Origin of the sequence: Labilibaculum manganireducens, from assembly GCF_002843385.1 — a bacterium.
GTDB classification, from domain to species: Bacteria; Bacteroidota; Bacteroidia; order Bacteroidales; family Marinifilaceae; genus Labilibaculum; species Labilibaculum manganireducens.
In genome coordinates this window covers 1-54,242 of sequence record NZ_MVDE01000034.1, presented here as the reverse complement: position 1 = coordinate 54,242, position 54,242 = coordinate 1, and the positions used below count along the sequence as shown (strand labels likewise).

Annotated in this window: 39 protein-coding genes; 21 read left to right on the top strand and 18 right to left on the bottom strand. The window is 36.2% G+C overall.

From position 1 onward, the window contains the following. Together BZG01_RS17335 and BZG01_RS17330 are read left to right on the top strand one after the other, a co-directional pair. The coding region (locus BZG01_RS17335) for a T9SS type B sorting domain-containing protein (protein ID WP_143470932.1) at positions 1-2,117 on the top strand (2,117 nt) is incomplete at its 5' end. Beyond that, entirely contained in the window at positions 2,117-3,142 is a 1,026-nt protein-coding gene (locus BZG01_RS17330) for a PorP/SprF family type IX secretion system membrane protein (RefSeq protein WP_101311103.1), read from the top strand. The genes BZG01_RS17335 and BZG01_RS17330, both read left to right, overlap by 1 nt. A 7-nt stretch (positions 3,143-3,149) precedes the next feature. Here the strand turns inward: BZG01_RS17330 and BZG01_RS17325 are convergent, their stop codons facing one another. After that, positions 3,150-5,582, bottom strand: coding sequence for a cache domain-containing protein (locus BZG01_RS17325; RefSeq protein WP_101311102.1), 2,433 nt, complete (start codon positions 5,580-5,582; stop codon positions 3,150-3,152). Positions 5,583-5,596: 14 nt separating this feature from the next. Then, on the bottom strand, positions 5,597-6,157 hold the full coding sequence (locus BZG01_RS17320) for a hypothetical protein (protein WP_101311101.1): 561 nt from the start codon (positions 6,155-6,157) through the stop codon (positions 5,597-5,599). A gap of 470 nt (positions 6,158-6,627) precedes the next feature. Between BZG01_RS17320 and BZG01_RS17315 the strand changes: the two genes are divergently transcribed. Beyond that, entirely contained in the window at positions 6,628-9,567 is a 2,940-nt protein-coding gene (locus BZG01_RS17315) for a sensor histidine kinase (RefSeq protein ID WP_180327374.1), read from the top strand. 5 nt (positions 9,568-9,572) lie between these two features. On the opposite strand, the gene BZG01_RS17310 is transcribed toward BZG01_RS17315, so the two are convergent. Continuing rightward, a complete protein-coding gene (locus BZG01_RS17310; protein ID WP_101311099.1) occupies positions 9,573-10,385 on the bottom strand; it encodes an aminotransferase class IV in 813 nt (270 codons plus the stop codon). 172 nt (positions 10,386-10,557) lie between these two features. On the opposite strand from BZG01_RS17310, the gene BZG01_RS17305 reads away from it, so the two are divergent. Then, complete coding sequence (locus BZG01_RS17305; protein WP_101311098.1) at positions 10,558-10,848, top strand: hypothetical protein; 291 nt, start codon at positions 10,558-10,560, stop codon at positions 10,846-10,848. Positions 10,849-11,007: 159 nt separating this feature from the next. On the opposite strand, the gene BZG01_RS17300 is transcribed toward BZG01_RS17305, so the two are convergent. The 3 genes from BZG01_RS17300 to BZG01_RS17290 form a co-directional block, all read right to left on the bottom strand. Further along, a complete protein-coding gene (locus tag BZG01_RS17300; protein WP_101311097.1) occupies positions 11,008-11,349 on the bottom strand; it encodes an avidin/streptavidin family protein in 342 nt (113 codons plus the stop codon). A 76-nt stretch (positions 11,350-11,425) separates the two neighbouring features. Further along, positions 11,426-12,418, bottom strand: coding sequence for an isoaspartyl peptidase/L-asparaginase family protein (locus BZG01_RS17295; protein ID WP_101311096.1), 993 nt, complete (start codon positions 12,416-12,418; stop codon positions 11,426-11,428). 69 nt (positions 12,419-12,487) lie between these two features. After that, a complete protein-coding gene (locus tag BZG01_RS17290) occupies positions 12,488-15,466 on the bottom strand; it encodes a tetratricopeptide repeat protein (protein WP_101311095.1) in 2,979 nt (992 codons plus the stop codon). Positions 15,467-15,855: 389 nt separating this feature from the next. Between BZG01_RS17290 and argS the strand changes: the two genes are divergently transcribed. The 6 genes from argS to BZG01_RS17265 all read left to right on the top strand — a co-directional run bounded on the left by argS (position 15,856) and on the right by BZG01_RS17265 (position 21,762). Continuing rightward, the gene (gene argS / locus BZG01_RS17285) at positions 15,856-17,649 is read left to right on the top strand and encodes an arginine--tRNA ligase (RefSeq protein ID WP_101311094.1); all 1,794 of its coding nucleotides are present in this window, start codon (positions 15,856-15,858) and stop codon (positions 17,647-17,649) included. A 193-nt stretch (positions 17,650-17,842) separates the two neighbouring features. Continuing rightward, positions 17,843-19,174 carry a signal recognition particle protein gene (gene ffh, locus BZG01_RS17280; protein WP_101311093.1) on the top strand — a complete coding sequence of 444 codons (1,332 nt, stop codon included), beginning with the start codon at positions 17,843-17,845 and terminating at the stop codon, positions 19,172-19,174. A gap of 67 nt (positions 19,175-19,241) precedes the next feature. After that, complete coding sequence (locus BZG01_RS17275) at positions 19,242-20,123, top strand: bifunctional 5,10-methylenetetrahydrofolate dehydrogenase/5,10-methenyltetrahydrofolate cyclohydrolase (RefSeq protein WP_101311092.1); 882 nt, start codon at positions 19,242-19,244, stop codon at positions 20,121-20,123. A gap of 138 nt (positions 20,124-20,261) precedes the next feature. Then, the gene (locus tag BZG01_RS21445) at positions 20,262-20,525 is read left to right on the top strand and encodes a hypothetical protein (protein ID WP_143470931.1); all 264 of its coding nucleotides are present in this window, start codon (positions 20,262-20,264) and stop codon (positions 20,523-20,525) included. Further along, the gene (locus BZG01_RS17270; RefSeq protein ID WP_101311091.1) at positions 20,515-20,877 is read left to right on the top strand and encodes a hypothetical protein; all 363 of its coding nucleotides are present in this window, start codon (positions 20,515-20,517) and stop codon (positions 20,875-20,877) included. The genes BZG01_RS21445 and BZG01_RS17270 overlap by 11 nt, the downstream gene beginning before the upstream one ends. A gap of 264 nt (positions 20,878-21,141) precedes the next feature. Beyond that, complete coding sequence (locus BZG01_RS17265) at positions 21,142-21,762, top strand: CPBP family glutamic-type intramembrane protease (RefSeq protein WP_101311090.1); 621 nt, start codon at positions 21,142-21,144, stop codon at positions 21,760-21,762. Positions 21,763-21,780: 18 nt separating this feature from the next. Here BZG01_RS17265 and BZG01_RS17260 read toward each other — a convergent pair whose 3' ends face one another. The 4 genes from BZG01_RS17260 to BZG01_RS17245 all read right to left on the bottom strand — a co-directional run bounded on the left by BZG01_RS17260 (position 21,781) and on the right by BZG01_RS17245 (position 29,378). Continuing rightward, on the bottom strand, positions 21,781-26,367 hold the full coding sequence (locus BZG01_RS17260) for a translocation/assembly module TamB domain-containing protein (protein WP_180327373.1): 4,587 nt from the start codon (positions 26,365-26,367) through the stop codon (positions 21,781-21,783). 23 nt (positions 26,368-26,390) lie between these two features. Next, the gene (gene bamA, locus BZG01_RS17255) at positions 26,391-28,211 is read right to left on the bottom strand and encodes an outer membrane protein assembly factor BamA (protein ID WP_101311088.1); all 1,821 of its coding nucleotides are present in this window, start codon (positions 28,209-28,211) and stop codon (positions 26,391-26,393) included. A 117-nt stretch (positions 28,212-28,328) separates the two neighbouring features. Next, positions 28,329-28,694 carry a cupin domain-containing protein gene (locus tag BZG01_RS17250; RefSeq protein ID WP_101311087.1) on the bottom strand — a complete coding sequence of 122 codons (366 nt, stop codon included), beginning with the start codon at positions 28,692-28,694 and terminating at the stop codon, positions 28,329-28,331. A gap of 60 nt (positions 28,695-28,754) precedes the next feature. Continuing rightward, a complete protein-coding gene (locus BZG01_RS17245) occupies positions 28,755-29,378 on the bottom strand; it encodes a hypothetical protein (protein ID WP_101311086.1) in 624 nt (207 codons plus the stop codon). Positions 29,379-29,578: 200 nt separating this feature from the next. Between BZG01_RS17245 and BZG01_RS17240 the strand changes: the two genes are divergently transcribed. Continuing rightward, positions 29,579-30,172: a 2OG-Fe(II) oxygenase gene (locus BZG01_RS17240; protein ID WP_101311108.1), complete on the top strand. Its 594-nt coding sequence runs from the start codon at positions 29,579-29,581 to the stop codon at positions 30,170-30,172. Between the two features lie 73 nt (positions 30,173-30,245). On the opposite strand, the gene BZG01_RS17235 is transcribed toward BZG01_RS17240, so the two are convergent. Next, on the bottom strand, positions 30,246-30,695 hold the full coding sequence (locus BZG01_RS17235; protein ID WP_101311085.1) for a KTSC domain-containing protein: 450 nt from the start codon (positions 30,693-30,695) through the stop codon (positions 30,246-30,248). A 262-nt stretch (positions 30,696-30,957) separates the two neighbouring features. Then, on the bottom strand, positions 30,958-31,857 hold the full coding sequence (locus BZG01_RS17230) for a LysR substrate-binding domain-containing protein (protein WP_101311084.1): 900 nt from the start codon (positions 31,855-31,857) through the stop codon (positions 30,958-30,960). Positions 31,858-31,941: 84 nt separating this feature from the next. Between BZG01_RS17230 and hutH the strand changes: the two genes are divergently transcribed. From hutH to hutG, 3 genes are all read left to right on the top strand, one after another. Further along, positions 31,942-33,432, top strand: a complete 1,491-nt coding sequence (gene hutH / locus BZG01_RS17225) for a histidine ammonia-lyase (RefSeq protein ID WP_101311083.1) — start codon at positions 31,942-31,944, stop codon at positions 33,430-33,432. A gap of 13 nt (positions 33,433-33,445) precedes the next feature. After that, entirely contained in the window at positions 33,446-35,443 is a 1,998-nt protein-coding gene (locus tag BZG01_RS17220) for a urocanate hydratase (protein ID WP_101311082.1), read from the top strand. A gap of 74 nt (positions 35,444-35,517) precedes the next feature. Continuing rightward, positions 35,518-36,537: a formimidoylglutamase gene (gene hutG / locus BZG01_RS17215; protein ID WP_218973154.1), complete on the top strand. Its 1,020-nt coding sequence runs from the start codon at positions 35,518-35,520 to the stop codon at positions 36,535-36,537. 137 nt (positions 36,538-36,674) lie between these two features. On the opposite strand, the gene BZG01_RS17210 is transcribed toward hutG, so the two are convergent. From BZG01_RS17210 to BZG01_RS17195, 4 genes are all read right to left on the bottom strand, one after another. Further along, complete coding sequence (locus tag BZG01_RS17210) at positions 36,675-36,941, bottom strand: transporter suffix domain-containing protein (RefSeq protein ID WP_180327372.1); 267 nt, start codon at positions 36,939-36,941, stop codon at positions 36,675-36,677. Positions 36,942-37,042: 101 nt separating this feature from the next. Further along, positions 37,043-37,912: a hypothetical protein gene (locus BZG01_RS17205; RefSeq protein ID WP_218973153.1), complete on the bottom strand. Its 870-nt coding sequence runs from the start codon at positions 37,910-37,912 to the stop codon at positions 37,043-37,045. Positions 37,913-38,083: 171 nt separating this feature from the next. Beyond that, positions 38,084-38,389 (bottom strand): nucleotidyltransferase family protein, encoded by a 306-nt coding sequence (locus BZG01_RS17200; protein WP_101311080.1) that lies wholly within the window; start codon positions 38,387-38,389, stop codon positions 38,084-38,086. Beyond that, positions 38,382-38,810, bottom strand: a complete 429-nt coding sequence (locus BZG01_RS17195) for a nucleotidyltransferase substrate binding protein (RefSeq protein WP_101311079.1) — start codon at positions 38,808-38,810, stop codon at positions 38,382-38,384. The genes BZG01_RS17200 and BZG01_RS17195 overlap by 8 nt, the downstream gene beginning before the upstream one ends. Positions 38,811-39,734: 924 nt before the next feature. Between BZG01_RS17195 and BZG01_RS17190 the strand changes: the two genes are divergently transcribed. After that, positions 39,735-41,858 (top strand): thioredoxin domain-containing protein, encoded by a 2,124-nt coding sequence (locus BZG01_RS17190; RefSeq protein WP_101311078.1) that lies wholly within the window; start codon positions 39,735-39,737, stop codon positions 41,856-41,858. Between the two features lie 217 nt (positions 41,859-42,075). After that, on the top strand, positions 42,076-42,876 hold the full coding sequence (locus tag BZG01_RS17185; RefSeq protein WP_101311105.1) for a M48 family metallopeptidase: 801 nt from the start codon (positions 42,076-42,078) through the stop codon (positions 42,874-42,876). A 719-nt stretch (positions 42,877-43,595) separates the two neighbouring features. Here BZG01_RS17185 and BZG01_RS17180 read toward each other — a convergent pair. Then, the gene (locus BZG01_RS17180) at positions 43,596-44,276 is read right to left on the bottom strand and encodes a rhomboid family intramembrane serine protease (protein ID WP_180327371.1); all 681 of its coding nucleotides are present in this window, start codon (positions 44,274-44,276) and stop codon (positions 43,596-43,598) included. Between the two features lie 58 nt (positions 44,277-44,334). Then, positions 44,335-45,048 carry a cell division ATP-binding protein FtsE gene (locus BZG01_RS17175; RefSeq protein ID WP_101311104.1) on the bottom strand — a complete coding sequence of 238 codons (714 nt, stop codon included), beginning with the start codon at positions 45,046-45,048 and terminating at the stop codon, positions 44,335-44,337. Between the two features lie 266 nt (positions 45,049-45,314). Between BZG01_RS17175 and BZG01_RS17170 the strand changes: the two genes are divergently transcribed. The 5 genes from BZG01_RS17170 to BZG01_RS17150 all read left to right on the top strand — a co-directional run. Further along, on the top strand, positions 45,315-48,500 hold the full coding sequence (locus BZG01_RS17170) for a tetratricopeptide repeat protein (protein ID WP_101311076.1): 3,186 nt from the start codon (positions 45,315-45,317) through the stop codon (positions 48,498-48,500). 23 nt (positions 48,501-48,523) lie between these two features. Continuing rightward, the gene (locus BZG01_RS17165) at positions 48,524-50,233 is read left to right on the top strand and encodes a TonB-dependent receptor (protein ID WP_101311075.1); all 1,710 of its coding nucleotides are present in this window, start codon (positions 48,524-48,526) and stop codon (positions 50,231-50,233) included. Between the two features lie 135 nt (positions 50,234-50,368). Further along, positions 50,369-50,869, top strand: a complete 501-nt coding sequence (locus BZG01_RS17160; RefSeq protein WP_101311074.1) for a hypothetical protein — start codon at positions 50,369-50,371, stop codon at positions 50,867-50,869. Positions 50,870-51,216: 347 nt separating this feature from the next. Then, positions 51,217-53,178, top strand: a complete 1,962-nt coding sequence (gyrB, locus tag BZG01_RS17155; protein WP_101311073.1) for a DNA topoisomerase (ATP-hydrolyzing) subunit B — start codon at positions 51,217-51,219, stop codon at positions 53,176-53,178. A gap of 517 nt (positions 53,179-53,695) precedes the next feature. Further along, positions 53,696-54,242, top strand: a 547-nt coding sequence (locus tag BZG01_RS17150; RefSeq protein ID WP_245870408.1) for a reverse transcriptase domain-containing protein, incomplete at its 3' end; no start/stop codon positions are given.

Below are 54,242 nucleotides of genomic sequence, written 5' to 3'. Positions count from 1 at the left end.
CAACTTATTTATGGAGTACCGGCGAAACAACACAGACAATCACAGTTTCGGCGAGTGGAAATTACAGCGTAACAGTAATTGATGCCAACGGCTGTTCCGCAACAGATGATGCCAATGCAACAATACATCCGAATCCAGTTGTTGATTTAGGAGCAGACCAGCAGACTTGCTCAGGAAATACGATCACTTTTGACGCCGGCAACGCAGGATCAACCTATTTATGGAGTACCGGTGAAACAACACAGACAATCACAGTTTCAGCGAGTGGCAATTATTCAGTAACAATAACTGATGTGAACGGCTGTTCTGCAACAGACGATGCTAATGCAACAATACATTCGAACCCAACAGTTAATTTGGGAGCAGATCAAACACATTGCGATGGAGATTTTGTAGTTCTTGATGCGGGAACTCAAATTGGCAGTTATTTGTGGAATACCGGTGAAACGACTCAAACAATTACAGTATCTGATCCAAATAATTACTTTGTTGATTTTACAGATGCGAACGGATGTGTTGCAACAGATAGTGTTACAGTAAATTTTTACCCGGCTTTTGATTTTACTTTATCTTACTCAACAAATTTGGTTTGTTATGGAGATTCAACATATATAGAAGGTCCTGTTCAAACAGGATATTCGTATCAATGGAATAAGGATGGTTCTCAGCTAGTGGGCGAAACAAATTATTCAATTAAGGCAGGGGATACCGGATGGTACACTTTAAATATTATAAATGAGAATGGATGTTTTGGCTCCGATAGTGTTCATGTTGAAATAATTCATCTGCCAATTAATTCTCTTCCAAATCAGATTGATATGTGTTATGGAGAATCTGTGATGTTGGATATAGGTGATGGCGAAAGCTTTTCATGGAATGATGGAATTACAACTCAGACAAGATTGGCCTATACCAGTGGTGTTTATTCTGTTGAGGTTCGAGATTTGAATGGATGTATTGGTTACGATTCTGTAAATGTAGTTTTTCATGATCTTCCTATAGTTGATCTGGGGCCTGATTTGTTTATTTGTGCAGGTGAAGAGTTGATTATTGAAGCACCTGATGGATATCATTTAGAATGGACTCCCGGCGGACAAACAAAAGAAATTTATGTATACGAAGAGGGGGAATTTACATTGAAAGCTACTGATGATTTTGGTTGCGTGGGGAATGATGAAATTCGAATATTTGTTCACGATAATCCGAATGTTTATTTGGGTCGCGATACTACAATTGCTGAAGGAACTACTCTTTTACTTGATGCAGGCAGTGGATATGTTCAGTATGAGTGGAACAATCAGGAAAGCTCACAATTTTTAAAAGTGGACCGAGACGGAGAGTACGCTGTGAATGTTGTAGATATGAACGGTTGCAGAGGTAATGGGAAAGTGAAAGTAGCTGTAAATCCTGTTCCAAATATAAATTTGGGGGGAAATGCCGGTATTTGTCAGGGAACCTCTCTTATGCTGGATCCAGGGCACTGGGAAAGGTATCAATGGAGTACCGGTGAAACAACAAGAACAATTAATGTGAACCAATCGGGCAATTATATCGTAAGTGTTTGGGATGTATACGGTATAATGGGCACAGATACCTTGCATGTAGAGGTTTATCCTAGTCCTGAGTTAAGTTTGGCTGCAGATACCTTAAGCTTTTACAAAGGTCAGACTGTTACGATAGATGCTGGTGCGGGTTATTCTTCTTACTATTGGAGCACAGGATCAGATTGGAGAAGTATTGAGGTTGAAGAACCCGGCGACTATTCTGTTCAGGTAATGAATGATTTTGGTTGTGTTGCACAATCAGCAGCGGCAGTGAAATTGTTACAACCTAAAATGGTTGTTCCAAATGTTTTTACACCAAACGGGAAAGGCCCAAATGAGATATTTTATCCTGTTTTTAAAGGTGTAGTTACCGATTTTGAATTGTATATTTATTCACGATGGGGTGAGCAGGTTTTCGAGTTGCGAAAAGATGTCGTCAGTAATAATGAGTTGAAATACGATGGCTGGAACGGAACCTATAAAGGAGAAGAATCCGAAATTGGCGTATATGTTTGGATGATTTTTTATGGTGGAAAAGAACGGGCTCACGGTACCGTAACCTTATTTAGATAATGAGAAACAAACTGAAAATAGTAAGTGTTATTATACTACTATTGAATTCTTTAAATCTGTTTTCACAAGATGTAGAGTTCTCTCAGTTCTATGCGAATAAAATTTATTTGAATCCGGCATTTGCCGGTTCCGATTTCGATCCCAGAATTTCATTTGGATACAGAAATCAGTGGCCTGAGTTAAACTCAGCTTACATAAGCTACAGCGTAGCTTACGACCAATATGTAAATGCGCTTGGCGGTGGTTTTGGACTTCAGATTATGCAGGATGAACAAGGCGATGGAACAATTAGTACCACAACGGCAAGTGGGATGTATTCCTACACACTTCGGGTGTCCCGTGATTTGTTGATAAAAACAGGCTTTCAGGTTTCATTTATTCAACGAAAGTTGGATGACACCAATTTTACTTATCCGGACCAGACTGATGAATTTTATATCAATGGCTTGATAAATCCTTTTACAGGAGAAGGGGCTATTGATCACTTAAGCAGGAATTATTTCGATTTTTCAACCGGAATGATCGCTTCCTTTAAAAATTGGTTTATTGGGTTTGCTGCTCATCATGTAACAGAACCAGACGAAACTTTTAAAAATGAAAGTGACTATTCTAAGTTGCCAAGAAAATACACTTTACATTGTGGTGTTAACGTGCCGGTTTTCCGAAATGGTTTGCATCGAGCTGATTTTAGTTTAGCTCCTAATTTTTTACTTCAACAACAAGGAGCTAACCGACAGCTAAATTACGGCTTATATCTCTCAAAAGGTTCTGTTATTTACGGAATGTGGTACAGAGATAATTTGGAGTTGGAATACGATGCAATAATCCTGCAATTAGGAATTATTCGTGATTGGTGGCAGGTTTCATATAGTTATGATAAAACGGTTTCTAAATTAATACACACAAACACAGGAGCTCACGAAATTTCTTTTTTAATGAGGTTTAAAAACAGATCGTCAGGTTCTATGGAAAAAAATCTTAGGCGCCGAAGACAAATTGGTCGAATTAAGTGTCCGAAATTCTAGACTTTCATTAAATCATCCTGTGGATAATTTCAATTAATTCCTGCTTGATAATTGGTTTGGTAATAAAGCCATCAAATCCCGACTTAAGAACCTGTTCTTCTTCATTGGCTAAGGTATAGGCTGTCTGAGCAATTATTTTTGTGTTTGGGCTATCTTTTTTAATTAGTTTAAATGTGTCGTAGCCATTTAAATTTGGCATTTGCAGGTCTAATAGAATCAAATCAAAATGGTTATTCATGCAATAATCAACGGCTATCTTTCCATTTTGAGCAATGATGAGTTCAGCTCCTGTCGTTTTAAGCATTTTTTCCAAGAGGGTGAGATTCACCTTATAATCATCCACGATCAGAATCTTTTTCCCGGCTAATTTTTTATTGAAATCAGAATCCTCATTTGATGTTGAATTTACTGCAGAAGACTTTTTTTTCTGATAAGGGATACTGATGAAAAAGCTGCTTCCAACATTTAAGGTAGATTCCAGCCACATTTTACCATTCAAAAGTTTTGCCAGTTTTTTTGATATGGAAAGTCCCAGACCAGTTCCGCCATATTTTCTAGCATGGGAATCATCTGCTTGTCTAAATTGATTAAAAATAACATCTTGCTTGTCTTTAGATATTCCAATTCCAGTATCTTTTATCGAAAAGATTATTTCACCCCCATTTAATTGATACGAAACTATAACACTGCCTTTTTCGGTGAACTTTAACGAATTTTCAACGAGATTTGTAATAATTTGTCTTAAGCGAAAAGGGTCAGTGTAAATAACAGATTGTTCGTTATTTAAGCCTTTTAGGAATTGAAGATCAATATGATCTTTCCCTTTGCCCGTTTTAATTTTTTCGAAAGTTTGATGCAATTCATCAAAAAGCTGATTCAAATTAAAAATAGTTCTTGAAATTTTAAGCTCACCCGATTCAATTTTGGAAAAATCGATTATATCATTAATTAAATTTAGTAAGGCGTTTCCACTGTTTTTTATGTGACTGAAAAATTGTCTTCTGGTGTCGTAAGGTATATCATCTTCTTGTAATAACTCAGAGAATCCAATAATTGCATTCATAGGAGTCCGTATCTCATGAGACATGTTGGCAAGAAAGGAAGATTTTAAACGATCAGATTCCTCTGCACGTTCCTTAGCAATTTCTAATTCTTTTTCCTTCTGACTACGAATGTCAATCATTCTGTTAATTGTTTTCGACATATCCCGAAATTCCGGAAAATATAATTCATCAGGATTAATTTTAATGGATTGAGTGGATGCTTTACGGAAAAAATTATTGAATGAAACGAAGTTTCGATTCATCTTCTTTGAAATAAATTTCGAAGTAAAATAGAAGATTAGAATGGTAATTCCAATCAAAATAATAATCTGATAGATATAATTTAAAACCGTTTTCCGCAATTCAATATGAGCTGTTTGAATGTTTGCGTCAATGTCTCTTGTATATATACCTGCTCCAATTATCCAATCCCAATCTTCAATTGTTACAATGTACGAGACCTTTCTGCCTCGATTCGAATAAGGATCTTCATATTCGATAAAACCTTCCTTTTTTAACTCTGCGTGTGATAAAAGATTTTCAACATTATTTCTACGAAGAGCATTTTTATAGTCTCGGTAGTTTTTCCCAATACTTTCAGTATTATTATGAAGCAGACAGGTTCCGTCTTTTTTATATACAAAGAAGGAATTATTATCTGCAAGGCTGATTTGACTAATTCTATTTAACGCTTCTTTTTGATTTTCATCCTGCAGGTCATCTAAAAAGGAGAAGCTCCCAAAGTACCAATTGTAAGGTATGAACTTCTTGATATATGATACCTTTGTGTAAGCATTGTATTTGTTTTTTATTTTATTCGGATTTTCATATTTAGTGTAAGCTTCATCTTGAAACATCATTAAGTTGATTTCATTCTTAATGAGATAGTTTTTGTTAAGATCTTGAAAATCAATTAAATTCTGTCCTTCCTTTTCTTTTGATAAAGGATATAGAATACCTTTTCCAGCCAAGGTGTTAATAAAAACGTATCCTTTATTATTCGAGAAACGCATGGGGGAAATAGCTTGCTTAATTCTGCGTTTTATTTCCTGATCAGGGATTTTTCCTTTGTTTTGTCTGTAAATGTTCGATGCAATAGCATGTGCTTGATTAACAAAGTTTTTAAGTCTGTTTTTAATTCTGTTTTCGGCCTGAGTATTCTGATAATTGATAAAATTAGTACACTCTTCGGTTTTGCTTATCAGCGATTTTTTTTGTTGAGCGATGGATTTAATTCTAAGTGCTTCTGATTCAATTGCGAATTTTGAGACTTCTTTATAGATCCAAATGCCTCCTATTCCAACAAGAAAGCTTACCGTTAAGACAAGAAATAGTAAAAAGTAGGCTCTACTAATACTAAGATTATTTTGCTTCTGCTTTAAAGGCCTTAAATTCATATTCTAAAATTAACTCAAATTTTGAATTGTTCTATTATTTGGTCAAAAACCGGATTAAATATTTCAAATCCGGATTGAATATCATTCTTCACATTTTCATCAATTAAGTTTTTATTAAACTCATTTGTGTAAGAATATTTATTGATGATACTTATGTCGTAACGCTTGGTTTTTTTGTTGATTATGAAATGTGGAATAGTATGATAAGCCGCTTTTATCGAAAATTGATCTTTGGCAAGGATTTCCTTTTCAAGAAGAAAATTGTACAAATCAATAAAATGGATGGATGAGTTGGAAAGATAGACCCGTAGTTCAAAATTTAAGGAAAGCGGAATCTCATAAAAAAAATTGAAATCTTTATATGTTTGATTTTTATAGTGGATTGTTACACGGTTCATGTTCATATTTACAGGACTGTATTCTATGTTCCATTCCAAATTAGTAATGGTATTTAGGTCTTTTTTTATTGCATGAAGAATTTTTAACCGTGGGAGTGTATTAAGAACAAAATTTTGATTCTCAGAATACTCTTCGCTAAGCTTCGCTAAATTTGTTGCAGTAAAAGTATATTTCATAAAATAATTTTTCTCAATTGGTAATTAAGAGAACAAAAGAAGTGAAATTATATGAATGGTTTACAAATTCAATTTAAAATTGAGCCTTTTTATGTTTTAAAATCATAAATTAAATACGAAACAAATTGAAAATTGTTAATCTTTTGACTTTAATTCTTGTGAAATCATGCTTGTTATTTGTAATTCAGAATCATCGTAAATAAGCAAACTTATGCTTTGGCTTGATTTTGATGTGGATAAAGTATACTGAGCAGTAATTATTCGAGTATGTTAATGCAATTTTTCAGTAAATAAGTAGTTGTTAATAACACTTGACGCATTTGGCACATTTGACACATTTTTAATTTATTCTTATTTACTATTATTGCAGAATGATTTTTATCCGAAGAGTATTATTTTTGATCATATTATTTTTTGTTGGGATGCCAATGTGTGTAAAAGCATATTTGCAATCAACAAGGAACTTTTCAATGGCTGATGGACTTCCCAGTAATATTGTTTTTGATATTTTCGAAGATTCAAGAGGGTTGGTTTGGCTTGCTACGGATGCAGGACTGTTTGAATTTATTGGTGAAGAGATTAAGTTTCGGAAAGAACTTTCAAGACTGCAGGGAGAAAGAATTAACTCAATTTGTGAAGACGAAAAAGGGAATTTATGGTTTTCGGCACAAGGTGTTGGTCTTTGTAAATTTGATGGTAAGAAACTTTCAATTTTTCAGTTGGATTCCGTAGCAGAAGAGAGCGGTATTGCGTGTCTTGTGAAAAACGCTGCAAGTGATCATCTAATTCTTGGATCATCAGAAGGGGTATTTGTATACAAAGAGCAAAACTCCAAATTGAAACATGTCGGTAATTTATGGAAAAAGCCAGTTTTTAAGATTCGACAATTTCAAAATAAATTGGTTGCGAACAGTGCCTCTCAAAAAGAGAATGTTGAATTTGAAATGGAATCGGGAAAGGTTCGGGAATACCATACCGAACCAAATTTACCTGTAGTTGAAATTGGTTATCAAAACAATAGTATTGAGCTAAAGAATCTTCTGGAATCGGGTAAACCGTTTACTCTTAACACGAAAACAAAAAAGAAATTAGTTTGTGATGTTATTGAAGCTGAAGGGAATGAAACCCAAGACTTTTATTTGTTGAGATATTTTGAAAAAGAGATACAGAAACAAAAATTGATAAGACTTTGTGGTGATTTATTATCAGATTTATCTGCAGAGAAAATGTTGGATGAGTACGTTATTCATTCTATTTTTTTAAGAAAAGGATACGATGATTTATGGATTGGCACGCATAACCACGGTTTAATTCAATTGCAAAATTCAAAGTTTACCTACCTGGATTCTGATCTGTTGGGATTTAAAAATACTCTTTTGCAGGATTTGATTTGTGATTGCAGAGGAAATATAATTGTGGCAAGCAAAAATGAAATTAGTATCCTTAAAAATTCTCAGGTTCAACACCGGTTATTGGTTAAAGATTTCTGTTCTCTGGCTAGCAGGGAATTTAAGTGTCCTAAAGATTTCTCGATTTATAAATTAGGTACAGACAAGCACGAACTGGTTTGGATATCAACAAACAGAGGTTTTTACACCTTTAGCACAAATAGCTGTCAATTAAAATATATTGGAATTACTCCAGCTGAGAATTTTGTGTTTACAGAAGATGACGATTTACTTTGTTTCTGGCAGAATCAATTTAAGTTTTATTCTAAAAGCGGATGGGATTCACAAAAACCAATATTGAAATTTCCGAAGTCGGCCGGCATTGGTGTTAGTAAAATGGTTGCGAAGAATTCTTCGATATGGATCTCAACCCGACAGAAAGGTATTATTCAATTTAAGAATAATGAATTTAGGATTTTTAACAGAAAGAATTCAAATATTCACAATGTATTAAATGACATACTGGTATTGCCGGATTCTACCATAATTGCCGGTGGAAATAATGGTTTGATTTACAAAATGAAAAGTAAATCGAATAGCTTAGTTGTTATTGACTCCATTACAGATTTGGATGGATTAGTAGGGACATCAATTCAAGGAATCCAATATTTAAAGGATGGCTCATTGTGGTGCGGAACGAATCTGGGGGTACATCGTTTTGAGTACAATTCATGGCTGAAAAATTCAAATTTAAAATTTAAATTCTGGAACTCGAAAGATGGGTATTTAGACCAAACCGGAGAACAGTCAGTTATTGATAAGAATCAGGATATTTGGCTAAAGACAAAGAATAAACTATTAAAAATAGAGACAAATACTGGCAAAAGAAAGCATTTTGAGGATAAAATTAGTCTTACTTCAATTAGGATCCATGGTGAAGATTGGATGCCTGATAGTTCACAGGCAGATGAATGGACTAATTCACCAATTTCACCAATTGAGTTAAATTATGATGAGAATGATTTAGCTTTTACGTTTGGAATAGATTTTTGCCAGAATATATCGAATGTTAGGTTTAGATATTTATTAGATGGATTTGATGAGAAATGGTCAAATTGGAGTCCTTCCTCAGATGCTGTATTTTCTCATTTGCCAAGTGGTAATTACACACTAAAAGTGGAAGGAAAACACTTAAGCGAAGGTGTTATTATTCCTTTTTCTTTTGATATTATTGTAAAGACTCCGTGGTGGAAAATGTGGTGGTTCATTATATTGTTGAGCTTGATTTTTGGAGGACTTGTTTATGTCGCCATGTGGGGTTATACGTATTTTATTAGAAAAAGAGAAAAGACAAGGATTAAACAATTGAATAGAGTTATAGGATTGAAAATGAAATCGTTACAAAACCAGTTGGATCCGCATTTTATTTTTAATTCTTTAAATTCAATACAGAGTTATATTTTGGAAGAGCAAAAAGAGAGTGCTCTGGAATATCTTTCAGATTTTTCGAATGTGCTGCGAAAGAAGATTGAAAGTGCAAATAAGGATTTTATTTCTTTATCGGATGAAATTGATTATTTACAACTTTATTTGAAGTTGGAGCAAATGCGTTTTTCTAATAAATTTTCATACAAAATAAGTGTAAATACAGCAATTAATCCTTTTAAGTCTAAATTGCCGCCAATGCTGATACAACCATTTTTGGAAAATGCAATAAGATATGGGTTTGCAGCATCGGAGACAAAGGGAAATCTTGATGTGAATTTTGAGATTGAACAGGATGGTTATTTAAAATGTATTATTAAAGATAATGGTGTCGGGCGCAAAAAGGCCAAAGACCTGCACGAGGATTCGAATATTAAAGTCCATCATAAAACAATGATTATTACACAGGATAGAATTAAATTATTGAATAAAGTTCTGAATAATGGTCGGGTATATGAATATTTTATTGAAGACTTGACAGATGAAAAAGGATTTCCAAGTGGAACTAAAGTGGTGATAGGATTTCCTAAACAATAGGATATTTACTTTAAATATTCACTGATTTTAGTACGAAGAACTTCAGATAACCTGCCAATAATCTCATGGGAGCTTGAGTAACTAATTGAATTGATTCTTTTTATTGGTAAAATCTGTAACGATGTGCCAGTTAAAAAGGCAGCCTCAAAACTTGGTAAATCATCATATTGAATAGAGTGTTTTTGAATAGGAATTTTAAGTTCTTCAGCAGCTTCAATTACTTTACTACGAATAATTCCGTGTAAAACATCTGTATCTAAAGCAGTGTGCAACTCATTGTTCTTAATAAAAAAAAGATTAGATCTGCTCCCTTCAGTAATGTTTCCCATAGAGTTTAGGAGCAGTACTTCAAAAATTTCAGCTTCTTTAATTAAATCATTGGTTGTAGAACGAAGGGAGTGGTTGTATACTTTAGCATTTGGTTTTGGTCGGTCAGCCTGATGAACAAGAGTTCTAACACCATTTTTATACTGATCTTCGTTGGGATAATAATGCTGAATAAAATAGGCAAGAAAAGTTTTATTTTCACCGTCGATATGAAATACTAATTTGATATTGCCGTTTTGGGAATCGTTCAATGCAATTAAATTGGAAATACTTTCTTTAATTTGATGCAGGTTTAACCAAAGGTTCTGTTCAAGGCAAGCCGCTGAATTTGTTAATCGTTGAAAATGTGTTTCAAGAAATAAAGCTCTCCCGGAAACGACCCGAATAACTTCATACAGGCTTATTCCCCGCAAAAAGATTTTATCATTAAAATCTTTAGCAGGTTTTGCTTTTTCATTTTTCAGAAAAATATAATGGAAACACTCGCTCATAATCAACAACCTCTGTTCTTAATGTAGATTTACAACTACAAATAAACTTTTTTTACTCACCAATTGCAATGATTTAAAGATTATAAAATATGTGTGTGAATTATAAATTTTGGAATGCATACTCTTGGTATTTTTAGTAATTTAGCAATCATCAAAATCTAAAATTTTAATTATGGCAAGCAGAAGAAATTTTAAAAAAGACATAAATTTCCTAACAAACGAGATATTAATGAGAGGTATCATTCATTTGAATTTCTTTGGACGTGAAAATTCAGAAGACGTGTATGTTATCATGAATGAGGCGGCTGCGTCACGAAATGAATATATTGCCCGTATTAATCAAAAATTAAGTGGTAAAACTGCAAAAGAAATCAAGAATCATTATAAATCCATATACGATGATTTGTTAGATTCAACACATGACTTACTTGGTAAAATTGATAATTTAGATGTTGCAGTCTAATTAAGATACATGAATAAGAGGGTGTCCGAAAAGTTCAATTTTATTGTCATTCTGAGCTTGCCGAAGAATCTTTATGTTTGAATAACAGATGTTTCGACTTCGCTCAACATGACATTTCCAAGGGAAACTTTACTTTTCGGACACTCTCTTAATTTATACCTATGGTTTTCTGAAAGTTCCCACTCCTGTAAGAATTGCTTTGGCAAGCTGTTCTTCTTCACCACCTTCACTTTGTGACAAATGCCACATGGTGTGAATTACAGGTCCGGATTCGTCCAGTTCAAAACGACCTGTCCAACAAGCCAAAGATCCGTACTTTTCAAAATCTACCATAAATGCAATCACATTAGCATTGATTTTTCCTGTAATTTCAAATTTCTCTTCGAATTTGGGTTGCCCTATTGCAGTTTGAAATGTTCCGCTTACAAGATTTTCTGTAACAGTTAGATCCATTTCTGAATTGTACTGATTTTTCCATTTTCCGTTAAGGTTTATCTTCATAGCTTAATTTTTTTTGTGTGATTGTTGACTAAGTTTAATTTAGCTTGAAATATTCATTTTGCAAAATAAATTATTCTCATTTATAGATCAATACCTCAGTTTCCCCTTTTGAATTGGAATAAGCTCTGTACATACCATCTGTATTCATTTTCATTACAATATTGCCGTTTTTATCAAGGCCGATTATTCCACCGGTTCCTCCAATTTTAGTCAATTTATCAATAACTTTGTTGCTGGCCTCTTCCAAACTAATATTTTGGTATTCCATCATGGATGAAATATCTTTAGCAACACCTAATCGGATAAAAAATTCGCCGTGACCAGTGCATGAAATTGCACAGCTTGCATTGTTGGCATAAGTACCTGCACCAATAATAGGAGAGTCTCCTATACGCCCGAAACGCTTATTTGTCATACCTCCCGTAGACGTTCCGGCCGCCAGATTTCCATCTTTATCCAAAGCTACGCATCCAACTGTACCGTGACGATCTTCCGGAGTCATTTCTTTCTCTTTTTTAAGGATCTCCTGCAGGTGATCCCATCTGTTTTGTGTGAAAAAATAACTCTGGTCAACTATTTCCAGACCTTGCATTTTAGCAAATTCAGAAGCGCCGTGGCCGCTCAGCATTACATGCTCTGAATTTTCCATGACTTCTCTGGCTGCGCTAATAGGATTTTTTATATCATCAACGCCAGCTACTGCTCCTGCGTTTAAATCTTTTCCCCACATAATTGAGGCATCAAGTTCGTTCTTTCCGGAATTGGTAAATACTGCACCTTTACCAGCATTAAACAGGGGCGAGTTTTCCAGGATACGAATTGTTTTTTCAACCGCATCAAGGCTGCTTCCGCCATTTCTTAATATGGAATCACCAATTTGGAGAGCCTCTTGAAGTACTTTTTTATACTGTGTTTCCTTTTCAGGAGTGAAATTTTTACGCAGTATAGTTCCGGCTCCGCCATGAATTACAATTGCATAATCAGATTTGTTTTCTACATCAGGATATAAAATAAAACTGCTTACTATTAGAGTGATGATAATAAATAATGGTAAAATTACTTTTTTCATGGCGCAGATTTTTTTTATCAAAAATAATAATGGTTGAGATCAAGCATTTGAGAGTTGGGAAAGAACATTTTAAGATAAATTCTGTGATATGATACGAAGAAGTTCACTCCCGGTATAGGGTTTTATTATGAAGCCATCAAAGCCAGATCCTGAACGTTTTTGTTCTTCATCCTGATGGTTAAATTTAGTTTGAACAATTACGGGCACATGTGGGTTTTGCAGCTTTATTTTCTTAGTAACCTCGTATCCGTCAATTTTTGGTAATTGAATGTCCATCAATACCAAGTCAAAATGATTTAATTTAAACTGCTCAACAGTTTCAGCCCCATCTTTTGTCCAGGTTACTTCTGCATTTGTCTTTCGGAGTACTTCTTTAATGTAAAGAAAATTTGATTTTTTATCTTCTGCTACTAATATTTTTTTTCCGGTAAAATCTGCTTCCATACCGTCTTCTGAAGTTTCGGAATTTATCTTAATGGGATTTGATTGGAAAGGAAGATCGACATAAAATTGGCTTCCTACATTCGGTTTCGACGTAAACCAAATATTACCATTTAGTAATTCAACCAAACTCTTTGAAATTGTTAGTCCCAGACCTGTACCTCCGTGCTCTGCAGAATTATTACTTGCCTGTCTAAATCGATCATAAATTAAAGATTGATCTTCGTACGGAATACCAATGCCTGAGTCGTTAATAAAGAAGCGTATTTTGTTTTCAATTAATTCGACTCCAAAATCAATATGACCCGATTTTGTGAATTTTAACGCGTTTCGCAGGAGGTTTATCAGAATTTGTTTTATTCGAACCCGGTCGGAGGTAATTGTCAGATCTGTAGGTATATCATTGTAGTGAATGGTAAATTCAATATGATTTTTTTTGTCAGCATATTTAAGCTCATCGAAAATGCTTTTTAATTCTTCGAGCATTGGATAAACTTTGAAACTGGATTTTTTAATTTTCAACTGCTTTGATTCAATCATCGAAATATCCATGATATCGTTGACAAGAGTGAGTAAAACATGTCCGTTCTCATAAATAATTGAAGTGTAATGGTTTTGTTTTTTTGAAGAATTGGTCATCGTCAGCAGTTTAGAAAATCCAATAATAGCATTCATTGGAGTTCTAATTTCATGAGACATATTCGCTAAAAAGGAGGATTTTAATTGATCCGATTGTTCTGCTTTTTCTTTTGCTTTAATTAATTCAATCGTCCGTATTTTTACGAGATTCTCAAGATTTCGATGATTCTCCTCTAGCTGTAATTCTGCTTTTTTCCGTACCGTAATTTCGTTGGTTAATTTCTTATTTGCCTTTTTTACAGCAAGATATAGGCTGTAAATTAATGTTATTGAGAGCAGAATGAGAACAACAATTACTATTAAAAATGAATTGATAAGGGATTGCTTATTTAATTTTTCTTTTTCGATTGATTTTTCATTGGCGAAAATTTTTTCCAGAGTTACTCGTTTTTCTCTTTCGTTTTGCATCTGAATCCAACCAATTCTATTTTCCATTTGTGCATTGTACATTTGGTTGTACAAATCGAAATACAATTGATGATAGTGCAAGGATTGTTTATAATTTTTATCCGAAGAATAAATCTCTGATAAATTTTTTGCACACTCAGCCATGAGTGTTTTCCGGTCAATTTCAGAGGCTATATCAAAGCTTTTTAACAGATATTGAATTGCCAGTTTGTGGTTGTTTTTAGTCTTATATAATTCACCCAAATTATTGTAAGTTGATGCGACTCCGCCAATATTATTAATCCCCATATTAATAACAATTGCCTTATTGAAAACATCCAGAGCTAACGCCAAACTATCTCTTTTTACATGAATTAAACCAATATTTGTATAACAGGATGCGATTCCTTTTAAGTTGCCTATTTTTCTTTGAATGGAAAGCGATTTATTGTAGTTGGAAAGACTAAGAGGGTAATTTTTTTCCTGGTAATAGGTATTCCCTATTTTTCGATAAGCATCGGCACTGCCTTTTAAATATCCGATTTGTTCGTTTATTTCTATTGATTTTTGAAACTTTTCCCGAGCGATGGTGTGATCTTTCATTTCATATAAAACCATACCAATGTTTAAGTAGCAATTCGCAATATTTTTTTGAGATCCAAGCTCTTCAAAAAGCTTTAGTGCTTTATGTAGATATTCTAAAGCTTTGTCATTCTGCATGAGGGTTTGATAGACCTCGCCAATTCCCATGTAAGACAGTCCTATTCCATTTTTCGATAATAGTTTTTTGCTGATTTGTAACGACTCATTGTATAGATCAATGGCTGTAGTTCTATTGCTTAATCTGTTGTGCAGTTTTGCCAGATGGTTTAAAGTATATGCAATATTTTTGTCGAGATGATTTTCTTTGCCAATTTCCAGCGCTTTTTCGAAATGTTTTTTTGATGATTCCAGATCATTAATTTCAAAATAAGCATTTCCCAATGCATTGTGGGTGTAGCAAATGCCGGAATTGTTCTTAAAGCGTATATTTAGCTCCAATGCCTTATGGTAATTTTTTAATGCTTCATCGTATCTGCAGTTTTCTAATTTTATATTGCCAATGGCGTTGTAGCTAAAACTGAAATTAATACTGTCCTGGGTTAGTTTTTTTAATTCAAATCCTTTTTGATAAAACAATTTTGCGGTATCATAGTTACATGTTGAATAGTTTAAATCGCCTAAATAACCATAGCAAAAACTCATTTTCAGAGTGTCTCTCATGCTTTTCCAATATTCAAGAGAAATATCAATACAGGTTTCGGCATTTTTCAATTCTCCCTGATACAAATATATTCTCCCCAATAATTCATTCGCGATCGCGTATTGTTTCATGTTCTCAAATTCAAGTGCTTTTTCAGCGGCCTGCAAGCTTAATCTTAAAGCTTCAGCATTATTTGAATTGAAGTAGGATTGGGCAATTTCGATTACGCGATCAAGATTTGCGTTTTTTATTGTAAAGTCTATTCTTTCTGATTGGACGGTTGCTGTGACGTGAAAGGCGGTAATTAATGAAAATAGAAGAAGGAGAATGTTTTTCATTCTTTTGGGCTTAAGAATTTGTGCAATTAACTGTTATAACTTAAAATGAAAGTTTTTGTTGTTTTTATTTCTATTTTTTTAATAAAGAGTTAGAAAATATCAAATTAAAAATAAACAAGGTTTTGTAATTTTTCAAAGGTAAGTAATGTTGCTTTATCAGAAGTTAAATAGATGAGGCTATTTGAGGGATTCCATAAACAAGGTCATGAATGACTTTTTTCTAAATGTAGGGAACTATTTATTTTATTCGTATTATCTTTGCACATTCGGATTATGGGGTACTTTTTGGGCGGTTAATGCATGGGAAATCCAGACTGGCTAAAAGACCTTTTTGATCTGATAAGAGATATAGTTTGTAAATAGTTGAATTCGAAATAAAGAATTTTCAGATGAGTATTGAAAGCATTATAAAAGGTAAGGTTGTAGAGGCCGTAAATAGTTGTTATGGTCAGGAAATTGATAATGAAACAGTTCAGATTCAAAAAACAAGACGTGAATTTGAAGGTGATTTAACTGTAGTTGTATTTCCTTTTTTGCGCTTTTCAAAAAAATCACCGGAAGCTACAGCCAATGATCTTGGTGTTTTTCTTCAGGAAAATATTGACGCTGTAACAGCTTTTAATGTTGTAAAAGGATTTTTGAATTTGGTTATTGACAGTTCTTATTGGATATCAGTGTTGAATACTGCTTTTCAATCGGAAAACTATGGCTTTAAAAAGTTAGAGGCCGGTGCTAAAAAAGTGATGATCGAGTATTCTTCACCAAATACAAATAAGCCATTGCATTTGGGGCACATTCGTAATAATTTATTGGGGTATTCTGTTGCTCAAATTTTAAAAGCGAATGGTTACGAAGTAATCAAAGTAAATTTGGTGAACGACCGTGGCATTCATATCTGCAAATCGATGCTTGCCTGGTTGCGTTTTGGCGAAGGGGAAACTCCTGAATCAACAGGTTTAAAAGGAGATCATTTGGTTGGAAAATACTATGTGAAATTCGATCAGGAATACAAAAAAGAAATTGAAGCTTTAGCAGCCAACGGAATGGATGCTGACGAAGCTAAAAAACAAGCTCCGTTGTTATTGGAAGCTCAGGAAATGTTGGTGAAATGGGAAGCGGGCGACGAGGAAGTTGTTGCTTTATGGAGAAAGATGAACGACTGGGTTTTAGCTGGATTCGATGTTACCTATCAAAAAATGGGGGTTGATTTCGATAAGGTTTATTTCGAATCGGAGACTTATAAGCAGGGAAAAGCAATTGTTGAAAGAGGCTTGGAAGAAGGAGTTTTGTACCGTAAAGATACCGGTTCTGTTTGGGCTAACCTTGAGGCAGACGGATTGGATCATAAACTACTGTTACGTGATGATGGAACCTCTGTTTATATGACACAGGATATTGGGACAGCTTACGAACGATTCAATGAATTCAGTATCGATGAGCATATTTATGTTGTAGGTAATGAACAAAATTATCATTTCCAGGTGTTGTCGCTGGTTTTAGGTAAACTGGGATACGAGTGGAGTAATAAAATTCAGCACCTTTCATACGGTATGGTCGAATTGCCTGAAGGAAAAATGAAATCCCGTGAAGGAACTGTTGTTGACGCAGATGAGTTAATGGATGAAATGGTAAATACGGCCCGCGACACTTCAAACGAATTGGGTAAGCTTCAGGGATATTCTACAGAAGAGGCTGAGGATGTGTATAATAAAGTTGCTATGGGAGCATTAAAATATTTTATTCTTAAGGTCGATCCTAAAAAGAATATGATGTTTAATCCTAAAGAATCAATTGATTTTAACGGAAATACAGGACCATTTATTCAGTATACATATGCTCGTATTCAATCGGTTTTGAAAAAGACTGTTGATGAAGGAATTGAATTTCCTGAATTCGCAAATACAGCTATTGAAATTTCTGAGAAGGAATCAAATTTAATTCAAATGATTGCCAATTATCCGGTTATCATTAAAGAAGCCGGTGATACAACAAGTCCTGCACAAATTGCAAATTACGTATATGATTTGGTGAAAGAATACAACCAGTTTTATCACGATTTTCCAATTGCTAAAGAGGACAATGTTGAATTAAGAGCCTTCCGAATGGTTCTTTCTAAGCAGGTTGCACAGGTTATAAAAAGTGGAATGGAATTGTTAGGAATTGGTGTTCCTGAAAGAATGTAAAAATATATTTGTTATTGAGAGAGCGAATTTCATTTTTGGAATTCGCTCTTTTTTTATTTTAAAAGTGTTGTTTTAATACTATTTCTAACGAAAATGAAAAATCATTGATAAAATTATCGACATTTCTATCGCATAGTCTTTATCGCTAAGCAGATTTTTTTAATTTTGCAGTGAAATATAAATCTGTATAATAATGTTTGAAAATCTTAACGAACGACTTGAGAGATCCTTCCAGATATTAAAGGGGCAAGGAAAAATTACTGAAATCAATGTAGCAGAAACATTGAAAGATGTGAGACGTGCCCTTTTGGATGCCGATGTAAACTTTAGTATAGCCAAGTCCTTTACCAATACAGTAAAAGAAAAAGCATTAGGACAGAATGTACTAACCGCATTAAAACCAAATCAGTTAATGGTGAAAATTGTTCACGATGAGCTGGCTGAATTAATGGGGAGTACACAGGTTGATATAAATATTCAGGGAAAACCTGCCGTAATATTAATTGCTGGTTTGCAGGGGTCGGGTAAAACCACCTTTTCAGGTAAACTGGCAAATCTTCTAAAAACAAAACGTTCTAAGAATCCATTGTTGGTTGCTTGCGATGTATATCGTCCTGCAGCGATCGAACAGCTGAAAGTATTAGGAGAACAAATTGGAGTTCCTGTATATACGGATATTGAGAGTAAGAACCCTGTTAAGATTGCTCAGGATGCTATTAAGCAGGCAAAAGCAAACGGAAACGATTTGGTGATTGTCGATACAGCTGGTCGTTTGGCTATCGATGAAGAAATGATGAAGGAAATTGAGGCGGTTAAAAAAGCCATTGATCCTTCCGAGATTCTGTTTGTTGTTGATTCCATGACCGGTCAGGATGCGGTGAATACAGCCAAAGAATTTAACGAGCGTTTGGATTTTGATGGTGTTGTTTTAACAAAATTGGATGGTGATACACGTGGTGGAGCTGCGCTTTCAATTCGTTCAATTGTTAACAAACCAATCAAATTTGTTGGTACGGGAGAGAAAATGGAAGCTCTTGATGTTTTCCATCCCAGTCGTATGGCCGATCGTATTTTGGGTATGGGTGATATTGTTTCACTTGTAGAACGTGCCCAGGATCAATTTGATGCTGACGAAGCTAGAAAACTTCAGAAGAAAATCGCCAAGAACCAATTTAACTTCAACGATTTCCTGTCTCAGATTTCGCAGATCAAGAAAATGGGTAATCTGAAAGATTTGGCATCTATGATTCCTGGTGTTGGAAAAGCACTTAAGAATGTTGATATCGATGATGATGCTTTTAAAGGTGTTGAAGCAATTATATTTTCGATGACTCCGGCAGAGAGAGAAGATCCGGCATTAATTAACGGATCAAGAAGAAAGAGAATTGCCGATGGTAGTGGTTCTACCATTCAGGACGTGAATCGTTTAATCAAACAATTCGATGAAACGCGAAAATTAATGAAAATGATGACAAAAGGCGGAAACATGTCCCGAATGATGGGGAATATGGGAGGCCGAAGATAATAAACTTACAAATAGAAATGCTTGGTCGCTTGGTCAGGCATTTTTTATACCGCAAAACGATACGACCATGGAATTAATCGACGGAAAAAAAATCTCAGCAGAGGTGAAGCAGGAAATTGCTGCCGAAGTAGAAATAATCAAAAAGGCTGGTGGAAAAACTCCTCATTTGGCTGCTATGATTGTTGGACACGACGGAGCCAGTGAAACTTATGTGGCTGCAAAAGTGAAAGCTTGTCATATGGTAGGTTTTAAATCTTCAGAGTTTCGTTTCGAAGAGGATATTACCGAGGAAGAATTATTGGCCGAAATTAGAAAGATTAATGATAATGACGATATAGACGGTTTGATTGTTCAATTGCCATTGCCTAAGCATATTTCAGAATCGAAAGTGATTGAAACCATACGTCCCGAAAAAGATGTTGATGGATTTCATCCTATGAATGTTGGTAAAATGGTGTCGAGCCTGCCAACCTATTTGCCGGCAACGCCAGCAGGTATTGTTGAGCTAATGAAGAGATATAAAATTCAAACATCAGGTAAAAATTGTGTTGTTATTGGCCGAAGCAACATTGTAGGTACTCCAATGAGTGTTTTAATGTCGCGTAAAGCCGAGTATGGCGATTGTACAGTTACTCTTTGCCACAGCCGAACAAAGAACATTGCGGAAATTACCCGTCAGGCGGATATCGTTATAGTTGCTTTGGGAATGAAAGAGTTTTTAACAGGCGATATGGTGAAAGAAGGTGCTGTGATTATCGACGTTGGAATTCACCGGGTAAAATCTGATAAAACAAAGTCGGGCTGGAAGCTGTTAGGTGATGTGAAGTTTGATGAGGTTGCTCCTAAAGCATCCTTCATAACTCCTGTCCCGGGTGGTGTTGGTCCAATGACGATTGTTTCCTTATTACAGAATACTTTGCTTGCTGCTAAAAAGGCAATTTATAAATAGAACAAATATTTTTGATCAGATACATCACAGGCTTCCCTATTCGGGAAGCCTGTTTTTTAATGGGAATCGTTTTTACTCTTTAAATGGTTTAGTTTACCGGGGCTGTATTCACATTATGTGGTGATGAATTCAAGTTCTATGATAATAGATTCCAGTTATACGAGGATGGATTCCATTTATATGGTGATATGTTCCAGTCGTTTGGTAGTAGGTTCATTTTGTATGGTGATATATTCTGGTTATATGGTGATGAGTTGTATTGTAGTGGTAGTTTGTATTGCTCTTGTGTTTATGATTGGTTTTTACTTAATGCTTGAAAGATTTACCGGTACTGTTTTGAATATGTGTTCAATTGTAGTTAGTTTTGTTGAACGAATAGCACAATTGAATTATGGAAAATAACTTTAAAGAGTTGGTTGATTTGTATCACCAAAAGAAAATAGAGGGAATGGATTTTTCCCAAATCCGTAAAGAATTAGCAGGAAAAAATATCGAAGAAGATTTGATCAAGGATATTGTCCGCGCAATTGATGATCGGATGCTGAGGGGAGAAGTGAAGAAGAAAGGGAAGTTTAAGGCTCGTGAATTACGCCTGATAGGATGGACTCTAATGATAATTGGTGGTATCATTACTCTGGGAACCTATTTCCATTGGTTCGACATGAAGGGATATTATTTTGTGTCTTACGGACCGGTAATTGCGGGTTATTTACTAATTATTGCTGCAAGAAAAGCGCAAAGAAAAGAATTCTAGCTGGGCGTTGTAACGAGTTGTAGGTATTTGTCTGTTTTTGAGTAAGATAAATCAATTAAAAAAGGCTTTTTATCATCATTTTTATGGATTTATTAACCCTATTATTTCGTTAGTCAATAAAAATCCTCCGTTCCTAAATTTCACCAAAGTTTTTGAAACAAAATCCATCTAAAAATTGTAAATTAAGTAGAACGAGTCTTAATAAGGAGTCCTTCTTATTTCAATTGGGTTTCTATTGTTTTCAAATTTTTAGTGGGTGGTGAGATGAAGAAATTATACCTGTGGTTAGAAATGATTTTTATGTTTCTGGTACTTCCTGTCTTGTATTTTTACGAGCTTATACCGGTTCATAAAGCTGTGCCTCTGGTTATTGTATTTCTCTATTGTCTCTTTATTGTTTTTAGGGATAAAAATTTTGACCGCGGTATTTTTCGAATTAAGCGTGACTATCCATGGCAGGAAATTTTATTGAAAGGATTTGTATTGCTGTTTATTACATCAATCTGGGTTTATATTTTTAGGGGAGATGTGTTTTTTTACCTTCCGAGGAATAATTTTTGGATTTGGCTTGCTGTAATTTTCACTTATCCTATTTGGTCAGCATACACACAGGAATTCATTTACCGGGCATTCTTTTTTTATCGGTATAAACTTCTTTTTAGAAATCCATTATTGCTGCTGTTGATCAATGCGGTTTGTTTTTCCATGGCTCATATTATTTTTAGAAACTGGATGGCTTTGATTTTTACCTTTGTTGGCAGTCTTATTTTTTCCTTTACCTACCTTCGCAACAAATCGTTAAACGCAGTTTTTTTGGAGCATTCTTTGTATGGAAATATTCTATTTACAAATGGCTTGGGTATTTATTTTTATTTACCGAATTAACAGGTTTGGAATTACAACTTATTTCCAGGTCCATTTGATAATGAAATCAAAACCGGAATTCGCACTCTGATTGGTCGCCTGTAAAAAAAGAGAGCGGTAAAATTGATATTCCATTGAAATTTTTTCAGGTTCAATAATTTTATCCTTTTTATCGATGGCAAATGTTCGTTCGTAATTCAGGTACAAATTGTTTGTTATGTATTTACCAACCGATACACTGCCTTGCGTCCAACCACTTTTCCCCGAAATTTCAATCACATCCAAGCCAAGTGACGATTGTAAGGCATCCTTAAGTACATTCGAGAATTGGCCGATTGCAAAATCCTTAGCGATATCCATATTACTACTCTTCATTGATGTATTTTCTCTTGTATCAAGTTGGTTCGTGCTTTTGTTGAATATCAGATAAGAAATGGCGTCTTTTTCTTCGATGGAGGTATCGTCAAGAAAAAATTTGACTTCCGGTTTATTAATTCGTCCGGTTACATTTACGCTAAGTTTTCGCAATTGATTATCCGGATCGCGGAATTTGTAGGCAACTTTGAAATTGACAATCGGATTTAGAGTTGCTCCACCTGTTAAGGTGATTTCACCTTCTTCAAATTCAAGTCTTCGTCCGTAAATTTTATAAAATCCTCTTTTTACGTTCATAGTTCCGAAAATGTCTATCTGTTCACCTTCTTTTATCGCTTGTAGATTTCCGGCCAGTTCAAAATTCATGTTTTTGCCTTTTATCCAGGTGTTTCCAGGGATTTCGATGTCGAAATTCCCCTCCAGTTTTTTATAAATTGAAGGTGGATCTTTTTGCGCTGAATTCTTTTTTATAGTGTACTTTATTTCTTCATTTTCTTCATTTTTCCGTGCAGTAACCAAGAGTGGTTGGTTGGAATCATCATAAACACGATTGAATTCTTTTAGGAATATATCGGTATTTAGGCTTGAGTTTAAAATTGTTACTTTTCCTTTGAAGGTAGGGTTTTCGGGCGAACCATTCAGGCTAAGATTTGTATTGATAACAGCCTTTATTAATTCGGAGTCGAAAGCCTTGAAGTTTTCCCCTTTTACATCCAGATTAATGCTTTTTAGTTCTGTATCAATCAGTGATTTCATTTCAGCCAATCCTTTCAGTTGCAATTTTCCTTTTCCGGAATTTATGAGAAGGCTGTCGAGATAAAAATAGTTGTTTGCCAGACGGCTGCGCATTTCGATATCACTGTAATCCATTCCCAGTTTTTTATATTGAAAAGCACCCTTGCCTAAATTTAGATAACCACTTATGTGAGGATTGTTAATGGTGTTATCAATATTGAGTTGCATGCTTAGCAAACCTTTAGCTTCAATTCCTGTTGTTGGAATAAAACGATTGAATTTATTGATATCGAGTTGATCGATTTTTACAATGGCATGGATGGGATTGTCTTCCTTGGGAAGCAGAAATTTTTCAGTAAATGAAAAGTGCATAGGAAGTTCAAATTCTGCGTTGATAAGTCGTGAGGAATAGCCATCAAGATATGTCTCAAAACGAAGTTTTTCGTTTGTATAGTTGATATCAGATTGGAATTTGCTAAATCGCAGGCTGTCAACTTCCGGATGATCAATAGTGAGAATAGATTTAATAATTGGTTTGTTTGCTGTTCCGGCAATGTCGAGAAAAGCATTCACTTTTCCTGATATCTGATAGGGCAAAAAATGTAGTTCTGAAATGTTGATCAGGTTAAGATTCTGAATTTCAACATGCAGATCTTCAGTTCCTTTAAAAGCAAATATTCCATTTGCTTTTAATGCACTTTGCTGCGAGCTAAGTTCAAATTGGTGTATTTCAATAGAATCCTGCCTAAATTTAATGTAGTTGGAATCGTTGCCTCCCTTCCAAATCTGATTGTTTAAATTTAATTGTATATCCTGAAAGGAAATGCTGGGGTTATTATTGATTTTTAGTTCGGATAAAATTTTACCATGTAAAGAATCGTTGGCAAAAAAGGCGAACGAATTAACCGCTTTCTGCTGATTGAACTTACTTTTAAAATGAAGTTCCTGAAGATTAAAATCCTGCATTTTAGAGTCGCTCACCAAAAGATTCATGAATCCGGAATATGTTGAATCTACAAAATGGATTTCAGCATCAGCTGTTATTTTATTGATGCTGATGGTATCGAGTTTCAATTCAGTTACATTCACCGAAGAGGATATTTGCAGAGAATCGGCCGGACCTTTAATTTCAGCTTTTAGTTGTCCAACAAGTTGTAATTTGTCTGTTTCTAAGGCAGAGATGAGCTGCTGAATGTCTGTAGTTTTGATATTTAATTTGAGCTGATTGTTCTTTTTCCAGTTTCCTTTGCCCGTTAAATCGGCGAAAGCAAAGGGCGTTTCTATATGAAATCCGTTTACCTGATATTCTCCTTTATTGTAGTTTATTTTTGCGTTGAATTTTTCAATAGGCAAATCAAATATAGATGATCCGTTCGATTGAATTTCCAGATCAGCATTCATTGATTTGGGTTGAATCCCTTTCCCTGTGGCAACTATTTCGAAGTTCAAATCGGAACGGAACTTTTTGTTTTTTGTGATCATGGAAAGATCAATATTTTTCAAGCTGCTTTTTATTTTATATGCGGGAACCGAAAACAGGTTTTCAATAGAGAATTTGGTTTTCAGATTTCCTAAAGCTGTGGAGGAAGTAATATTACCACTACTGTTTTCCTGGTTTTTCTCAAAAGTTAAGTTCGTATTCGCCATATAGTACTTTTCAAATGTAATATAATCTGCACTTGCTTTTGCACTTAGATAGATGTTTTTTAAAAAGGCATTTGTACTTGTGTCTTTTTTCCCGACCGAATCCATATTTGCCAATAGTTCATCCCCCGAAAAGCGCGAATGAAGCTTAGCTTTGAAATTTTGCAAAACGAGTGAGTCGATTCCGGCATGTACGATATTGATATTGCTTCTAAAATCCAAAGTATTAAAAGGTCCGGATAAGTCACTTGTAATTTCGCCGTTAAAATCGACGGGTTTCAAGCCCAGGGCGATAAGAGGCGCATTTAGGTTTTTTGATTTTAGCTCCAAATGAATAAGATTGTTTTCGGTACTATTTCCCTTTCCCGAAAGAATTGCCTTTAAGTAAGGCGCTTCAAAGCTGAAATCATTAATTAGATATTCTTTTTTATTGATGAGGATATTGGCATCTAAGTTTTTGATTGGCTGATTAAAAAGGACTGATTTTGTCGATTTTAAATGAAGTTTTGTTTGCAGGTCACCAGGGGTAAAACCTTGTCCGGATGCCTCTAGGTCGATGTTAATGTTTGATTTTAGATTTTTATTCCCGCTTAGTTTGCTTAAATCTAAATTTCCAATTTTTAGTTCTGCACTGTAATTGGCCAATTCAAATAGCTTTTCAATATGGATTTTTGAATCTAAATTCCCAAAAATGGTTTTTGCTCTTGCCTTTGCATCGAGTTTATTTTTGTTTTTATCAACAAGCAGAATAAAATCATTTAATTCGTAAGTCTTGTATTTTAAATCGGCAAACTTAGCTGTGGCGTGAATTGTGTTTTCCTTAAAATCCAGCCCCGTTCCTGTAAGCTCAAGTTCACCTTTAATATTTGATTTAAGGTCATTATTATGAGTCCAGTACTCTCCGTTTACACTATCGGTTTCCATTGTGAAATGAAAATCCGGCAAGCTGTTACTATCATTGATTTCCCCCAGTAATTTAATAATCTGATTCTGTTGTTTTATAGAGAAGTCTACCTGACTGTTATTTTCGGTCTTGAAAATTTCGAGATTAATGTTGGGTTTACCATAAATTGAAGGAATCCATTCGTTTACATCTTCAAAATCGAATGGGTTTGCGTGAAAAGAAACTTCGGAACCAAGCAGTTGATTGAAAGGAACCGAACCTTTTGAGTTAAGCTTTGATTTAGGAAGTTGAAGTTGAAAATTGGACCAGCTAAATACCGAATCAATTACACTTGCCTGAAAATGTAAATCTTTAATTTCCAGAGCAGGTTTTTGTGTGCTTACTTCAAGTTTGTGCAGATCAATATTCATAAAATCAGCTGCAAATTTGAAACTGAGAGAAGCATCAAATTTTATATTCTGCGGAATTAATTTTGTACTGTCATTCGCCACGATTTTGGCCTCAAAATTCTTCGTAGATACATCTGCCAATTCTATTTCCCATGAAAAGGGATTCGAAGGAACTTTAGCTTCTGAATTTTCTGTAACAGGAATCAGTTTTTCAAGGTTCCATAAATCATCCTTGTCTTGTTGCAGGAAAGCCGATGTTCCGTTTAATTTCAGAGATGTAATTTCAAGTTTTTTTACTGCGATCTTCCAAATGTTGTATTTTATTTCCAGTTCATCAAGAGTTATCAGCTTACTCTTGTTTTGTTCCAAGTCAATTTTTTTTACAATAAGATGGGAGAGAGGGTTGCCTTCAATTTTTCCTATTGTAAGCTCTGCATTTAGCTGTTGATTGGCTATTCGGCACACAGTTTCCGAAATCCAATTATTGAAAAGTCCGGTAGAAAGGAGAAAAAGCAGAATCGCCAGGAGAATAATTATTCCTGCACTTGCAATACCTGCTGTTTTTAAAAATCGTTTCATTCCTTCAATCATTTCATTTCACATTAAAATGCATGCCCAATAGTAATAAAGAATTGGGTTCTGAATTTTCCCTCGAATAATGGGCTTGCAACATCCAAACGAATAGGACCAACAGGTGTTTTCACACGTAGGCCCAAGCCAGCATTGTAGTTTAGCTGGTTTAGTTTGAATTCCCATGAGTTTAACCATGAATTTCCAAAATCCGTAAAGGCTGTGCCTGAAAAGATACCGTACAATGGAAATCTTATTTCAGCACTGGCTTCCATCATGCTGTTTCCACCCAACTTGTTTCCTTCTTCGTTTTTTGGAGAGATCTGATTACGGCCCCAGCCACGCAAGGATAGTGCTCCTCCCATTAAAAAACGATCTTCGATAGGGCTTTGAGAATCGCCTTGGGTTGGTTCAATAATTCCAGTTTTTATTTTTCCGGCAAAAACAACATTCTTCCTCAGTGAGTGGAAATAGTCTATTTCTGTCAGAATTTTATAGTAATGAAATTGGGAATTGAAACCTATTCCCATATAAGTGGCTGTTCCTTCATATTTCCATCCTTTTTCAGGAGAAAAAATATCGTTGGTGGTGTTTAGGTTGTAGCCCAATGTTACACCTGATTTATTGTGATTCAATTTGTCAGCATCCTCAATCGATAAGGAGCCTTTGCTTTTCGATATATCTACCTTATCCTTACCAAATGTATAGGAAATATAAGCGGCAGATTTTTTCGTTAATTCCTTCTGAAAAGTAACCGAAGTTCCCAGCCTGTCTACTTCATAACTGTCTTCTTTTTCACGCGAGAAGAACGGATTTAAAATGAAATCAAGATTTTTGCTCCAAACATCGGGTTGTATAAATTTGCTCTCGATACTAAGCGGAGTGAAGTAAGAGTGCTGTCCTTTAATCGACAGAGTTCTTCCTCCACCTAAAAAATTTAATCGTTTGAATAGAATGGATGTCCTGATTTTGTCTTCGGTTCCATATCCGGCACCAATTTTTACGGACCAGCGGGGAAGCTCCTTTATGTGAATGGAAATTGGCACTGAGTCATGATTTACACTATCCATCATTGCACGAATGGTTACGTACCGGAATAGATTCATGTCGAACAATTCTTCCTGAGTCTTTTCAATTTTCACCTGAGAAAAGACTTCACCTTTGCTAAGTTCAACATGTTTCAGGATATATGCTTTGTTGATTACAGAATTTCCTTCCAGATTAATCTTACCAAAATAACTTTTATTTCCAGGGTTTACAATGAAATTAATAGTTGCAGTATGTAGTTTTTCATTTAAATGGATGCTTTTTTCCACTTTCACAAAAGGAAATCCTTCACGGTTGAATTTTTCACGGATTAAATTTTCGGAAGCGATGATTTTTTCATCTTGAAACAGGTTTCCGGTTTTTAGGGGAAGAATCATTTTTACAGACTCTAAAATTTGCATGTTTGCTTCGGTTCCGGTTAAGGAATAGTTGATTTTACCAATGGAAATAGGAGTTCCTTTCCGGATGTGAATGAGAAGGTCAAGTTTTTTGTTTCTTTTGTCTGGCAGAAGATCCGATGTAATTGATACATCTAAAAAACCATTCTTCTGATAGTATTTTTTCAGTTGAAGTAAGTCTTCATCGAATGTGAAACTGGAAAATCGGGTGGTTTTTTTCCAAAAAGTCAACTTCCCGGTAAATGGTCTGGCTTTGGTATTCATCTGCTTAAGAAGAATTTCCTTTTGCAGTGTATCGATTCCTGTAAACCTTATTTTGTTAACTATTGCATTGTCCTGTGCTGATGCATTCAGCAGAAGCGCTGTTAAAATTAAAATCTGCAGAAAAATTCTTCTAATATGCACCATATTTATCACTCAGCTTATTTTTATGAATAAAGATATAGAATTTAGAAGCAATTTTAGGTAGTTAGACATTGCAGCGACAAATTAAATTGGCGGGATGATTCTAAATAAGATAGTATCCTATTTGAGCTGATCTTGGATATTTTTAGTTATTGCAGATTCAACATCTCCGGTATGAGCCGTAGTTTTGTTTTCAATCAGCATGATTTTGCATTCTTCCTTTGCGGATACCCGATGTTGAGTGCCTCTCTTAACGATGTACATATCTCCGGCATTCATAGTAAACGGTTCTGAGCCTTCAACTTCCATTAAAAGGCTGCCATCAATGATATAGAACAGTTCATCTTCATTTTTATGATCGTGCCACGGTAGTTCGTCGCCTTTTATTTTGGCAATTTTAACGTAAGAATCGTTTACCTCTCCAATCACTTTGGGAGAGAAATATTCGTTGATTTTTTTGAAGTTTTCGGGTAGGTTTGTTTTCATTTTAAGTGTTTTTTAGAAAAATAGGACTATTTGGTATGGAAACAAAGTGAGATCATAAGTCTATTTCTGTTCAAGAAGCTGTTCCAAATCCAATATTTCAGCTTTATCACCATACTTTTCTTTTAATCCTTTTACCATTCTTTCGGCAGTTATGCATCTGACATTGTTTTCGATACAATCTAAAACGTAAGCTTTGGCATTTGCATAATTAATTCGATAATCTTCAGATTCTATTTTATAGGCTTTGTAATATTGAGTTTTGGCATTTTTATATTGTCCAGTGTTTAACCACTTTGTTCCATCCTTTAGTAAATAGAGAATTTTATTTTCCTTTGCAAGTTCAATTGCATCAATTGCTTTTTGTTTTTCAATAGCTTCAATTCTTTTATCTTCATGAAAATTATCAATTCTGTTTTGAATCACGAAATAGATTGCAATAAGAATTGGTATGCTTATTATAAGCACCCAAATTTTCAGTTTTCGATTTTCTTTACGGGCGTTTGCCCTTATCTTCTTCTTGATTTGCTTTAATTCGGCTTCAGATACAGTTTTGTACTCCAAATTACTTTCTTCAGAGTGCAGGTTTACATGATCTTTATTTCTTGATCGGAAGATGTTTTTTTTAGGTCTCGCATTGTTCCTTATCGAGATAATCATTGCCTGAACTGATCCGCCAAAGCTCATAAATGCATTTTTTTGATAACTAAAATCTATTCGTTTTTAAATTTATCAATAATATTTGATCTGTAAACTTTTAATTAAATTTTATTTTGGATAGCAACATTCTCTATTCTATAATAGAGAAAATACAGGTTAAGATCTCAATTTAATAGTCTACCTTGCAGTTCAGCGGATTCGTTTCGCATACACATTAATTGATTCAGTTGAATACAGCATTCGATGATTTGGTCAGCACTTATTTAGAAACTAATGTTGGACTGACAGATAATTTCCTGAGTGAAACTCTGACCTCTCAGCTTAAAGGCAATTTGTTAAGATTGTTGTCGCAAAAGCAGATGCTGCCTGCCGGGATTGGGAATAATACTGATTTAGTTCACAATCAATTAATTCGCAGCGATAAAATACATTGGCTCGATCGCAAACATCATGATGAACACGAGGACTGTTTTTTTAATTTGATGGATCGTTTTGTTGCCTATTTAAATCAGACTTGCTATACAGGCATTACCGGATATGAATTTCATTATGCTCTTTATGAAAAGGGAACTTTCTATAAAAAGCATCTCGATCAGTTTGTGAATAATAAGGGAAGAGCTTTCACTATGATCATGTATTTAAATAAGGATTGGAAGCCGGGTGATGGCGGCGAATTGTGCATTTACCATTCGGATCACAATCAGTGTATTTCTCCGCTTAACGGCAAATGTGTGTTTTTTAAGAGCAGTGAACTCGAGCATGAAGTTTTGCTCAGTAATCAGCCACGCTTAAGCATTACCGGATGGTTAAAAACCAGTTGATTGGTTTTGGGAGGATTGAAAAATAAAAAACCCAGGCTTTTTGAGCTTGGGTTTTTTATTGATCATATATTCTTTAGGCTGCTATGGCGTCCTTTTTAGACTTTCGGTACAGGTAAGAGTTGAAAATGCTTCTTTTGGCAAAGCGATACTGCTTATCTGAATTGATGAATTTATTGAATACGTTTTTTGGAACGCCAAAATATTCATAAGTAGTTCCATCGGTGAAAGAGATTTCAAGCAACAAGCCTTTGTGTTTGTAATCAGCAATGCCCGATTCGGTAGTTGTTGAAGTATATTCTTCCAGGTTTGCTTCAATTGTCTCCGGAGCAATACTTACCAAAAAGTGATAAGCATCAATAATCTCGCGGCTTTTGATTTCTGCTTCAGCAAATTTTTCATCATCAGATTGAAATTTATCAGGATGCCACTCTTTAACCAAATTTCGATAAGTTGATTTTAATTTCTTAAGATCAGTATCCTGATCAACATTAAATAATTTTTTGTACGCATTAACTCGCTTCATACAGGCTCTTTCTAAAATTCTTAATTGATATATTTAAAGTGTTTTTTTAAGGACACTTCTTCTTGCTTTTTCGCAAAACAGTCGCAAAAGTACATATTTTAATGTTCTGATTGCGAAGTAACTTCCCTTTTTTTATTTATTATATTTATTCCTGAGTTCGTGAAATTTTAAGAGAAGATATATTCACTTCGTTATTCACGTAAGTCAAATTCTGAAACGACGAATTTTAACCAAAGAGTAAATGTTCTTAGTCTGGATGAATTTACCTGTTTGCCATTTTGCTATCAATCATGGTACGAAAGTCATTTAATATTGGATTGGTATTTTTATTGTTCCAGACAGCCCGCAAGGTTGTTCTCTGAGGTATTTTATTCAATTCGATAAATTTAATTCCCATGTCGTAGCCCAATTTCAGAGAAGTGGGTACAATTGAAACACCAAATTTATTTTCTACCAGCCGGTATATCGAGCTGGCATTAACCGTGTTGTGCGAAATCAATGGTGCAAAACCACTTTCATCGAAAATTTGCATTACTTTTTCAAAATACGATTCACTGTACGAAGCATCAAAAAAGATGAACGAATCATTTTTAAATTGAGACAAATTTGTGAAGTTCGATTCGTTAATTGGATGATCTTTAGGAAGAACTAAGGAAAATGTATCTTCAAAAACAGATTGAATGCTTAATCCTCTGGGCACTCGTTCCATTCTCACAAAACCGACATCAATTTCATGATTAAGCAGTGCCTGGATTTGTTTGTTGTTGTCCATTTCTTTTAGACTGAAAAGAACATTTGGATGGGTTTGCTTAAATATTAATAATAGTTCCGGAATTACATCCTGCATGGCAGAACCAACATAGCCGAGATTCAAATTGCCATTCAAGCCATCATGTAATAGTTTAGCATGGTTTATAATTTCATCCAAACGTTTAAAATTATTGGTCAACTCTTTTTGCAGGTAAAGGCCGGCTATAGTAAGTTTTACTTTTCGGTTATGGCGTTCGAACAAGCTGATTCCAAGAATCTCTTCCATTTGTTTAATCTGCCGGCTTAATCCTGGCTGCGATATAAACAAGCTTTCTGCTGCTTTTCTAAAATGCAGATCTTCTGCTAAAGCAAGGAAATATTTGTAATGTCTGAACTCTATTTGATTACTCATAGTTATTAAATGATGACAATAATAGTCTTGTTGGGTATCAAAATTACGAATAACTTTGTAATAAAAAATAAATCTACTTGAACTATGTTTAAATACGGAATTGATCGGTTAAGTGTTGATAAGACGATACAAATTGCTCGGGGAGAGCTTAAAGCGGGATTAACTGCAGAAGCTATCAGTAAAGTGAATGCTTGCAGAGCCAAGGTTGAAACAATGGCGAAGTCCAATAAAGCTTACTATGGAATAAATACCGGTTTCGGACCTTTGTGCGATACTCAGATTTCGCCGGAAGAAACGAGCAAATTACAGGAGAATTTGCTGATAACCCATGCTGTAGGTGTTGGAAATCCTATTGGTAAAGAGTTATCTAAAATCATGATGATTTGTAAGGTACAAGCATTGGCGCAGGGTTTTTCGGGTGTTCGGTTGGAAGTGATTGAGCGTATTTTATTTTTTATTGAAAATGATTTGATTCCGGTTGTTCCGGAACAGGGTTCTGTTGGTGCTTCGGGCGATTTAGCTCCTTTGTCGCATTTATTTTTACCTCTTTTAGGAGAAGGTGAATTTTGGATCGGCAAAGATATTGTTCCTGCCAAAGAAGTATTGGCAAAGAATGGCCTGAAGGCTATTCGTTTGGAAGCAAAAGAAGGTTTGGGTTTAATCAATGGAACTCAGTTTATTTTGGCACATGCAATCCGTGGTTTGTATAAAATGGAATATCTTCTTGATTTGGCAGATGTTGCAGGAGCAATGAGTCTGGAAGGTTTTCAGGGAAGTGCTGCTCCTTTCAAACCGGAATTACATTCAATTCGTCCGTTTAAAGGAAATATTAAAGTGGCGGAACGCATGCGTATGCTGTTGGAAAACTCAGAAAATTTAGCGGGTCATATTGATTGTGAACGTGTTCAGGATCCATATTCATTACGTTGTATTCCTCAGGTTCATGGTGCATCCAGAAATGCATGGTATCATTTGAATGAGCTGGCTGAAATCGAAATGAATTCGGTGACTGATAATCCAATTGTATTAAGTGATACCGAAGCCATTTCGGGTGGTAACTTCCACGGACAACCTTTGGCGATGGCTTTGGACTACTGTTCCATAGCGGCATCGGAGCTTGGTAATATTGCTGACAGAAGATGTTACCTGCTGTTGGAAGGTAAATTTGGATTGCCTCGTTTGTTAACTGCAAGTGGTGGATTAAATTCAGGATTTATGATTCCTCAATATACTACCGCGGCACTGGTTACTGAGAACAAATCACTTTGTTTTCCTCCGTCAGCAGATAGTGTTCCAACTTCATTAGGACAGGAAGATCACGTTTCGATGGGAAGTATCTCGGGACGAAAATTCAATCAGATATTAGGTAATATCGAGAAAATATTTGCCATTGAGTTGATGTATGGCGCTCAGGCATTAGAATTTAGAAGTCCTAATCATTTCTCAGATATCATGACAAAGAATTTTAACATTATCAGAAGTAAAGTGGATAAGCTGGAAGATGATCGTGTGTTGAAAGATGATATCTATGCAATGATTGATTTTGTGAAGACCAGAGCTTTTATTGTGAAATAGTAAAGACGAAAGTATGACATTTCAAGAACAGATATTGCAAGGGATTCCAGCAGAATTACCTGCAAAAAAAGCATATCCGAAGGATGCCAACAGAGCTCCTAAAAGGAAAGATATTTTATCGGTAGAGGAAAAGCAGTTGGCAATTCGTAATGCTCTGCGTTATTTTCCAAAGGATTGGCACAAAGAGTTAGCTGTTGAATTCGCTCAGGAATTATTGGATTTTGGTCGTATTTACATGTATCGGTTTAAGCCTGAATACAAAATGTATGCCCGCCCGATTCAGGAATATCCTGCCAAATCGATACAGGCAGCAGGTATTATGCTGATGATGCAGAACAATTTGAATCCTGCAGTAGCTCAGCATCCCGAGGAGTTGATTACTTACGGCGGTAACGGAGCTGTTTTTCAGAATTGGGCGCAGTACCTGCTTACCATGCAGTATTTGGCGACCATGACAGATGAGCAGACTTTGAATCTGTATTCAGGTCACCCGATGGGATTGTTTCCTTCTTCGAAAGGAGCTCCAAGAGTGGTGGTTACCAATGGTATGGTTGTTCCTAACTACTCCAAACCAGATGACTGGGAAAAATTTAATGCGCTGGGTGTATCGCAGTACGGACAAATGACAGCTGGTTCGTTTATGTACATTGGTCCGCAGGGAATTGTTCATGGTACAACCATTACTGTGATGAATGCTTTTCGTAAAATCCTGAAAAAGGGAGAAACTCCTTCAGGAAAGATTTTTTTAACTGCCGGATTAGGTGGAATGAGCGGAGCACAGCCAAAAGCCGGAAATATTGCCGGTTGTATTACCGTAGCGGCCGAAGTGAATCCCAAAGCAGCCAAAAAACGTCATGAGCAGGGCTGGGTTGATGTTTTGATTGATTCGATGGACGAATTGGTTGCCCGTGTAAGAAAAGCACAAGAAACCAACGAGGTGGTTTCCATTGCATTTATTGGTAATGTAGTGGATGTTTGGGAGCGTTTCGATGAGGAGAATATCTTCATTCACATTGGTTCCGATCAAACATCATTGCACATTCCCTGGACTGGAGGATATTATCCTGTGGATACTTCGTATGAGGAATCGAACAGATTGATTCGTGAAGAGCCGGAGCTGTTCAAGGAAAAAGTACAGGCAACTTTACGCCGCCATGCTGCTTCTATTAACAATCATACGGCAAAGGGAACTTATTTCTTCGATTACGGGAATGCCTTTTTGCTGGAAGCTTCCCGCGCCGGCGCGGATATCATGGCCGAAAACGGGATTGATTTTAAATACAAATCATACGTTCAGGATATTTTAGGCCCAATGTGTTTCGATTATGGATTTGGACCTTTCCGTTGGGTTTGTGCTTCGGGAAGAGCAGAAGATCTGGATCAGACCGACGAGATTGCAATGAATGTATTGCAGGAAATCATGGAAAGTTCTCCGGAAGAAATTCAATTGCAGATGCAGGATAACATTACCTGGATTAAGGATGCCAAGAAGAACAAAATGGTAGTTGGTTCGCAGGCCCGTATTTTATATGCCGATGCCGAAGGACGTGCTAAGATTGCTGAAGCGTTTAATAATGCCATTGCAGCAGGAAAAATAGGACCGGTTGTTTTGGGGCGCGATCATCATGATGTGAGTGGAACAGATTCGCCTTACCGCGAAACTTCAAATATTTACGACGGCAGTAAGTTTACTGCTGATATGGCCATTCAGAATGTGATTGGTGACAGCTTTAGAGGTGCAACCTGGGTGTCGATTCACAATGGCGGCGGCGTAGGCTGGGGAGAGGTTACCAATGGTGGATTCGGAATGTTGCTTGACGGAACCAGGGAAGCTGATGCACGCTTAAAAAATATGTTGTTTTACGATGTAAACAACGGGATTGCCCGACGCAGCTGGGCAAGAAATAAGGAAGCGATGTTTGCCATTAAAAGGGAAATGGAACGCACACCAGATTTAAAGGTAACCGTTCCCAATCTGGTAGATGACAACCTGCTGACTGATCTTTTTTAAAAATCGTTTTTAGATAAAAATAGAATTGGTTCAGGTATTTCCTGAACCAATTTCATATATACGAATTTGTAGTTGTGGAGAGAAGAGATAATGAATCGATAAATGCTGAATACAGACCTGCTGAAAAAGGTTATTGGGAAGGACGAAAATCAAATCCAGACATGGGGAAGCAGTATTGGCACCAGCAAATTGAATTTGTAAACTGGGATGAATTGAATCAGCAGTCTGATGATTCAAAGATCGATATTGCCATTTTGGGTTATGTGTGCGATGAGGGAGTACGACGTAACCGCGGAAGAATGGGAGCGCACGAAGGACCTAAGGCGATTCGCGACCGATTGGCAAAACTGCCGATCCACTTCGAGTCCAAACGTGTGATTGATGCCGGCAATATTGTTTGCAACGATGATGATATGGAAGCTTGTCAGGCACTTTTTTCCTATGCAATCTCCGACTTAATTAAGCAGAAAATATTTCCGATTGGCATTGGTGGCGGACACGATATGTCTTACGCACATTTTATGGGAATACGCGATGCCGTTAAGGAGACCCAAAAACGAAAAGTGGGCATTATTAATTTCGATGCGCATTTTGATCTTCGCCCGGTAGAGGGGAGAGGAAATTCCGGAACTCCTTTCAATCAGATTATTTCGGAATGCCACGAAAAGGGTGATCTGGTAGATTATTATGCCATTGGTATTCAGCAGCAATCCAACACCAAAGAATTGTTTGATATTGCAAAAAGAGAGCACATCAACTATTCTATTAATTACGATTGTGAATCATCGGCAATGGAAATGGAAAGCCTTAAAAACAAACTGACACCCATTATTGCCAATAACGATTATCTGTACATTACCATCGATATGGATGGCTTTTCGTCGGCTTATGCACCTGGCGTAAGTGCGCCGTCGCCATTGGGTTTTACGCCCTATTTTGTATTTAAACTGCTGAGTTTCTTGTTTGCAACGAAAAAGGTAATTGCTTTTGATATTGCAGAGTTAAATCCATCGCTCGACAGGGACATGCATACGGCGAGTCTGGCAGCCAAAATTGTCGATTTTGTGGTGTTGAATTATGAATCTCCTATCTAATATCATTTTAGATAAAAATTTACACACAGTTATTATACCGATATTTAAAACTCAGTGATTCTCCCGATTTATCGGGAGAAAAATACGAATTGGTATAAAATGGAGGGAATAGAGTTTTTACGACTGCCATCGAAATATCATTCTGATTCCTGATTTTTAGCTGCTTTTTTAAACCAGTTTTTAGGGTTTAGGTAGGTTTTGTATTTGCTGAAAAGCTCTTTCCCCACCATTATTCCTCCAAGCCAAAACAGCACTTCGCCAATAACCAGAGATATGGTGGAGAGTGTAATTTTGGTTTTAGCTTCCATTTCGAGAAATGGAATTATAGCTATCAATAGAAAAAATGGAATACAGAAAATAATCAAAAATATTCCGACTCTGATTACCCAGTTCTTTTTTTTCATATTGCTGATGTTTGCTGATCCTGACTTGCCGGGATTAATAGTGCTATGCATTTAAACTTTTCATCACCGCCCATGAAAATTTAGCTTTTGTTAGCATTTCGTTATTTTATACTCAATGTTAATTTACTAGTAATATCATTGAAAATTTCTTTGTCTGCAATAGAAAACAAAAGCATTTCTGTGTAATAAAGCATTTTAGATTTTTCGCCTTCCCAAAGATCACTACTAATGTCTTTAATCAATTTATTCAGTTCGGAATAAGCTTTTTTAGTTGGAATAAAGTAACTCTTATCTTTATTGTTGATGTAAAGTCTTTTTGTTAATTCCTCAGTATTAATTGGTTTATATTTCTGAATGTTTCTTAGTCTAATTAATACGTTCATATCAAACGCAGACATTTTAGAATTTCTTCCTTCAGGAATTGGGAAAAACTTTTCTCCAGCATTTTCCGATAAGATTATCCAATTTAATGAATAGGTAACTCTTGAATCATATATTGTATATTTCTCAGGAAACATATAAGCACCGACTTTTGAAGCACTTGCAATTCTATTAAATATGGGTTCGTTTTGGTTTAAAAACTGTTTAATTAATTCTATAGTATTTTCATCTTTTGCGCCCGTTATTCCACCCCAATCCTTAATAATCCATAAGCACAGATTATCAAATTCGTTTTTTTGATTATGATAGAATTCGTTTAATTTCTTTCGTATTCTATCTTTGAGAATTATTTCCTTTTCATAAGGTTTAATCTCACTGAGTTTGTCTCGCTCTTTTTCTGTCAATACTTTTAGCCCGACTAATTTTTCAATATTTACATTCCAAACATACAAGTTTGGTAAGTCCTCGCTGTATTTTTTTAGATAAGTAACTATTTTGGCGACATTAAATTTATAATGAGAGGAATCCGTAACTTTTGTAAGCCCGATTACGGAGGTTGTCGTGAATTTATCTGTTCTATCTATTTTCAATTTGATTACGAGTTTTTTATAATGAATGTCAACTTTAGTCTGTCTAAAAACTCATTAAACTGCTCAATTTAGTTTTAAACATAGCGGTTTTAAGGATGCATAAAATGGAAAAACTTATTCTTTTTATTACTTATCACACAATAAAATTGTGCGGTAGCGGGGGCATTGCCATTATAACGAGATTCCCACTCTTGAAATATGCTCAATTAATGCTTTCTCTTTTATGCGGTTAAATATAATTAAATCAAACTTGTATGGAAGATTTAATCCTTCCAGCTCAATTGATAAATCAAGCACATCATTAAGTAAAATATTTTCGCCTTTTAATGCAATATCAATATCAGAACCATTAGAAAAAGTTCCTTTAGCTCTTGAACCAAATAATATTACTTCATTAACTTTAGAGCATTGTTTAATAATCTTAACAATGCTCTCTAAGTCACAACTGCTTAATCCAACATTTAAATTTTTATTCATCAAATAAGGAATTTTGAGAATTTGATTTTTCTTCTTCCAATCGAATCATCAAATCCTGTAAAAGAAAAAAGAATTCATTTCTTATCCCTTTGATTATTTCAATTGCTGTTTCTTCATCATATGTATGACTTGCCAAATTTCGACCCTGATGCATTCTCATCCAACCTTTTCCATTGGTAATATATCCATCTTGAAAGCTTTGTTCAATTACAGGTTTTGGTCCGGCAATTTGGCTATATCCTTTATCTCTCAATAAATCTTGCAGCGTTTTCCAACTTAACTCATATGTATATTCAAAAGCTTTTATTAGTCCTTGTTCCTCCATTTCATTCAGTTCTTCATGCTTTATAAACTTTGATAACTGATTGAATGCTTTACTAAAATTTATAAACCGTTGCTGCCAACGTATATCTTTGCTCATATATATTTATTTTATTGTTATGGTTTAGAATGTAAAGATATAATTTTATTGAAATCGCGAGTTGCCTTGCCCCAAACGCAAAAGTGTTTTATCCTTTCGGTTTTTAAAATTAACAAAATAGTATTTTAAAAGACTGATTTTAGATTCTGAGAATAGTTCTAAATAAAGGACAAAACAGAATTGGAAAATGCTGCCGGAACTATGGGCGTTTACTTGATTTGTTTTTTCAGTAAGCAGTTTAGGACTTTCTATTTGCTTTGTACTGTTTTAGCAACTTCGCATTATTAAAAGCAGCCACGAACCGATATTGTTTATTTTATGTGGCTAAAGCCTGTTAATTAATTGCATAATATCAGTTGCTTAAAAGCAACAGCAATAGATGTTTTTGCAGTAGTTTCATTTCACTCCTTCAGTCATTAATTTTCCATTATCAGTTGCTTGAAAACAAGAGTGATAAACACTCTGATTTTCTACTTGCATTAGTAAATGCTTTGTGTTTTTTATCTATTGCAGCTTGGCTTTAGCCCACTGAAATTGAAATATTCCAAAGACTGATTTGTTTTTGTATTTATTGAGTTTTCCAACTATCATTTTTTGCTTTGTACTGAGTACATCGGGCAAAAACTCAAGTTTTCAAGTTTTGTACTCAATACATTGCGTCAAAACTAAAGTTCTTAGGCTTTGTACTAAGTACATTGTGTCAAAACTGAAGTTTTCAGGCTTTGTACTCAGTACATTATGTCAAAACTGAAGTTTTCAGGCTTTGTACTTAGTACATTGTGTCAAAACTCAATTTTTCATGCTTTATCACTATTGATATTGATATGATTTTATTTGTTTGCAGCAACCCGTTTGTTGCATTCTTATTTAAAATGATTAAAAATAATTTTATATCTTTAGTTTACTTTAAAAACAAGGGAAACGATGAGGATTAAATGGATACGGGTAGTGCTGCTTATATCGCTTGTGCTTGTAAAAGTAAGTCCGGCTAATTCTCAAAATCACGATCAAACAATGAATCACACACATACAAATCATTTAATTAAGGAGAATAGTCCTTATTTACTGCAGCATGCACACAACCCTGTTAATTGGTACCCGTGGGGCGCAGAGGCTTTGACCAAAGCCAAAAACGAGAACAAACCAATTTTGGTGAGCATTGGTTATGCCGCCTGTCATTGGTGTCATGTAATGGAGCGCGAGAGTTTCGAGAGCGAGGAGGTTGCCAAGCTGATGAACGAATTTTTTGTTTGCATAAAAGTCGATCGCGAGGAGCGGCCCGATATCGATCAGATATATATGGATGCCGTGCAAATGATGACCGGCAGCGGTGGCTGGCCTTTGAACTGTTTTGCTATGCCCGATGGGAAACCGTTTTTTGGAGGCACTTACTTTCCTGCCGATAATTGGATGAATGTGCTGAAAGGAATTCATAATGCATGGATCAATGAACAGGATAAAGTAAAGAAGGTGGCCGGTCAGTTGGCGGGTGGAATCCGTGAAAACGAAATAATTGCAGTAAAAGCAGAAGTATCCCGGTTCGCTGCCGCAGATTTAGAAAAAGCCTTTCGCCAATGGGAATCCGAATTCGATTCCCGCGAAGGGGGAAACAATTGGGCGCCAAAATTCCCATTGCCCAATTCACTTCAGTTTTTATTGCGCTATTACTATTTCACAAAAAATCAGCCGGCGCTTAATCATGTAACGCTTACGCTCGATAAAATGGCCATGGGCGGTATTTACGATCAGGTGGGCGGAGGTTTTGCCCGATATTCGGTCGATGCCATTTGGAAAGTGCCGCACTTCGAAAAAATGCTTTACGACAACGGGCAGTTGGTTAGTTTGTATGCCGAAGCCTATCAGCTCACTAAAATTCCCGAATACAAACAGGTAATTCAGCAAACTTTGGAGTTTACCGATAGGGAATTAAGTTTGCCCGAAGGTGGTTTTTATTCCTCGCTCGATGCCGACAGCGAAGGAGTGGAAGGGAAATTTTATGTGTGGGAAAAATCGGAGGTCGATCAGCTTTTGGGCAGTCAATCCGAGCTGTTTTGTGAGTATTACGGCATTACCGACCGGGCCAATTGGGAGGAAGGAAACATACTGATGATACAGACTGATAAAAAAGCATTGGCCGATAAGTATGAAATATCCGTAAAGAAACTGGACGAAGTTTTGGAGAAGGGGAGAAGAGCTCTTTTGGAGAGAAGAAAGGACAGGATCCGCCCTGGTTTGGACGATAAATCGTTAACCAGCTGGAATGCACTCATGCTAAAAGGATACGTAGATGCTTACAAGGCTTTGGGTGATGAAAAATATTTGAACAGAGCCATTAAAAATGCTGAGTTCATTCAAAAATACCTTTGGAAAGGAAAAGCGCATTTGCATCGTAATTACAAAGACGGGAATTCGAAAATAAACGGATTTTTAGACGATTACAGTTTCACTATCGAGGCTTTTACTGCACTTTATCAGGCAACTTTTAACGAGAAATGGCTGCTGAAAGCCAACGATTTGCTCGGGCATGTTATCCTTCATTTTTCCGATGAGCAGTCGGGCATGTTTTTTTACACATCCGACGAGGATCCGAATTTAATTGCCCGTAAAATGGAATTGATCGATAATGTAATTCCATCATCCAATTCATCCATTGCAAAAAGCTTGTTTTTAGTAGGAAGTTATTTGGGAAACAGCCGATATGTTGAGCGTTCTGCACAGATGCTTGCCAACGTAAAACCACGTCTCGAAAAGTCACTATCCTATCATTCCAATTGGGGACAGTTGTATTTTTGGTTGGCAAATCCACTCATCGAAATTGTTGTTGCAGGAGAAGATGCCATAGTTCAGAAACGGAAAATTGAAGAATTATTTTTACCCAATGTCTTGATTTCAGGGAGCAAAACCGAAAGCAGTTTGCCTTTGCTGCAAAATAGATATGTAAATGGGCAAACAACTTTCTATCTTTGTAAAAATAATACCTGCAAACTGCCTGTTACGAAGGTCGGTGATCTGCTGAAACAACTGGAGGCAGAGAACGGGAAACAGTGATCAGTAAACAGTAAATAGTGTAGAGTGATTATTTTGTAAGCCTGAAGGGATTTACTATTTCAGCTCAGGGCAGCACCCTGAGAATAGAATAATGGACATGAACCATCGCACGAATTAATTTTATTGAAACCTGACAGCGTCGAAGAACTGTAAGCGTTGAGTTTATTTAGAAATAAATTTTTGAAGAACCAATTATTAAAATCAAAATAAGATAATGATGAAGAAAAACAGGCGTACCATCTTGCTTTCGGGCTTTTTGTTGTTTGCAATTGCATGTGCAACTGTGCCCATTACCGGAAGAAAACAAATGAATCTGTTTCCCGAAACAGAAATGATTGCTACCAGTTTAACTCAATACGATGCCTTTTTAAAGGAAAGTAAACTTTCCGATAACAAAGAGCAATCGGCAATGGTAAAAGCCTGCGGTGCCCGAATTTCGGCCGCAGTGGAAAAATTCATGAATGATAACGGCATGAGCGACCGCATTGCAAATTTTGTTTGGGAGTTCAATCTGGTTGATGATGAAACTCCTAACGCATGGTGTATGCCAGGTGGTAAAGTGGTTTTCTACACAGGAATTTTACCTTACACACAAACCGAAACCGGTATGGCTGTTGTTATGGGACACGAAATAGCACATGCCATTGCACGCCATGGTAACGAGCGTATGAGTCAGCAAATGGGAATTCAGGCTTTAGGTACGGGATTGTCAATGGCCCTAAACGAAAAACCTGCCGAAACACAACAAATTTGGATGACTGCCTTTGGTGTTGGTGCTAATGTTGGGGTAATGCTTCCCTTCTCGCGTTCTCACGAAACCGAAGCTGATAAAATGGGTCTGATTTTTATGGCTATGGCCGGATACAATCCTGCAGAAGCAATCGATTTTTGGAAGCGAATGGGAGAGAGCGGTGGCCAAAAACCACCGGAATTTCTATCTACTCATCCCGCCGATGCAACCCGTGTTAAAGATCTTCAGGCTTACTTGCCGGAGGCAATGAAGTACTACAAGAAATAATAATAATCCGTAGAATATAAAATTTATGGCGTTCGCACAACAAGTGAGGATGCCATTTGTTTTTATAGTAAGAAAAATACAATTAAAAACCTGCCAGAGTCGAAGACCTGTAAACGTTTTTTTTATTCAATTTCTGAGAATATTACGGAGGTTTTCGAAGCCATGTTCTCATCTCCTTAAAGTTACTCTTTATACACATCTTGTTGCTCTTGATTTTTTTCAACCAACAAGAAGTATAAAAATGATAATATCAGGAATTAACACCCTTTTCCCGACGTGTCGGGATCGGCACTTTGTTCACAATATTATTCCAAATTGCGTTCACAATCTTCACTGCGTTATGGTAGCCTCAAGAAGGGAAGATTCTGTTTGTGAACGATTCTCCCATTTTAAGGGGAGATGTTCGAAGAACAGAGGGGTGCTTAGGTTTATAATCAAACTATTGCCTGAGAAAGCAAATATTTGTATAAAGAGTAGTCATTAAAGGAGAGGAATAGGGTGAGGTCTTTAGTAGTAAAGAAAGGAGATATTTAGGAACTCTTCACTTATTTTTTTGTTGAAATGTTTTTCTATAAATGAAAGGTATTGATTGTCTCAATTTCGAAAAGTTTAATTTATTTAACCTTTCCCCTTCAATCTTTTTCCTTATTTTTCGCTAACTGCTAACTGCTAACTGCTAACTGCTAACTGCTAACTGCTAACTGCTAACTGCTAACTGCTCATTTCCTCAACACTTCCTTATCTTCAAAATCCTCCGAATTCCAGATTTCCTCAGGAATCGAATCATCATCTTCGGGAATAATAATTGTTGGTTTTTTCGGTCCTTTATTTCGATAAGCCAAGGCGTAAATCATTCCAGAGAAACCACCAAACAAATGACCTTCCCACGAAACATCAGTTAAAATTGGGAACACGCCCCAAAATAAGCTGCCATACAGAAAAGCCACAATAAAAGAGATAGCAATTAAACGATAGTGATTGCGGATAATTCCGCTAAAAAACAGGAAAGATGCAAAAGCGTAAACCAATCCGCTGGCACCAATATGATAGGCTTCGCGTGCGCCCAGCCAAACCAGAATGTTTGTTGTAAGATAACACAGTATGAATATCTGGTACGAAAGCGGACGATAGAAATAGAAGATACCCCAACTTAAAACAAAAAAGGGAATTGTGTTGGCCATTAAATGACTAAAATCCTTATGTATTAAAGGACTGGTGAGAATTCCGATTAAACCTTTGGTGTGCAAAGGGAAAATTCCCAGATAATACAAATCAAGGTCAAGTCCCCATTTAAATATTTCAACAGCCCAAATCAAAAAAACAAAAGCGAGCGGAAAAATCAAACTGTGCTTTAGCTTCAATTTCTCAAAATCCTTATGGTATGTTCTGGTTTCTCGCAAAATTCCGTACTTATAAGTAGTGAAGCCCCTTTAGGGATTTAGGGTGTTTTCTGATGTGCTAATCCAATTCAATCTCTATTTCTTCATCAGTTTTAGGATTTGATATCTCAATCACTTTTCCGTCTTTGCACTCAAGAGTGCGGGCAGGAAATTTCTTCAGCAAATCGTGCTGATGTGTTGCCATCACAATAGTCCGCCCGTTTTTACTGATATCCATAAGCAATTCAGCCAATTCATCCGATGTTTCGGGGTCAAGATTACCAGTTGGCTCATCGGCTAAAATAATATCCGGAGAGTTGAGTAAGGCGCGGGCAATAACGATTCGCTGCTGTTCTCCTCCCGAGAGCTCATGCGGCATTTTATATCCTTTCTTATCCATTTTTACTTTGCTCAGCACTTCCTCTATTCTATGGTCAATCTCTTTTTTGTTTTTCCAGCCGGTAGCCTTTAAAACAAATTCCAGATTAGAATGAACATTCCGATCGGTCAGCAATTGAAAATCCTGAAATACGATACCAATTTTTCGTCTTAAAAAAGGAACTTGTTTTGTTTTGATGATAGGAAGATAAAATCCGGCAACCGAACCGCCTCCTTCTTTTATTGGCAGATCGGCGTATAAAGTTTTCATTAAACTGGTTTTGCCACTGCCCACTTTTCCTATGATGTAAACAAATTCTCCTTTTTCAATTTCCAAACTAACGTCTGTTAAAATAATATTATCTGCCTGGCGGATAACTGCATTTTTAAGTTCAATGATAGGAGATTCGGTCATGTATTTCGTTTTTTTAGGATTCAAATTGTATGCTGACATACAAATCTAAAAAATTATTTCGGCAGAAGGTTTTTTATTGCTCTTTTCTTTATCAAAACAGAGTGCAATTTTTCTTTCTTTCCACCGTTTGAAATACGATAAGCTTACAGATTATTTATACCTTTAGGCCTGATTTTATGAGTTGAATCTGATTCGGAAATCAGCCACTGAAAGGCTTGGATATTCAACGTTTTTTTAACTTGTTATACCTACACACGCAACGAAGTATGAGAAATAAATATAGTTTGTGGATTTTGACTTTCCTGTTTTTTTTATGTTTGGGATTTACAGTTCAGGCCCAAAAATCATTGCCTCTTAAAAGCAGCAATCAAGTTTGGCAATCGGCCATGGAAATGTTCCAAAACAAAAATTATGGCGGAGCAAGACACGAATTCGCCGATTTTATTCAAATGGAGAAGGATGCTTATTCCGATCGAGCCACCAAAGCTGATTTTTATATGGCCTGGTGTTCCATCGAACTTTTTCGTCCAGAGGCCGAAGAGGAAATGAAATCTTTTATTCAGAAACATCCGGAGAGTAATTTAAAGCAGGCAGCATATTTTCAGTTGGGAAGACAGCAGTATCGAAGCAAGAAATACAAGGATGCTTTGGAATGGTTTAAAAAGGTTGATGTTTATGCCTTAAATCCCGATCAGCGAACCGAATACCAGTTTAAAATGGGCTATTCTTATTTTGTGGAAAAGAAATATGAAGAGGCCAGACAATTCTTTTTCGATATTATTGAAGTGTCGGGGGAATATAACGCTCCGGCAAATTACTATTATGCTCACATTGCCTATTTAAACGGAAATTATCAAACCGCGCTGAATGGGTTCGAAAAGCTGATTAAGAATAAAACCTTTCAGCCAATTGTTCCTTACTACATCACACAAATTTATTACCTGCAGGAGAAATATGCGAAGGTAATTGAATATGCTCCGCAATTTTTAGATGATGTTTCGGTAACACGAAGCGACGAAATTGCGAAGATGATCGGACTTTCTCATTACCAGTTAAAAGAATACCAAAAGGCAATTCCATTTCTGGATAAAGGAAAGAAAAGCTTTTCGCGTGAGGACAAGTTTGCTTACGGATATTGTCTTTACAAGCAAAAGAAATATGCTGAAGCAGTTGAGCAATTTGAGAGAGTTGGCGGCGAAAATGATGAGTTGCTGATGGTTGCCAATTACTGTCTGGCAGATTGTTCTCTGCAATTGGGAGATAAGCAGGGAGCTAAAGTTGCTTTTGCAACTACTGCCCGAATGGATTTCGATAAAAACATGCAGCAGGATGCTTTGTTTAATTTTGCGAAACTGACCTACGAGCTTTCTTATTCGCCTTTTAACGAGACCATAAAGGCTTTCGATGAATATTTGCAGAACTATCCTGACTCTGATCGTAATGATGAAGCTTACGATTACCTGGTGAAAGTGTACATGACCACCAGGAATTATGGAGATGCTTTACTTTCTATGGATAAAATTGCAAATAAAACTCCGGAGATTAAAAGAGCTTACCAAAGAGTTTCCTGGCTGCGAGGTTTAGAGTTGATGAAGCAGTTGAATTACAGCAAGGCAATCGAATCTTTTAATGCCGCTTTGCAATACAAAATTTATAATTCTCAGATTGCTGCCGAATGCATCTACTGGAAAGCAGAAGCTTATTACAGAATGGGTGAATTTGCTAAGGCAACTACTCTTTATAACGAGTTTTTATTGTCGCCGGGTTCCGGTTCTTCGGAATATTACGAGCGTGCCTATTACAATATTGCATATGCTTACTTCGAGCAGGATAACTACAACGAAGCTTCCGATTGGTTCCGCAAGTTTGTCAATCAATCCGACAAAAAAAGCACATTTGTTTCGGATGCCTGCAACCGCATTGGCGATTGTTTCTTTTTGAACAGAGATTATAAAAATGCGGCCGAATATTACAGAAAATCAGCGATTGCCAACAAATGGGATACCGATTATGCATTGTATCAGCAGGCTCTTTCGGTTGGATTACTGGGCAACACAAGCGAAAAGGTACAATTGCTGGAGCAGATACGTACTTCTTATCCCGATTCGGAATATTTAGATGATGCATTGTTCGGATTGGCCAGTGCAAAAGTGAAGCTGGACGATCAGGCAACTGCCGTATCTATTTATAAAGAATTAGCAGGCAAATTTCCAACCAGCAGTTATGCACCTAAATCATTGCTGCAGTTAGGACAGCTGAATTACAATGCAAAAGAATACCAAAAAGCTATCAGTGCATACAAAGAGGTGGTTTTAAATTATCCGCAATGCGAAGAAAAGAAAAGTGCCTTTATCGGATTAAAGAATGTTTATGTTGATATGAATAATGTGAACGACTATTTTGCGTTCGCAGAGTCGTTTAAAGGAGGTGGAGCAATTCGAAGTTCAGAGAAAGATTCTCTTTCGTATATTTCAGCCGAACGATTGTACATGTCAGGCGATACCGGGCGAGGTACAAATGCATTGAATGAGTATTTATCCAATTTCCCAAATGGAATGTTTCAGTTAAATGCGCAATTCTACAAAGCAGACGCAGCTTTAAATCAGCAAAAGTTCGATGAGGCACTTGCCGGATTCGAACTGGTGCTGAATCGTCCGAACAACTTGTTTACAGAAAGAGCTTTGCTGGCTTCATCGCAATTGAATTACAGAAATAAGAATTACTCTCAGGCCAAAAAGCAATTTTCGAGATTGAAACAAATGGCCGAGATTCCGGAGAATGTGAAATTGGCCAAAGTGGGGTACATGCGATCGGTGTATAGTTTAAAGGAGTATGAAAATACCATTCAGGCTGCGAACGATGTACTCGAGGCAGCCAAATCGAAGGAAGAGCTAATCCGGGAAGCGAAGTACAAACGAGGCAAATCTTATTTGAATTTGGCGAACACAGTCTCTGCATCGAACGATTTTAAGGAATTGGCTAAGGAAACTCAGAGTGTTGAAGGGGCAGAGTCAAAATATCTGTTGGCAAAAGTTTATTTTGGGAATAATCAGTACGATTTGGCCGAAAAAGAAATCAACGGGTTCATAGAAATGAATTCTCCTCATCATTACTGGCTGGCAGAAAGTTTTCTTTTGCTGTCGGATGTGTTTATGAAGAAGAATGATCCATTTCAGGCTCGGTATACCCTGCAAAGTATTGTTGATAATTATGCGGTAAAAAACGATGGGATTATTGAAAGAGCGCAGGCGAAATTGGATCTACTTTTAGCCAGTGAGAAAAAGGCCGAAGAGAAAATAACCAATAATGAAGTAAAGGTTCAGTTCGAAGGAGCCGACAGTACCGAAAGCAATAAGTTATTTGAAAAGTCTTCTGTAAAAACAGATTCTCTTAAATTAGAAGAGGAGAGAATCATGTTAGAGAAGATGTTAAATAGATTAGATATTAAGTAATTAACCACTAATAAAAAAAAGAAATGTTCAAAAAAATCATATTCACTGTGGCGATAGCCGGTTTGGCTTGTTCAGTTTCTTATGCGCAGGAAGAAAGAGATTTAAATAAAGAAGTGAAGGTGAAAACCGCTTATCAGCCAAAAATAAATAAATCAAAGCGAATTGGAGAGTTGCCGGTGGTTCAGGATACAGCAACCTTCACTCCTTCGTTTTCCTACTTTATACAAACAAAACCTTTGGCCGTAGGATTTTCTCCTGCTTTAATCCCGGCAGCACGAATTGTTGGTGAGCCATTGCAATCAATTAACAGTCATGCCTTAACTCTTGCAGGGGGTAATTATTCAACCCTGTTCGGGGATTATCGTTTCAATAACCAACGCTCGAAAATAAGCGATTTTGGAATTCATATTCGTCATTATTCCACCAACGGAAAATTGGAGTTGGAAAATGGTCGGAAAGCAAAGCCCGATTGGAAAGAACAATTGGCTGAAGTATATGGCAGTGTGTATTTGGATGAAGGAAAGGTTTCAGGAAAGGTGTATTACGAACACAAAGGATACGATTTTTTCGGATTTCCGGCAGAAGATGATGTTGTGGCAGATTATGTGAATTTATTTCCATATACTGAGCAGGTTCAAAATCGTTTTGGATTGAATGCAGAGTTTCTTACTGCCTTTAAAGATGAAGAGAAGTTGAATTTTGGTGTTGGTTTGCAATACGAGCACTTTACGGATGATATCTACGTAACAGAGAATGATGTATTGATTAGTGCCGAGGCTAAAATTCGTCGTGGTGATGGTTTTTGGAGTTTGAAATCATCTTTTGATTATTTTGCAACCGACGGAATTACCAGTATGCAAGAGTTGGGATCTATGTTTGAAAGGAATACTCTCGTTTGGAATTTAAACCCTCAATATTCGCTTAAAACCGGACAATTGAATTTGAAATTAGGATTGAATACTGTTCTTGCTATGGGCGACGATTCAGAAGCAAAACTGTATCCTGATATAGCTGTCGATTTTGAAGCAATTGATGGTATTATGACCCTGTTTGCAGGATTGAACGGGGATTTAAAAATGAATAATTACAATGATATTATTGCTGAGAATCCATACGTTTACTCAGGTTTGAATGTGGTGCCTTCCAATCAAAAATACAAATTGTTTGGTGGTGTAAAAGGCAGTTTGTCTTCTAATTCATCTTTTAAATTATCGGCTGAATATAGCTCTGTTGATGATCAGTACTTCTTTATGCAAAGAAATGCCGGTGCGGCAAATGTAGATTATTTCGGTACTACTTATTCAAATAAATTTGATGTGGTTTATGATGATATTAGTTTGCTTCGTTTAGGCGCAGAAGTAAGTATAGGTTGGACCGATAAACTGGAATTGAATTCAGCAGTTTGGTTCAATAAATATACTCTCGATAAGCAAGCAGAGGCTTGGCACAAGCCGGAATTTGAAATGAATGTAAATGCAACATATGCATTCACAAATGATCTTGACTTTCTGGCGGGAGTTAATATATTGGGCGAGAGACCTGTTTCTATGGGATCTACTGTAAAAACATTAGATGCCGTGTATGATCTGAGTATTGGTGCGAATTATCGTTTAAATAAGCATTTTACGGCTTTTGGGAAAGTAAATAACCTATTTGCTGACAAATACTATCAGTGGGATGGATATCCTTCTCAGAGACTTAATTTTCTATTGGGTGTGAAGGTCGTATTTTAGATCGCATTAAAAGCATTTTACAGAAGGGTGTTCTATTTGTAGAGCATCCTTTTTTAATTTTTGCTTATGTTTGCAAATTGTTTTTTGCACGCTTTTTGCTATTTTTAATAGTATTATCAAATCTTTATCAAAATTATGTCCTGTAAATTGATTCGTAAATCAAGATATATACTTCCGTTCGTTATTATACTTTTTTCATGTGTAAGTGAGCTTTGTGCTCAAAAAGAAGAGCGGTGGAAGCTTTCAGTCAATAATGACCAAAAACCACTCGAAATTTTAATGGAGATGGGAATGGAGGATATGGGAGTAACCTACCTGTTTGATATTACCCGGGACACCCTTAACCTGGCTTTTGTGGCCGAAGAATCGATCGATTGGGATTCACACGGAGTAAGTGTTTTTGCAATGCCCAAGAACAGGGAGGTTCTTAAAATAAAGCTCGATAATGCCGATTTGGAGAATGTTCAGGTTGTTTTTTACAAGATGTGGAAAGCAATGCCTAAAAATTTTAAAAATGTAACTACATTATTTGAACTTCACGAATACGGACGGACTAAATCGGGGACTGATATTAATAGTTTTATTATCAGGTTTAAAATGAAAAGACCCCGCCGAAGTAATTCTATGGAATTGTAAACATAAACGGACGCATATCTCTTCTGATTTGTACTTTTAAAAACAGTTTGACAAAAACTATTAAAAAGCACGATTTTTCCAGATAAAACAGCCGGTAAACTCATCATTTTTACTATCTTTGTTTTACTTTTATTTTTAGGCTTTGGTAATGGATTAACATGCTGATAGTAAGTGTGTTTTGTCTTTCTCCTCACTACTGGTTTTTATCGGTTTAGTCAGAAAAAAACTTTCCTGAGAATAAATTAATTTTTGTACAAAAAAAATATTAGAATATAAGATCATGATTTGATCAATAATCATACGATTTATTGGTTAAATTATTTGATTGACAACTAAAGATCTGATAAATGAGTGATTTAGAAAAGAAACCAAACGGGAATAATGAATATTCTGCTGATAGTATTCAGGTATTAGAAGGATTGGAAGCGGTTCGTAAACGCCCTTCTATGTACATTGGTGATGTAAATATTAAAGGTTTGCACCATTTGGTGTATGAGGTTGTAGATAACTCGATTGATGAGGCCTTGGGTGGATATTGTAAAAATATCGATGTGTTTATTAACGAGGACAATTCAGTTACCGTTAAGGATGATGGTCGTGGAATTCCTACTTCCCTGCATGTGAAGGAAAACAAATCGGCACTTGAAGTAGTAATGACTGTTTTGCATGCCGGTGGTAAATTCGATAAGGATTCTTATAAGGTATCCGGAGGTTTGCACGGGGTTGGTGTTTCTTGTGTTAATGCATTGTCGATACTTTTAACTGCAGAAATCCATCGTGACGGAAAAATTTATCGTCAGGAATATTCAAAAGGGGTGCCATTGGCGCCGATAGAAACAATAGGTGAATCTGATTTGACAGGAACCTATATTACTTTTAAACCAGATGATTCAATTTTCCTCGTAACAGAGTATAAATACGATATTTTAGCTGCACGTTTAAGAGAACTGGCATTTTTGAATAAAGAGATCCGTTTGAATCTTACAGATAAAAGAGATCTAAATGAGAATGGAGAACCTCGTTTCGAAACCTTTTATTCAAAAGAAGGATTAAAAGAATTTGTTGAATATCTTGACAGCACAAGAGAGCGGTTAATTGAGGAAACCATTCATGTTTCGATAGACAAGAATGAAGTTCCTGTTGAAATAGCACTTCAATACAATTCTTCTTATTCTGAAAATATTCACTCTTATGTGAATAATATCAATACAATAGAGGGTGGAACTCATCTAACAGGTTTCCGTCGTGGATTAACCAGAACATTAAAAGCATTTGCTGATAAGTCAGGAATGTTGTCAAAATTGAAATTTGACATTAGCGGTGATGATTTTCGTGAAGGTTTAACGGCTGTTGTTTCTGTGAAAGTTGCAGAGCCCCAGTTCGAAGGACAAACCAAAACAAAATTGGGAAACTCTGAAGTAAGTATTGCTGTTGATCAGGCCGTAAGCACAATGCTGGCTAATTATTTAGAGGAACATCCAAAAGATGCCAGAACCATTGTACAGAAGGTGATAATGGCAGCTACGGCTCGTCACGCCGCCAGAAAAGCCCGTGAATTAGTTCAGAGAAAAACAATTTTAGGTGGCTCCGGATTGCCTGGTAAATTATCCGACTGTTCGGATAAAGATCCTGTAAATTGTGAAGTATTCCTTGTCGAGGGAGATTCGGCGGGTGGAACAGCCAAGCAAGGCAGAGATCGTAAATTTCAAGCAATTCTTCCGTTAAAAGGTAAGATTTTGAATGTTGAGAAAGCCATGCAGCACAAGGTTTTCGAAAGTGAAGAAATCAAGAATATATTTACTGCCTTAGGGGTTACAATTGGAACCGAAGAGGATAGTAAAGCTGCAAATGTGGAAAAAATTCGTTACCACAAAATTGTAATCATGTGTGATGCGGATGTCGATGGTAGTCACATTGCGACTCTTATTATGACTTTCTTTTTCCGATACATGAAATCATTAATCGAAAGTGGTTACCTGTATATTGCAACACCTCCATTGTATTTGATTAAAAAAGGTAAGAATGAACAGTATTGTTGGAATGAAGATCAGCGTTTGCGCTTAATTGAAGAATGGGGTGGTGGAAAAGAATCTTCTTTGCACATTCAGCGTTACAAAGGTCTTGGAGAGATGAGTGCCGAACAATTGTGGTCGACAACCATGGATCCGGAAGTGAGAACATTACGCCAGATAACAATTGAAAATGCAGCTGAGGCTGATCATGTGTTTTCTATGTTGATGGGTGATGAAGTTCCTCCAAGAAGAGAATTTATTGAGAAGAATGCAACTTATGCCAATATTGATGCATAAACAGTAAAATATAGTATGTTGAGCCCTTGAGTTTGTTTCTCAAGGGCTTTTTTAGTATGTCGGGTATGGTAATATGCTATCAAGATGAAATGTTCTTGAGTTCGCCCAGTTGACAGGAAGAACTAGCAATTGGCAAGGGTGTTAGGGGCGACCCTAAATCTGAAGAAAGCCATCAGCAAAGTCATGGTTCTAACGTATAGAAACTTGATATAAGGCTTAATAGTGTGGGCAACCGAGCTATGGATTGGGAAAGCCCGAAAGTCAACCGTAACCACTTAAAGTAAATCAAGTAGAACCAGACGAAAGTATATTATCTTATCCCGAGAGATCTCATAATCTGTTTTGATCAAACAAACTGAGCGGAGACAATCAGCTAAAGGTTGTGAGAAGTCAGCAGAGGACATAGTATTTCTGTTTTTTTTTTACAGAGAGAAGGTCTGAATCAGTTAATTAAAGAAGCAGTCGGACAAGACTTTTACCTATGGAGTACCAGCAACAAATAGCTTACCAACGCGATATGTTCGTAGAACATAAACAGGAGGCTATTGGTCAATCTGCAAATCGCGAAGACGTAAACGGAGCGATACCAACATTGACGGAACAAGTAGGTAAAGAGACGAATCAAGGACGAGTCTTTACAGGAAAATTACTCGGCATTGTATGCTCGGCACATAATCTGAGCAGAGCCTACAAACAGGTGAAAAAGAACAAGGGCGCAGCAGGAATAGATAATGTTCCAGTGGGAGAATTTGCTGCCTGGTTTGCAAAAGAAGGAGACGAGTTAGTAAATCAGATACTTCGGGGCGAATACCTTCCCTCGGCAGTAAAAGCAGTAGAAATATCCAAGCCCAATGGAGGTGTACGTCAGTTGGGAATCCCAACAGTAAAAGACAGGATTATCCAACAGGCAATCTCTCAGGTTCTGACCCCAATTTACGAACAAGTATTTTCAGATCACAGTTACGGTTTCCGTCCGAAGCGTAATGTGCAGCAAGCCGTGAGGCGAGCTTGTAGTTACGTTACAGAGGGTAGAAATGTAGTTGTTGATATGGACATGAAGAGTT

Coding starts and splice junctions, on each gene's coding strand:
- BZG01_RS17305 (WP_101311098.1), top strand. CDS start 10,558: ATGGCAAGCAGAAGAAATTTTAAAAAAGACATAAATTTCCTAACAAAC.
- hutH (WP_101311083.1), top strand. CDS start 31,942: ATGTTTAAATACGGAATTGATCGGTTAAGTGTTGATAAGACGATACAA.
- BZG01_RS17250 (WP_101311087.1), bottom strand. CDS start 28,694: ATGAAAACAAACCTACCCGAAAACTTCAAAAAAATCAACGAATATTTC.
- BZG01_RS17325 (WP_101311102.1), bottom strand. CDS start 5,582: ATGAATTTAAGGCCTTTAAAGCAGAAGCAAAATAATCTTAGTATTAGT.
- ffh (WP_101311093.1), top strand. CDS start 17,843: ATGTTTGAAAATCTTAACGAACGACTTGAGAGATCCTTCCAGATATTA.
- BZG01_RS17260 (WP_180327373.1), bottom strand. CDS start 26,367: ATGAAACGATTTTTAAAAACAGCAGGTATTGCAAGTGCAGGAATAATT.
- BZG01_RS17160 (WP_101311074.1), top strand. CDS start 50,369: ATGTCCTGTAAATTGATTCGTAAATCAAGATATATACTTCCGTTCGTT.
- BZG01_RS17315 (WP_180327374.1), top strand. CDS start 6,628: ATGGCTGATGGACTTCCCAGTAATATTGTTTTTGATATTTTCGAAGAT.
- gyrB (WP_101311073.1), top strand. CDS start 51,217: ATGAGTGATTTAGAAAAGAAACCAAACGGGAATAATGAATATTCTGCT.
- BZG01_RS17330 (WP_101311103.1), top strand. CDS start 2,117: ATGAGAAACAAACTGAAAATAGTAAGTGTTATTATACTACTATTGAAT.
- BZG01_RS17275 (WP_101311092.1), top strand. CDS start 19,242: ATGGAATTAATCGACGGAAAAAAAATCTCAGCAGAGGTGAAGCAGGAA.
- BZG01_RS17290 (WP_101311095.1), bottom strand. CDS start 15,466: ATGAAAAACATTCTCCTTCTTCTATTTTCATTAATTACCGCCTTTCAC.
- BZG01_RS17210 (WP_180327372.1), bottom strand. CDS start 36,941: ATGAAAAAAAAGAACTGGGTAATCAGAGTCGGAATATTTTTGATTATT.
- BZG01_RS17230 (WP_101311084.1), bottom strand. CDS start 31,857: ATGAGTAATCAAATAGAGTTCAGACATTACAAATATTTCCTTGCTTTA.
- bamA (WP_101311088.1), bottom strand. CDS start 28,211: ATGGTGCATATTAGAAGAATTTTTCTGCAGATTTTAATTTTAACAGCG.
- BZG01_RS17300 (WP_101311097.1), bottom strand. CDS start 11,349: ATGAAGATAAACCTTAACGGAAAATGGAAAAATCAGTACAATTCAGAA.
- BZG01_RS17200 (WP_101311080.1), bottom strand. CDS start 38,389: ATGAATAAAAATTTAAATGTTGGATTAAGCAGTTGTGACTTAGAGAGC.
- BZG01_RS17195 (WP_101311079.1), bottom strand. CDS start 38,810: ATGAGCAAAGATATACGTTGGCAGCAACGGTTTATAAATTTTAGTAAA.
- BZG01_RS17245 (WP_101311086.1), bottom strand. CDS start 29,378: ATGAGCTTTGGCGGATCAGTTCAGGCAATGATTATCTCGATAAGGAAC.
- BZG01_RS17270 (WP_101311091.1), top strand. CDS start 20,515: ATGGAAAATAACTTTAAAGAGTTGGTTGATTTGTATCACCAAAAGAAA.
- BZG01_RS17320 (WP_101311101.1), bottom strand. CDS start 6,157: ATGAAATATACTTTTACTGCAACAAATTTAGCGAAGCTTAGCGAAGAG.
- BZG01_RS17175 (WP_101311104.1), bottom strand. CDS start 45,048: ATGACCGAATCTCCTATCATTGAACTTAAAAATGCAGTTATCCGCCAG.
- BZG01_RS17220 (WP_101311082.1), top strand. CDS start 33,446: ATGACATTTCAAGAACAGATATTGCAAGGGATTCCAGCAGAATTACCT.
- BZG01_RS17185 (WP_101311105.1), top strand. CDS start 42,076: ATGAAGAAAAACAGGCGTACCATCTTGCTTTCGGGCTTTTTGTTGTTT.
- BZG01_RS17265 (WP_101311090.1), top strand. CDS start 21,142: ATGAAGAAATTATACCTGTGGTTAGAAATGATTTTTATGTTTCTGGTA.
- BZG01_RS21445 (WP_143470931.1), top strand. CDS start 20,262: ATGATAATAGATTCCAGTTATACGAGGATGGATTCCATTTATATGGTG.
- BZG01_RS17235 (WP_101311085.1), bottom strand. CDS start 30,695: ATGAAGCGAGTTAATGCGTACAAAAAATTATTTAATGTTGATCAGGAT.
- BZG01_RS17170 (WP_101311076.1), top strand. CDS start 45,315: ATGAGAAATAAATATAGTTTGTGGATTTTGACTTTCCTGTTTTTTTTA.
- BZG01_RS17190 (WP_101311078.1), top strand. CDS start 39,735: ATGAGGATTAAATGGATACGGGTAGTGCTGCTTATATCGCTTGTGCTT.
- BZG01_RS17310 (WP_101311099.1), bottom strand. CDS start 10,385: ATGAGCGAGTGTTTCCATTATATTTTTCTGAAAAATGAAAAAGCAAAA.
- argS (WP_101311094.1), top strand. CDS start 15,856: ATGAGTATTGAAAGCATTATAAAAGGTAAGGTTGTAGAGGCCGTAAAT.
- BZG01_RS17165 (WP_101311075.1), top strand. CDS start 48,524: ATGTTCAAAAAAATCATATTCACTGTGGCGATAGCCGGTTTGGCTTGT.
- BZG01_RS17295 (WP_101311096.1), bottom strand. CDS start 12,418: ATGAAAAAAGTAATTTTACCATTATTTATTATCATCACTCTAATAGTA.